42 protein-coding genes (1 of these 42 running past the window's edge) are annotated in these 57,671 nt (G+C 37.7%); 23 read left to right on the forward strand and 19 right to left on the reverse strand.

Features of this window, described 5'->3' with window-relative positions; genetic code table 11:
• Positions 1 to 8,446: HYR-like domain-containing protein (locus MM213_RS18330; protein ID WP_241414349.1), on the reverse strand; the 8,446-nt coding region annotated here is incomplete at its 3' end.
• An 843-nt stretch (positions 8,447 to 9,289) separates the two neighbouring features.
• Here MM213_RS18330 and gltX point away from each other — a divergent pair.
• The 6 genes from gltX to MM213_RS18360 all read left to right on the forward strand — a co-directional run bounded on the left by gltX (position 9,290) and on the right by MM213_RS18360 (position 14,478).
• The gene (gltX, locus tag MM213_RS18335) at positions 9,290 to 10,828 is read left to right on the forward strand and encodes a glutamate--tRNA ligase (RefSeq protein ID WP_241414350.1); all 1,539 of its coding nucleotides are present in this window, start codon (positions 9,290 to 9,292) and stop codon (positions 10,826 to 10,828) included.
• 55 nt (positions 10,829 to 10,883) lie between these two features.
• Positions 10,884 to 11,087, forward strand: coding sequence for a hypothetical protein (locus MM213_RS18340; protein ID WP_241414351.1), 204 nt, complete (start codon positions 10,884 to 10,886; stop codon positions 11,085 to 11,087).
• Between the two features lie 10 nt (positions 11,088 to 11,097).
• Positions 11,098 to 11,757 (forward strand): outer membrane beta-barrel protein, encoded by a 660-nt coding sequence (locus MM213_RS18345; protein ID WP_241414352.1) that lies wholly within the window; start codon positions 11,098 to 11,100, stop codon positions 11,755 to 11,757.
• 68 nt (positions 11,758 to 11,825) lie between these two features.
• Complete coding sequence (locus MM213_RS18350) at positions 11,826 to 12,407, forward strand: NifU family protein (RefSeq protein ID WP_241414353.1); 582 nt, start codon at positions 11,826 to 11,828, stop codon at positions 12,405 to 12,407.
• A gap of 4 nt (positions 12,408 to 12,411) precedes the next feature.
• Positions 12,412 to 13,488 (forward strand): DUF3810 domain-containing protein, encoded by a 1,077-nt coding sequence (locus MM213_RS18355; RefSeq protein WP_241414354.1) that lies wholly within the window; start codon positions 12,412 to 12,414, stop codon positions 13,486 to 13,488.
• Between the two features lie 99 nt (positions 13,489 to 13,587).
• A complete protein-coding gene (locus tag MM213_RS18360; RefSeq protein WP_241414355.1) occupies positions 13,588 to 14,478 on the forward strand; it encodes a hypothetical protein in 891 nt (296 codons plus the stop codon).
• Between the two features lie 34 nt (positions 14,479 to 14,512).
• Here the strand turns inward: MM213_RS18360 and MM213_RS18365 are convergent, their stop codons facing one another.
• Complete coding sequence (locus tag MM213_RS18365) at positions 14,513 to 15,430, reverse strand: DMT family transporter (RefSeq protein WP_241414356.1); 918 nt, start codon at positions 15,428 to 15,430, stop codon at positions 14,513 to 14,515.
• A gap of 11 nt (positions 15,431 to 15,441) precedes the next feature.
• Positions 15,442 to 16,431, reverse strand: coding sequence for a tRNA dihydrouridine synthase DusB (gene dusB / locus MM213_RS18370; RefSeq protein WP_241273870.1), 990 nt, complete (start codon positions 16,429 to 16,431; stop codon positions 15,442 to 15,444).
• A 38-nt stretch (positions 16,432 to 16,469) separates the two neighbouring features.
• Here dusB and MM213_RS18375 point away from each other — a divergent pair, with 38 nt between their 5' ends.
• The 5 genes from MM213_RS18375 (at position 16,470) to MM213_RS18395 (ending at position 20,547) form a co-directional block, all read left to right on the forward strand.
• Positions 16,470 to 17,429 (forward strand): CPBP family intramembrane glutamic endopeptidase, encoded by a 960-nt coding sequence (locus MM213_RS18375; RefSeq protein ID WP_241414357.1) that lies wholly within the window; start codon positions 16,470 to 16,472, stop codon positions 17,427 to 17,429.
• Positions 17,404 to 17,610: a putative signal transducing protein gene (locus MM213_RS18380; protein ID WP_241273872.1), complete on the forward strand. Its 207-nt coding sequence runs from the start codon at positions 17,404 to 17,406 to the stop codon at positions 17,608 to 17,610. Before MM213_RS18375 ends, MM213_RS18380 begins: the two co-directional genes overlap by 26 nt.
• Positions 17,594 to 18,451, forward strand: coding sequence for a phosphatidate cytidylyltransferase (locus MM213_RS18385; RefSeq protein WP_241414358.1), 858 nt, complete (start codon positions 17,594 to 17,596; stop codon positions 18,449 to 18,451). Before MM213_RS18380 ends, MM213_RS18385 begins: the two co-directional genes overlap by 17 nt.
• Positions 18,452 to 18,525: 74 nt before the next feature.
• Complete coding sequence (locus tag MM213_RS18390) at positions 18,526 to 19,803, forward strand: Glu/Leu/Phe/Val family dehydrogenase (protein WP_241414359.1); 1,278 nt, start codon at positions 18,526 to 18,528, stop codon at positions 19,801 to 19,803.
• An 84-nt stretch (positions 19,804 to 19,887) separates the two neighbouring features.
• Positions 19,888 to 20,547 (forward strand): phosphatidylserine decarboxylase family protein, encoded by a 660-nt coding sequence (locus MM213_RS18395; protein WP_241414360.1) that lies wholly within the window; start codon positions 19,888 to 19,890, stop codon positions 20,545 to 20,547.
• A 397-nt stretch (positions 20,548 to 20,944) separates the two neighbouring features.
• Here the strand turns inward: MM213_RS18395 and MM213_RS18400 are convergent, their stop codons facing one another.
• The 3 genes from MM213_RS18400 to MM213_RS18410 all read right to left on the reverse strand — a co-directional run bounded on the left by MM213_RS18400 (position 20,945) and on the right by MM213_RS18410 (position 24,652).
• Positions 20,945 to 21,418 (reverse strand): Clp protease ClpB, encoded by a 474-nt coding sequence (locus MM213_RS18400; protein WP_241414361.1) that lies wholly within the window; start codon positions 21,416 to 21,418, stop codon positions 20,945 to 20,947.
• 64 nt (positions 21,419 to 21,482) lie between these two features.
• The gene (locus tag MM213_RS18405; protein ID WP_241414362.1) at positions 21,483 to 21,860 is read right to left on the reverse strand and encodes a hypothetical protein; all 378 of its coding nucleotides are present in this window, start codon (positions 21,858 to 21,860) and stop codon (positions 21,483 to 21,485) included.
• Between the two features lie 611 nt (positions 21,861 to 22,471).
• Complete coding sequence (locus MM213_RS18410) at positions 22,472 to 24,652, reverse strand: S9 family peptidase (RefSeq protein WP_241414363.1); 2,181 nt, start codon at positions 24,650 to 24,652, stop codon at positions 22,472 to 22,474.
• Between the two features lie 193 nt (positions 24,653 to 24,845).
• On the opposite strand from MM213_RS18410, the gene MM213_RS18415 reads away from it, so the two are divergent.
• Positions 24,846 to 25,835 carry a D-alanine--D-alanine ligase gene (locus MM213_RS18415; protein WP_241414364.1) on the forward strand — a complete coding sequence of 330 codons (990 nt, stop codon included), beginning with the start codon at positions 24,846 to 24,848 and terminating at the stop codon, positions 25,833 to 25,835.
• A 116-nt stretch (positions 25,836 to 25,951) separates the two neighbouring features.
• Here the strand turns inward: MM213_RS18415 and MM213_RS18420 are convergent, their stop codons facing one another.
• On the reverse strand, positions 25,952 to 28,246 hold the full coding sequence (locus MM213_RS18420; protein WP_241414365.1) for a T9SS type A sorting domain-containing protein: 2,295 nt from the start codon (positions 28,244 to 28,246) through the stop codon (positions 25,952 to 25,954).
• A 76-nt stretch (positions 28,247 to 28,322) separates the two neighbouring features.
• Here MM213_RS18420 and MM213_RS18425 point away from each other — a divergent pair, with 76 nt between their 5' ends.
• From MM213_RS18425 to MM213_RS18435, 3 genes are all read left to right on the forward strand, one after another.
• Positions 28,323 to 29,513, forward strand: coding sequence for an Lnb N-terminal periplasmic domain-containing protein (locus MM213_RS18425; RefSeq protein ID WP_241414366.1), 1,191 nt, complete (start codon positions 28,323 to 28,325; stop codon positions 29,511 to 29,513).
• 216 nt (positions 29,514 to 29,729) lie between these two features.
• Positions 29,730 to 31,772, forward strand: a complete 2,043-nt coding sequence (gene uvrB, locus MM213_RS18430; protein WP_241414367.1) for an excinuclease ABC subunit UvrB — start codon at positions 29,730 to 29,732, stop codon at positions 31,770 to 31,772.
• Positions 31,773 to 32,064: 292 nt separating this feature from the next.
• Positions 32,065 to 32,700: an AlbA family DNA-binding domain-containing protein gene (locus MM213_RS18435; protein WP_241414368.1), complete on the forward strand. Its 636-nt coding sequence runs from the start codon at positions 32,065 to 32,067 to the stop codon at positions 32,698 to 32,700.
• A gap of 1 nt (position 32,701) precedes the next feature.
• Here MM213_RS18435 and MM213_RS18440 read toward each other — a convergent pair whose 3' ends face one another.
• Positions 32,702 to 33,619: a 1-aminocyclopropane-1-carboxylate deaminase/D-cysteine desulfhydrase gene (locus MM213_RS18440; RefSeq protein ID WP_369413962.1), complete on the reverse strand. Its 918-nt coding sequence runs from the start codon at positions 33,617 to 33,619 to the stop codon at positions 32,702 to 32,704.
• Positions 33,620 to 33,678: 59 nt separating this feature from the next.
• Between MM213_RS18440 and MM213_RS18445 the strand changes: the two genes are divergently transcribed.
• Both MM213_RS18445 and MM213_RS18450 read left to right on the forward strand, forming a co-directional pair.
• The gene (locus MM213_RS18445; RefSeq protein ID WP_241414369.1) at positions 33,679 to 34,719 is read left to right on the forward strand and encodes an RluA family pseudouridine synthase; all 1,041 of its coding nucleotides are present in this window, start codon (positions 33,679 to 33,681) and stop codon (positions 34,717 to 34,719) included.
• A gap of 704 nt (positions 34,720 to 35,423) precedes the next feature.
• Entirely contained in the window at positions 35,424 to 39,773 is a 4,350-nt protein-coding gene (locus MM213_RS18450; protein WP_241414370.1) for a DUF748 domain-containing protein, read from the forward strand.
• 122 nt (positions 39,774 to 39,895) lie between these two features.
• Here MM213_RS18450 and MM213_RS18455 read toward each other — a convergent pair whose 3' ends face one another.
• Positions 39,896 to 40,861, reverse strand: a complete 966-nt coding sequence (locus tag MM213_RS18455; protein ID WP_241414371.1) for a fasciclin domain-containing protein — start codon at positions 40,859 to 40,861, stop codon at positions 39,896 to 39,898.
• Positions 40,862 to 41,169: 308 nt separating this feature from the next.
• Here MM213_RS18455 and gldB point away from each other — a divergent pair, with 308 nt between their 5' ends.
• Entirely contained in the window at positions 41,170 to 42,180 is a 1,011-nt protein-coding gene (gene gldB / locus MM213_RS18460; RefSeq protein ID WP_241414372.1) for a gliding motility lipoprotein GldB, read from the forward strand.
• Here gldB and MM213_RS18465 read toward each other — a convergent pair.
• Genes MM213_RS18465 through nth form a run of 3 tightly spaced genes read right to left on the reverse strand, consistent with a single transcriptional unit; the run spans position 42,149 to position 45,837 of the window.
• Positions 42,149 to 43,387, reverse strand: a complete 1,239-nt coding sequence (locus MM213_RS18465; RefSeq protein ID WP_241414373.1) for a glycosyltransferase family 4 protein — start codon at positions 43,385 to 43,387, stop codon at positions 42,149 to 42,151. The two genes, gldB and MM213_RS18465, sit on opposite strands and share 32 nt — an antisense overlap.
• The gene (asnB, locus tag MM213_RS18470) at positions 43,369 to 45,156 is read right to left on the reverse strand and encodes an asparagine synthase (glutamine-hydrolyzing) (protein ID WP_241414374.1); all 1,788 of its coding nucleotides are present in this window, start codon (positions 45,154 to 45,156) and stop codon (positions 43,369 to 43,371) included. The genes MM213_RS18465 and asnB overlap by 19 nt, the downstream gene beginning before the upstream one ends.
• Before the next feature lie 3 nt (positions 45,157 to 45,159).
• A complete protein-coding gene (nth, locus tag MM213_RS18475; protein ID WP_241414375.1) occupies positions 45,160 to 45,837 on the reverse strand; it encodes an endonuclease III in 678 nt (225 codons plus the stop codon).
• Positions 45,838 to 46,392: 555 nt separating this feature from the next.
• Between nth and MM213_RS18480 the strand changes: the two genes are divergently transcribed.
• Entirely contained in the window at positions 46,393 to 47,259 is an 867-nt protein-coding gene (locus MM213_RS18480; RefSeq protein WP_241414376.1) for an alpha/beta hydrolase, read from the forward strand.
• A gap of 53 nt (positions 47,260 to 47,312) precedes the next feature.
• Here the strand turns inward: MM213_RS18480 and MM213_RS18485 are convergent, their stop codons facing one another.
• Both MM213_RS18485 and MM213_RS18490 read right to left on the reverse strand, forming a co-directional pair.
• Complete coding sequence (locus tag MM213_RS18485; protein ID WP_241414377.1) at positions 47,313 to 47,546, reverse strand: hypothetical protein; 234 nt, start codon at positions 47,544 to 47,546, stop codon at positions 47,313 to 47,315.
• Positions 47,521 to 48,123: an RNA polymerase sigma factor gene (locus tag MM213_RS18490; RefSeq protein WP_241274202.1), complete on the reverse strand. Its 603-nt coding sequence runs from the start codon at positions 48,121 to 48,123 to the stop codon at positions 47,521 to 47,523. The genes MM213_RS18485 and MM213_RS18490 overlap by 26 nt, the downstream gene beginning before the upstream one ends.
• Positions 48,124 to 48,521: 398 nt before the next feature.
• On the opposite strand from MM213_RS18490, the gene MM213_RS18495 reads away from it, so the two are divergent.
• Together MM213_RS18495 and MM213_RS18500 are read left to right on the forward strand one after the other, a co-directional pair.
• Positions 48,522 to 48,878 carry a DUF3127 domain-containing protein gene (locus tag MM213_RS18495; protein ID WP_241414378.1) on the forward strand — a complete coding sequence of 119 codons (357 nt, stop codon included), beginning with the start codon at positions 48,522 to 48,524 and terminating at the stop codon, positions 48,876 to 48,878.
• 91 nt (positions 48,879 to 48,969) lie between these two features.
• Positions 48,970 to 49,425, forward strand: coding sequence for a hypothetical protein (locus tag MM213_RS18500; RefSeq protein ID WP_241414379.1), 456 nt, complete (start codon positions 48,970 to 48,972; stop codon positions 49,423 to 49,425).
• Here the strand turns inward: MM213_RS18500 and MM213_RS18505 are convergent, their stop codons facing one another.
• The 3 genes from MM213_RS18505 to MM213_RS18515 form a co-directional block, all read right to left on the reverse strand.
• Complete coding sequence (locus tag MM213_RS18505) at positions 49,426 to 49,575, reverse strand: hypothetical protein (RefSeq protein WP_241414380.1); 150 nt, start codon at positions 49,573 to 49,575, stop codon at positions 49,426 to 49,428.
• A 490-nt stretch (positions 49,576 to 50,065) separates the two neighbouring features.
• Positions 50,066 to 50,581, reverse strand: coding sequence for a 5-(carboxyamino)imidazole ribonucleotide mutase (gene purE, locus MM213_RS18510; RefSeq protein ID WP_241414381.1), 516 nt, complete (start codon positions 50,579 to 50,581; stop codon positions 50,066 to 50,068).
• A gap of 5 nt (positions 50,582 to 50,586) precedes the next feature.
• Positions 50,587 to 51,726, reverse strand: a complete 1,140-nt coding sequence (locus MM213_RS18515; RefSeq protein ID WP_241414382.1) for a 5-(carboxyamino)imidazole ribonucleotide synthase — start codon at positions 51,724 to 51,726, stop codon at positions 50,587 to 50,589.
• Between the two features lie 263 nt (positions 51,727 to 51,989).
• On the opposite strand from MM213_RS18515, the gene katG reads away from it, so the two are divergent.
• On the forward strand, positions 51,990 to 54,236 hold the full coding sequence (katG, locus tag MM213_RS18520) for a catalase/peroxidase HPI (protein WP_241414383.1): 2,247 nt from the start codon (positions 51,990 to 51,992) through the stop codon (positions 54,234 to 54,236).
• 119 nt (positions 54,237 to 54,355) lie between these two features.
• Here the strand turns inward: katG and MM213_RS18525 are convergent, their stop codons facing one another.
• Positions 54,356 to 54,508, reverse strand: coding sequence for a lmo0937 family membrane protein (locus MM213_RS18525; protein WP_241414384.1), 153 nt, complete (start codon positions 54,506 to 54,508; stop codon positions 54,356 to 54,358).
• Between the two features lie 67 nt (positions 54,509 to 54,575).
• Positions 54,576 to 56,336, reverse strand: coding sequence for a MutS-related protein (locus tag MM213_RS18530; protein ID WP_241414385.1), 1,761 nt, complete (start codon positions 56,334 to 56,336; stop codon positions 54,576 to 54,578).
• A 177-nt stretch (positions 56,337 to 56,513) separates the two neighbouring features.
• Between MM213_RS18530 and MM213_RS18535 the strand changes: the two genes are divergently transcribed.
• Positions 56,514 to 57,671, forward strand: partial view of an AIR synthase related protein gene (locus MM213_RS18535; protein ID WP_241414386.1) — the 5' portion only. The gene runs 6 nt beyond the window's last position; only the first 1,158 of its 1,164 coding nucleotides appear in the window; it begins with the start codon at positions 56,514 to 56,516; the stop codon falls past the right edge of the window.

The raw sequence follows: 57,671 nt of genomic DNA on the forward strand, positions 1-57,671 counted from the left end.
AGGCAGGGTCATCACTTACACTTGTCAAAGTTGGAACAATGGTTCTGCCACAGTTGTCAGTAACTGTAGGGATACTCGGCTCCACTGCATCGCCCACACAAGCTACAGTAGCTGAGCCATTGGTTGGTATCGTTACCACAGGTGTCTCTATCGTGTAGGTATATGTCCAGGTGTATGTTTCTCCTGCGCAATCCTCATACGTGTAAGTATAAACTTTCGTACCCTCACAGGCAGGGTCATCACTTACAYTTGTCAARGTTGGAACRATGGTTCYGYCACAGTTGTCWGTAACCTCTGGTGCTATCGGCTCCACGGCATCATCCACACAGGATACAGTAGCTGAACCGTTCAATGGCATTGTCACCACAGGTATCTCTATCGTGTAGGTATATGTCCAGGTATACTCTTCTCCAGCACAGTCTGTATACGTGTAGGTATAAACTTTCGTCCCCTCACAGGCAGGATCTTCACTTATACTTGTCAAGGTTGGAACGATAGTTCTGTCACAGTTGTCAGTAACTACAGGGGCATTCGGCTCCACGGCATCATCCACACAGGATACAGTAGCTGAACCGTTCAATGGCATTGTCACCACAGGTGTCTCTATCGTGTAAGTATATGTCCAGATGTACTCTTCTCCGGCACAGTCTGTATAAGTATAGGTATAAACTTTCGTACCCTCACAGGTAGGGTCATCACTTACACTTGTCAAGGTTGGAACGATGGTTCTGTCACAGTTGTCTGTAACCTCTGGCGCTGTCGGTTCCACGGCATCATCCACACAGGATACGGTTTCTGAGCCATTAGTAGGCATCGTTACCACAGGTGTCTCTATCGTGTAGGTATATGTCCAGGTATACTCTTCTCCAGCACAGTCTGTATAAGTGTAGGTATAAACTTTCGTACCCTCACAGGCAGGATCTTCACTTATACTTGTCAAGGTTGGAACAATGGTTCTGCCACAGTTGTCTGTAACCTCTGGCGCTGTCGGTTCTACCGCATCATCCACACAGGATACGGTTGCTGAGCCGTTGGTTGGTATCGTTACCACAGGTGTCTCTATCGTGTAAGTATATGTCCAGGTATACTCTTCTCCGGCACAGTCTGTATAAGTATAGGTATAAACTTTCGTACCCTCACAGGTAGGGTCATCACTTACACTTGTCAAGGTTGGAACGATGGTTCTGTCACAGTTGTCCGTAACTGTAGGGGCATTCGGTTCTACCGCATCATCAACACAGGCTACAGTTGCTGACTGATCCGATGGTAAATTAAAACCTGAAATTTCATATGTATGAGTAAAACTCACAGTCCCAATATTCCCACATTCATCTGATGCTGAAAAAGTAAATACTGTTTGACTATTTCCTGGACAATTACCTGGAATTTCCTCTATTGTAAATGTAACAGGAATAACACTACCACAATTGTCTGCCGCAGTCAACTCATCCAAATTAGGAGGAATATTTAACCTAATGCACGACGTAATTGTCTGATCAGTTGCCCATGAACCCAAAAATGATAAATCAATAACTGGTGCTAGCGTATCCTTAACATTTAATACTTGTTGAATAGTACTTGAATTGCCACATGCGTCCGAAATTGTATAAGTTCTAGTGACTGTCAAAGGACATGAACCCGAAGACACATCAGAACTTGTAACTGATATGTTTTCTATGGAAGTACAGTTATCGGTGATAGTCAATCCTAACGCTTCTAATTCAGCAATCGTAGTGGCAGCAGGAGGCACATCACTTATACCACATCCTTCGATTTCTACCTCATTCAATTCTCCTAAAATCTCAGGACTTGTAGTATCTTCAACAGTAATCGTCTGAATATGTACAGCCTCATTACCACAGGCATCTGTTGCCGTCCATGTTCTAGTTAGGATATAGCTATTCGAACAAAGACCGTCTGTACGCTCTTCTTCAAAAGTAACTTCAGGAACTGCACATAAAGTCCCGTCAGTTGCCGTAAGGATTGGTGCAGTTGGCACCTCATTACATGAAACAGTAATATCTCCTGGTATCTCTTCTACAAATACTGGTGGTGTATTATCTACAAGAGTTCGTGTTTGAATATATTCTGCAACATTTCCACATGCATCCTGTCCTATATATCTAGTAGTAAAAATTGTTAGTTCTGGGCATTCACCACTTTCGGACGTTCTTTCAATCGTTACTGTGACAGGTCCACCACAATAACTGATGAACAAGGCATCTAGCAACTCTTGGGATGGAGGTGCTTCTGGCCTACCTGGCCTACAACTCGCCCCTCTTTCTATAACCTGATCATCAAAATATGAAGGGAGATCTGGGTTAACTATAGGTGGAGTCGTACCCTCTACCCTAAACTCATGCACACAAGTTGAGGTATTCAAAACAGTATCCTCACCCTCATCTCTTACACCATTCCCATTGGTATCCTCATATTCAGTTATGGTATAAGTTCTAGTAACCGATCCGCTACACCCAGGGTCTGCACTATTGCTTGCAGTAATTTCGATGATACCGCATGGATTATTCCCTATGGATCCGTCACCATTTCCCAGAGCTTCAAATTCTGAAATGGTTAATGTTGTAGCCGATGGAACATCATCGTAGCATTCAACCGTCATAGGCTCAAAAGTTGGACAGGTAACTTCAAAAACACAACACACAGGCGATGCTCCAGTCAACACAATCGGAGCACAATTACCCGCATCTGAGATGCTTATATTATAATTTGTACCTGAGACTATAGGATCTGAGGTCCAAGTATGTGTACCATCACCATTGTCTCTCCAAGCACCTGCGCCTCCTGTTCCCGTGGCTTCAAATGGGCCATAACCTCTAAAGGTTGCCGATACAGTATAGTTCAACTCATTTGCTATACACTCCACTATAGGCTCGCCTACTTGCCCCAACTCAGGTAAAGTAAACTCAAAACTAACATCCTGCTCACAGACGTAAGTATTTCCTGCTTCATCAGTCAGTGTCCATTCTTTAATCAATTCATAGGGATTTCCAGTAGGAAGAAATTCAAAAGTAACCGACTCGATATTAAATACAGAAGCAAATGAACCATTGTTTACTGAATTGGAAAACTCTTCATACGAAGAATTCTGAACGGCAAATCCTCTTGGAATCGAATAAAATACTGTAATTAGCCCTTGGGTAGTTGGTAATCTAAAATCTACTTCTTCATGTGTAGGTAGCTCACCTAATTCTTCAGTGGAATCCGAACATGGTAATACCTGATAGACTAATGGCTCTGGGCATACTAATGTAGAGACATTGATTGTAACCGTGGCGGTATCACAATTAAACGGATTAGAAAGCTTGCAAATCTGGTAAACAATGGTATAAACCCCTACAGGAGTTCCTTCGGGTACAGAAACTATCCCTGTAGCTGTATCTAAAATAGGTACAACTCCACCTCCAATAGGAGTAGCCTCTGTTACAACAGTCGTTGTGATAGTAGATGGATCAACAGGGGTTTCATTGACACTGTCATTGTCAAAAATATTTCCCGCATTGCTAGATCCTGTAGCACTATCAAAAGGGCCAAATAGATCATCTTCTGCAATTATTGGGCTTTGAACCTCAATGTTGTTACTAAATTCAGAGGTATTTCCATCTTCATCTGTTGCGGTCAATGTAATAAAATCTCCAATATTCAGGTCAGAAACTGAAATGGTACCTGTAAATAACCCATTGGCATCTGCAGTGAGAGTTCCTAAGAAGGTTCTACCTTCGCCGTGAGGAACGGATTCACCATCTCCCAGGATAATTTCCCCATCAATTTCTCCGAATTCATATGCTATAAAAACTTCTACTTTTGCATTTCCAAAAAGAGTGCTTCCTGAAGGGTCATTTCCAACAAATCCATCAATCAAAAGTTGGTCTTGGGTATCATTTAAAATAGCAGTGACAGCAATGGGGTAATCCATGCCTGAATTGGCAGTATTTGAATTTTTAATACCATCGTTTGGTGTAACTGCATCGTTGGTTGAATCATCATTTAAATCTGAGATATTTAAGTTAATCCCCAACAATGAATTGTTATAAATGCTATTTTCAGTAATTCGAATTCCTGAAGAATTAAATCCTGCACGTGAATTGACCAAAATCCCATGGCCATGTAGAGTGTTTCGAATAATATTATTTGATATCACCGAATTGAACGTAGGCATAGCTATAATAGCCGCATTTTGTGCTGGAACAACACCCGTTATCGGCTCTTCCATCGAATTTTCAACAGTATTACCGTGGAAGGTTACATTTTCTGCAAATTGCAAATCCACTGCTCCCCATTGAGTGTATCCCAAATAGTTATGCTGAGCCACGGTTGGTCCTGGCCCACTGACACGTAATGATTCCTGAGGATTTGTATCAGGTGAATTTTTACCTGTATTCAAGATCGAATTTCCTACAATCAAGGCAGCTTCTGCATTTTGTGCATGAACCCCAAATGCGTTGAGGTGCCCAATAAGATTATTTCGTACAACTATATTTTTAGAAGCATCCATCCAAACCCCAAGTCTTAAACGATTATCCAGTCCTGGATCTAAAAAACTTGTAGCAGAAGAACCAATGAAGTTTTGTTCGGCAAGTCCATTGGTAGCACTTGGAGCAAACCTAATACCATCGATATTGTTAGATCCTCCATTTGGTTTTCTTATGGCTAATCCTCTAATGATAGTTTCCAAACCTGTTACTCTGAATACAAAGGCTGCTGCTGCTGTTCCTAACTGCCTTCTTACTTCGATCTCTGGTCTTTCTACTTGATTTATGGTACCTATTCCAGTTCCTGTACCCACATTTCCAGAATATCCTTCGCTACCTGGATTTGTATTACCAACATTTACTGTTTGGGTAGTTCCATCGATGCTAATTAAATCCCCGGCAATATTTGGTAGAGATGTGGTATTGGTTATAACAGCAACTCCAGCAGTCAACTGATTAGGCAATCCAGCTCTTAAACCTGGTACAGCATTACCATCCGAAATCATAAAAATACTCACATCTCTACCAGCAGGCTGACCTTCAATAGCAAGATTAGAAACATTTAAGGCATTGGCATTTAAAATAAATTGACGTAAAGAACCTTGGCCTGTGTCGGAAGTATTTACTATGGTATTGAAGTTGAAGCCAAAATCAATGTTCGTAATATCAGAAGTTCCAACTGAAATTGGCGAAATAGATTGTGCCGTAGTTGTACTAGTTGTTAGTGATGCTAAAGTGGTAGCACCATTTGCTGCATCAATTAGTAATGGATTTTCACCTCCCACTCTATTTACATCAGCTAAGGCGGTACCAGTAGAGGCATCTGCTCTAAAGGTTTGAACCGCACGTAAAGCAGGTAATGCTCCCGCTCTTTGAGATAAAACTGTTTGACTTGCTACCCTAACTGTATAATCACCAGGGGTAGAAATAGGGAATTGATAATTTCCCTCACTATCGGTCAAGGTGCTGCTGACAAAACTTCCAGAGCTATTATACAATTCTACCCTAGCATTCTCAACTGCGATTTGATTATTGGCGAAGCCACTTGCTACTGCAGAAGCATTTGCAGTAGTGTAATCTCTTCCAGCACCTCCACCATAATTGATATCTTCAAAAATACGACCACTAATATTTGCGCATACAGGTGCTGTACCAGTTAAAATTAGAGGACTACACACCCCACTATCAGAAATAGAAACACTATAATCTGTACCTGCTGCAATCGCACCAGAAGCCCAGGTAGAAGTACCATCACCGTTATCAACCCAAGCACCAGGTCCACCAGTACCTGTCGCTAAAAATGGAGCCGTGCCTGATATGGTGATTTCTAAAGTATAGCTTGTTCCATCTGCAGCACAACTAGTGGCTGCGCCACCAATAAGTAAGATTTCAGGTGTTACAACAACGGTAACATTTTTGCTACTTGTACCAACTGAAGTGCAACCTAGAGAAGCTAACAATTGATAAGTAACCGTGTATGTCGTCGTAAGAGTTGGATTGACTGTTATAGAATTTCCGGTACCTAAAGGCACAGCGCCATCAAACCATTCTATATTGTAGATTGATGTTGGTAATGCAATACTTAATTCAACTTGATTGCTAGTTAAACAAACCACATCAACACTAGCGACAGGATCTGGAGCAAATGCTCCTGGTAATAAATCAAAATTTTGCTCTGTAAATCCACAATCACTAATTACTCTAATCACATAATTTCCAACCGGTAATCCTGCAAATGAATAATTCCTTTCGGACAAATCTGTAGTAGTGTATGTTTGTAGTGGTTGATCAATACTAGGATCAGTACCAAAATTCCATAAACTATAAGTAATTGAACCAACAGGTTCGCCAGCTGCTGTTATAGATATAATACCCGAATTAGGATCGGCAACGTCACAAAATACAGAGGCGATAGAAAAAGAAACTGCTTGAGCAGGAAGTATCGTTACTGGTTGTAAAACTTGACGTCTGTTACCACTAGCAATCCCACCACCTAATTGAACTGAATGAGAATTTCTACCTGTACTATTGGTTCTCATAAAATGATTTCGAAACTCAATAAAGTATTCGCCTGGAGCTACATTGGTAAATGTTCCATTATAAAAATCAGGAGATAAATTATCCTGCACTAAGCTTCCCGGATCACCATTATTGTTAACTAACAAACGTGTAGTCCCTCCAAACCTGTAATTATGAGTTCCTATTTGCGTGCTATTTTCATTTGAAACATAATAAATATCAGAGGCAGTACAGCCTGTTTGCACAGTGATTTGCGGATCCCAAGTCGTTGGGGTATCCAAATTAATAAGTATAGTTTTTTCACTATTACACTCGACATTTCTTACTGTAACCTCATACTCTCCTACTGGTAGATCTACGAATGTTTGACGCACTGAACCTCCTTCATAGTTGTGCGTAAACACATAAGGAAAGTTAATTGTGGTGCCAGCAGCCTGCTCACCAGACAAATAAGGCAACTGACCAGTTGGGTAGGTATAGCTTACCATACCATCTGTACGATTTATAGTGTATTCCAGCGTGTTAAACAAAAGATCTAAAGATGGATTATCGCCCGTCTTTCTTACTGCAAATCCAACTGTCCCATCCAAAAAAGATGGTGTAGGAGTTAAAAACACCTGACTTATAGGGTCTACTGGTGGTGGTTCAGAAAATGTAAAATCTCTAATTCTTACCGCTTGTGAAGGATTACAACTATTTACAAATTCAATTCTATAATTATCTCCAACAACCAAGTTATAAGGCAAAGGAGAAATTAAAGATGCTGGAAATTGAAGCGCAGAGGGTGTTACTGTATTTGAAATATTTCTCGATTCCAAAAGTGTCCATGATCCTGCAACCTCATGATAAAAACTAACCTGACCACCGACTGGTCCATAGTAATTAGCCACACCTCCTATAACCTGTGGTAAATTTAATGAAACATAATTAACAATATTTGCACAATTCCCTGCCTCCAAAACTGAAAATTGACTTGGAACGTTTGTAAAAGACAAATCTATAGGTGGAGTAGTTACTGTATGTGTTCGTTCATTACAACCGTCGTTGGCAGTAATTGTTATTACTGTATTTGGTGGCAGATTTGTAAAATATGCAGGAAAATTGCTACCCGTGGCTGAGGAACCCGGATATGGAGCGAAGGTAGCATTCTGAACCGTTGCACCATAAGATACTGTTAATGAATTTGCTTGAACCCTTGCTGTATTTCCTGTTCCACCCCAAAATGCTGAAGAAATAATTATATCAACTGTATTACAAGAAGTAGAACTCACAAAAGTACGAAACCATCCTGGAGTTATTGTTGCATTATCAAACATTCCTGGTCCAGTATAGTTAGTAACTGTGGCATTAGAACCAACACCCGCAGTACAACCTGGCACGTTTTCAGTAACATCTACAATATAAGATCCAGCAGCTAAACTGGAAAAAGTATAACTTGTTGCAGTAATTGGACCAGATGACAACCCTAAGGAAGCTATGGAGTAGGTATAAGTTCCCGAAGTTGGTCTACTTATAGTAGAAACTATCTCACCATCTTCAGCATAATTTGTATCCGAAGAGCCACAAGAAATATTTGTAATTTGATTTTGTACCGTGAATGGGACATAAGTTGTCGAAGTTGATACCGAAATTGCGTCTGAAGTTACCGCACCTTGCTGAATACGCACCTCATAATTCCCAGGCAATAGATTAATAAATGACCCAGCACCTGATGCGTCAAGATTTATCAGATCAAAATCTGTTACACTTCCCAACTCCCTGATTACCGCTATAGCATTGCAGCCCGAAGCTCCAGGAATACTTACCAGAATTTGGGCATCTTGTGCACACACCCCATTAACTGGTGTCACATTAAATGTCGATATATCACACTGTGCTCTGGCTTGCAGCACAAAAACACTGGCAAAAAAAGAGAACAAAAGTAAATATTTTTTCATAGGAATTATATTTTCCAAATTTCACACATAAGACCAAAGCAGTCGTCTTTAGAGTACTGTATCAAAAATCTAAGTGTCAAAACATACTAAAAAAAGTAAAATGAGCTCCTAATTAATAATAGCCCTTATAACTCATTTCTATATACCATAATAAAAGGAAACGATCTTTTACTTTATATTTAATATTGTTTGTTTTGCACTGAATTTTATTTTACTCATCAAACCGTAAAAGGCAAAAGTAATTTATTTGATATCAAACAGCTTTTTTTTGTATACGTAAATATACTCAACTACCTCAATAGGTTCTTTGGATGTGATCAATGACCTCTTTCATGATTGGTATAGATGAGAATAATGAACATTAAATTTTTATAGTTTAATTATATGATCATCCGAAATAACAGCTGAACTTAAACTAAAAGACTAGCTCAAGAGGATAGCCGTTGTTGATTATAGGTGGAAAAGTTATAAGTGTATCAAATGATATAAAATATATCATTTTGTTTGGCTATTGGTAAGTGAGCGGATTTACATATTTTGTTGTATAAACAGCCAAAAGTCAAAGAAAAAACAGAAACATTCCATAAATAATACGGTGACACTAATCACACCTTAGAAGGTTAGCTTCAAATAAGCGAGGTTATTCATTTTAGTCAGAAAAGAAATAGCCTATTTTTAAAGCTTATCCTCTTTTTCAAAAAAAGCTCATTCACTTTTCATTTTATCCCTGATAAAAAATAAGGTTTCGGCCACTGAATTACTTATCTTTGTAGATTGATATTTAAGGTATATACTATTAAATACTGATATCAAACTTTCAACAAAATAGAAAAAATACATCAAATGAATAGAGAAGTACGCGTAAGATTTGCACCGTCTCCAACAGGAGCTTTACATATAGGCGGAGTTAGAACTGCTCTTTACAATTATCTTTTTGCCAAAAAAATGGGAGGAAAGTTTCTCCTGAGAATTGAAGACACTGACCAAACTCGCTTTGTATCTGGTGCTGAGGAGTATATTCAAAAATCACTGGAATGGTTAGGTATTTCTCCTGAAGAAAGTCCTTGGAATCCTGGTGAATGTGGCCCTTATAGACAGTCTGAGCGAAAGCCTATGTATATGCAATATGCGCTGGACCTGGTAGAGAAAGGACACGCTTATTATGCTTTCGACACTTCCGAAGAATTGGATGCAATGCGTGAAAGACTTACTGCGGCAAGGGTAGTGTCTCCTCAGTATAACTCTATCACTAGAACCCAAATGAAAAACTCACTGACGCTTCCAGAAGATGAAGTAAAAGAGAGATTGGCTTCCGGTGATCCTTATGTGATTAGAATAAAAATCCCTAGAAAAGAAGAGGTTAGGCTTAATGATATGATTCGCGGTTGGGTGATGGTTCATTCCAATACTTTGGATGACAAAGTCCTCATGAAATCAGATGGAATGCCAACATATCACTTGGCAAACATAGTTGATGATCACCTAATGGGAATCACCCATGTAATTCGCGGTGAAGAATGGCTGCCATCAGCACCGCTTCACGTGTTGCTATATAAATATTTTGGATGGGAAGATACGATGCCTCAGTTTGCACATTTGCCACTTTTATTGAAACCTGATGGCAATGGCAAGCTATCCAAAAGAGATGCTGACAAACATGGTTTTCCAATCTTCCCAATGGACTGGACAGATCCAAATTCAGGAGATAAGGCTAGTGGGTTCAAAGAAGAAGGATATCTTCCTGATGCTTTTTTGAATTTCTTGGCATTCCTAGGTTGGAACCCTGGAGATCATAGAGAGATTTTCTCTTTGGATGAATTAGTGGAAGCATTTAGCATTGATAGGATAGGAAAATCAGGCACGAAATTCGATATCAACAAGGCCAAGTGGTACAATGAGCAATACCTTAGAAACAAGTCAGATGATGTTTTGGCTCGTTTCCTAATGGCAGATGTGGAAAAAGAAGGTCTTTCTGTAGATCCAGATAAAGCCGCTCAGATATCAGCTATAATGAAAGAAAGAGCAACGTTCCCATCCGATCTTTGGAAAGAAGGTAAATTCATGCTCATTGCCCCGACAAGTTTTGACGATAATGTAGCTTCCAAAAAATGGAATAATGATGCAGTAACTGTATTGACCACCTATAGAGAAAAATTGGCTAACTTCGAAGAGGCACTCACTCCAGAATCAGCCAAGGCATTGTTAGAGAAATCTGCTGAGGAGAATGAAATTAAGTTTGGCAAAGTAATGCAAGCAGTTCGCTTGGCAATCACAGGTGTGGGTGCAGGCCCTGACTTGATGGCTGTATTTTCGATTCTTGGTAAGGAAGAGCTGATGAGTAGAATATCTTTTGCATTGGACACGTTAAAAATTCAGGAATAAACACAAATCTGAAAGCAGCAATTAGATGCTGCTTTCAGCCGTAATCAATAAGAAGATGGCTAAGAAACCCAAAAAAGAAGAGAACCCAAAAGTTCACAAAGATCTAGAAGGCTTCCAAATGAATATTGATTCTTTTGGTGAGATTTCGAGTAGTTTTCCTATTGACAAACTCAATGAGTTTTTGAATAACAATGTCGAAGACAAGAAATTGAAGGATAGAGAAGATATCAATGATATCAAAAAAGGTAAAAAGAAATAGAAAGGTGAAAATGCAAAAGTCTTTCACTTTATTTTTATTGTTGTTTGTAGGTCTAATAAGTGAGAATCTTCTTGCCCAAACTAATATTGGCATTAGGGGCGGATATTCTACCTCTAATTATAGCTATAGATTTAGGCCAGGTTCAATAGTCACTAGGACCGGAGGAATCACAGCGCCTACATATAGTTTGATAATTGAACAGTTTCTTGCCAAAAATGCCGGTGCACAAATTGAAATCCAATACCTACAATTAGGTTACACGCAAAGGGATACGCTCGAAAGAACCAATCAAACTAGATTTGATTTTATCAAAGTTCCATTTATGTCTAACTTTTACTTTGGAAACAGGGGTAGGTTTCATATTAAATTAGGGACACATGTTGGATATATGCTAAATGTGACAGACCCAATTAGAGAGTACGACACACCCGGTGTCTTGCCCACTTATGGGGGTGATAATGACAGGCCAAGAAAACTTCTATATGGCCTATCTGCTGGAGCGGGTTTGTCAAAACTATTTGGAAAAAGCACCTTAGCTGGTGAGGTACGGTTTTCATATGACTTTAATAGACCTGAAACTCAAAACCGTGTTTTTGATATGACCTCAACCAATATTGAATTTACAATGAGTTACCTATTTCAAATAATTAAACCCAAGTGGCAAAATTAGCAGAAAAAGGAACTATTTAACAGGCTTACTGTTATCAATTACAAACTACAAAATCAATCATAGCGATTATGTTACAAGCACAAAAGAGACCTACGACGATATACATGGAAGCCAATCCCAACCCAAATTCTTTGAAGTTTGTGGTGAATTTCATGTTGGCTGAAGAGGGTGTGAGCTTCGATTATCCAAATCAAGAAAGTACAGAGAATTCTCCCCTTGCAAATGAACTATTTAATTTTGCTGCAGTAGACAGGGTGTTTATAGCTTCTAACTTTGTGACAGTTACAAAAAAAGAAGATATCGAATGGCTTGAACTTCAAGACATTGTAAGGAACCATATCAAAACTTATCTAGAATCAGGTAAGGTGCCTGTAAAAGCAGAATTCGATAAAGATCCACTATTTGATGAAAACGATTCTGAGATAGTAAAGAAAATCAAAGGTATTTTGGATGAGTACATCAGGCCTGCAGTAGAGCAAGATGGTGGTGCGATAGTTTTTCATAGTTTTCAAGATGGCGTAGTAAAAGTTTTACTTCAAGGAAGTTGCTCTGGATGTCCATCAAGTACAGTGACACTAAAAGCAGGTATAGAAAATCTACTCACAAGGATGCTTCCTGAAGTAAAGGAAGTACAAGCAGAGGGAGTATAACCTGATGCTTAGAGGAAATTGGACTTGGACAATACTAGGCCTGATCAGCATTCTGATCAGGCATTTTGCACTTAAATCCCCTGCAAAAACAGAAGAACTATATTCTCGGAAATTTTTCCCAGGAGTAAGAAACCTCATTGATTTAACACTTTCCAAGCTACCCTTTGCAACAGTATATATCTTCATAGCTTCTGTTTTTTTGTTCATTGGAATATTTATTTTTCACTTTATAAAAAAGAATGGCTGGAAAAACAAGTTAGGATATACGATAAGATCGATATTCAATTACTTGGGAGCATTGATATTTTTCTTTTTAATCCTATGGGGTTACAATTATCAAAGAATCCCAGTATTTGAGCAAATAGGAATGAAACCTATCCCACTAGATGAACAGCAATTGATAGGGGAAATGGAACTTACACGTAACATCTTGAATCAGCTTAGATCTGACATCCAAAACGATACTTTGCCAATAGAGTCAATCATGGATTATAATGATCTTGAAAAGTTGGTAAGAGGAAATATGAGGGAACACTTGTACTTATTAGGCATGAATTTCACTGGGGAACCTCGTACAAAACAATTTTATCCAGCAGGATTTATGCGAAAAATGGGAATTTTGGGAATATATTTTCCATTTACTGGAGAAAGCTATATTGACCCAACACTTCATCCACTAGAAAAACCTTTTACCATAGCCCATGAAATGGCTCATAGCTATGGTGTAACAGATGAAGGCGAAGCTAACTTTATCGCTTGGGTCATTGGATCAAATAGCGATGATGTGTTGCTCCAATATTCTGCACAGCTCAAGCTTTTGCGCTATCAAATGAATGATTTATTTAGAATGTCTAAGGAACTTTACACCCATTTTTATAAAACTATTCCTAAGGGAATAAAGAACGACCTGATCTCAATCAGCAAAAATTCAGAAAAGTATAAACCAATTAATTTGGAATTGAGTAGAAAATCAAATGATCTCTTTCTCAAAACACAAGGTGTAAAAGCAGGTGTAATGAGTTACCAACAATTGCCAATGCTAGCATATTCCTGGAGAGTACGGTTAAAATCTTCAAATTAACTTCATCATCAGTTTTCTCGTAAGTATAGAAGGCGAAAATTTTACTAAATAATTCATTATGAAATTAATTTATTAATTTCGGCAAAAATTTGAAAAAGTATGAATAAAATAATTTGCATTGTAATATTTGCATTGTACTCACCTTGCATTGTCAACGCACAGGTTAATTTGTATGTGAAAGAGGAAAGAAACGGGAATAAAACATTTTTTTCGGAGAATAAAGACGCGTATCATTATTCAGTGATTATTGATTTAGAAGATTTTGAAAATTTAGACACTAGAGATGTTAGTGGAAGATTCTTTATAGCCAAGCCAGGCAAGCACCCACTAGCTAAAATGAGGGTGAAAAATATTGGGGAAAACACAAGTTTAAAATATACTAGCCAAATAATAAAAGGTAAATACAATCCTGAGTTTAGAGATAAAATCCCCTTTTTAATTCCAATTAGAGAAGGTCTCGAAGTTAAGATAACTAAGGAAATTTATAATCAAGATGTTACTAATGAAGATGTTGATAAAAGAAATGCTGGTGTATTGATACATTTTTCTGAACCTACATTCATATGTGCACCTAGGAAAGGATTAGTTACTCAAATCAATGATGGTAATCTGAATGAGTCCAACGAAATAGATGATGAAGAGAATTTTATTGAATTATACCATGAAGATGGCACGTTCTCAAGACTATATGTATTCAAATCAAAAACATCAAGAATCAATGTAGGAGATGTTGTATTTCCAGGCATGGAACTCGCCGAATCAGCAGTACTAAACCAGCAAGCGGAGTCTTATGTGAGGTTAGTGAGGTTAATTACTGTTAAAGAAGGTTATAATTTAATACAAAAAAATGAGGATGTGGCATTCGTAAGTAGTATAAACTCAAGCCTAAAACCAGAAAATGGATTTAAAATGATTTCGGTACATCCAAAAAAATGGATAACTTTTGAAATGTCAAAGAAGGAATTGAAAAAGGTACTTCCTACACTATAAATGGATTGATAATAGCTATCTAAAGATTAGGTAGCTATTTTTTATTTCCAATCCATACACCCAAAATCACAGCGACTATCCCGAAATAGTGGCCAAGTAACAAAACTTCACCATCCATTAGTCCCCATAAAATAGCCACAATTGGGATGAGGTATGTAACCGAACTTGCAAATACGGGAGTGGCAACTTTGACCATAATATTGAATAGTATCAAAGCCAATGCTGTCCCAACGACACCCAAAAGTGTAATGTAAGAAGCCGCTTCTACCGCGCCTTCCACTTGGGTTAATTTGAAAGAAAAGTCTGTGAAAGCGAATAGATAAATAGAAGCTGCAGGCAGTACCATCAAGAGTGAAATAGCTGTAATTGCCACTGGCTTAAGTTCCACAAACCTATATTTTATGATATTCAAATTTACCCCATAACAAGCGCATGCGAGTAGCACAAAGAATGCGTAAGAATTGATATCAGCAAAAGTTCCGAAAATAGAGTCTTCCTTTACTATTAATAGCAATGCTACTCCAATGAAAGCAATGAACAGTCCAATTGTATTTCTTTTAGTGATACGCGCATTGAAAAATAAAGCGCCTATCACTACTACAAACAAAGGAGTCATAGCATTAAACACACCAGTGAGAGAGCTGCTTAATTGTGTTTGGGCTTTTGCAAATAGAAATGCTGGAATAAAACTCCCAACAAGCCCTACAATTATCAGATTCTTTACTTGCTTTTTGTTGAGTGTTTTTAATCTAGGCAATGATAAAGGAAGCAAAACAATGCCTGCTGTTACGATTCTAAATGCGCCTACTTCACCAGGAGAAAAGATCTCCAAGCCTCTTTTTATCAAGATAAAAGAACTACCCCATATCAAGGCAAGAATAATTAGAAAACCCCAGGCCTTCAAAGCACCTTCAGCTTGGATATCTCTGGGTGGGTTTTGATTATTTGACAAAATGGGGCGCTTTAAAATTGATAATCAGCATACACTTCTGCTACTTGGTCAAGTATAGCCGAAACCTGATCGTAAGTGTCTGCTGTTACCATTTCTGTCCTGAAAGGTTTGAAATTTGGCATACCTCTGAAATAGTTCGTATAGTGACGACGCATTTCCAAAATCCCTTGCTTTTCACCTTTCCACTGAACAGAGAAATCTAAATGCTTCTTAGTTACATTGATTCTTTCTTCCAGCCCTGGGGCTTTAAGTTCCTCGCCTGTAGCTAGAAAATGCTTGATTTCATTGAATATCCACGGATACCCAATAGCAGCCCTACCGATCATCATTCCATCGACATTGTATTTTTCTTTATACTCCTTGGCTTTTTGTGGAGAATCGATATCTCCATTTCCAAATACTGGGATATGTAATCGTGGATTTTCTTTTACCAAGTTCAAATAAGACCAATCAGCTTCACCTTTATACATCTGCTGTCTGGTACGGGCATGAATACTTATAGCCTGAATACCTACATCTTGAAGACGCTCTGCGACTTCCACAATTCTGATGGTATCCTGAGACCAACCTAACCTTGTCTTGACGGTAACAGGGATATTCACAGCCTTTACGATTTCAGCTGTCATGGAGACCATTTTGTCAATATCCAACAAAATACCTGCTCCAGCACCTTTGCAGGCAACTTTGTTCACTGGACAGCCGTAATTGATATCTAAAATATCAGGTCCAGCCTCTGCTGCTATTGCTGCAGCCTCACGCATGGACTCTATATCATTTCCGAAAATCTGAATGCCAATCGGTCTTTCATATTCATAAATATCCAATTTCTGAACACTCTTGACTGCATCTCTTATAAGCCCTTCAGAACTGATGAATTCTGTGTACATCAAATCTGCTCCATTTTCCTTGCATACTGCCCTAAATGGAGGATCACTCACATCTTCCATTGGTGCCAAAAGCAATGGAAATTCACCTAATTCTAAGTTTCCTATCTTTACCACTTCTCAATTCTATTTAATCTTGTAAATTTACCGCAATTATGGAGATTTATAAAGCCCAATCCCCAATTGCTCGCAAAAGTAACTGGTTTTTGTCATTAGTTGTTATTGTATTGGTTACTTTCGGTGTCATGGCTGTATTGCAATCCATTTCAATCTTTTTGGTTAATCCGATTTTTGGGATTCCTATGGATGAGATGGTTGCGGCCTTTGCAGGCAATAGTCCCAACTCAGACGCAAGGATGGCTATTCTTTTTGTTCAGGGAATAGGTGCTGGATTATCCTTCTTGGTCTCAGCATTATTTATTGCCAAACTCATAGACAAGGCCGACTTTGGATGGAAACAGCAAATTGCTAATTTTAAGTTCAATGGATTTCTGCGAATGTTTATGATTTTGTTCGGAGGGATACTTTTCAACACCCTGCTGATATATTGGAATAGCATTATTGCTCTTCCTGAATTTATGAGCTCATTTGAGAGTTGGGCGCGAGCCAAAGAAGATCAAGCTATGATTATGACAAAATTTCTAACAGATTTTGACAATATCAGTGAATTTATAGTGGGTATTTTGGTAGTGGGAGTTTTGGCAGGATTAGGGGAAGAGTTTTTATTTAGAGGGGTATTACAACCCAAGCTACATTTCTATACGAGAAATGCCCATGTTGGGATCTGGCTGGCAGCGTTTGTTTTTTCTGCAATACATTTTCAATTTTACGGATTCTTTCCGAGAATGCTCTTGGGAGCAATATTCGGATATTTATACCTATATTCAGGGAGCTTAATTTATCCTATATTAGCTCATATTTTAAACAATGTCACAACTTTGGTATTGGTATATATGAATAAATTGGGCAAAGTTGATTTCGATATAGAAGAAGCTGATATGGTATCTATTCCTATAGCATTAGTTGGCTTATTGATTTTATTGGTAGGCTTTAAGATTTTCAAAGAAGTAAATAAACCAAAGATAACAGATGGAGAATTGGATAAAAATATTTGATGCTGAGTCGCCGGTAAGGGCAGAGATAGTAAAGGGGGTTTTGGAGGCACATGGTATTGGAGCTGTGATTCTGAACAAGAAAGAATCGGCTTATAAAATTCACGGGTATTATGAAGTGATGGTTCAAAATGAGAATTCATCAAACGCAACAAAAATCATCGAGAATGAGATCACCTTTTAAGTTACGATCAAGATTCAATATCAATAATTATAGCAATTTAGGACAAAGAGTAATAACAGGTCTCATTGGGGCTTCCGTGATCGTAGCGGGATCCATCTACAGTGAATGGCTGTATTTTCTCATATTTGGTCTAATTTTGATTTTCTCCCAGATGGAGTTTTACAAGCTTTCTGGATTAGACGGGATGTTGCCTTTAAAGAGTTTCGGGACATTTCTGGGATTTATCATATTTGCTTTGACATTTTTGATTGAGCTTCAGCATCTCCAAGACAAATATTATTTCTTGATTTTCCCTTTGGCTTCATTGGTGTTTTTCATCAAACTTTACAGGAAATCGGATAAGAAACCTTTCACAGGTGTAGCCTTTACGTTTTTGGGTATTTTCTATGTGGCAGTACCTTTTTCATTATTAAATTTGGCGGCATTTTCAGTTGATGGCACGTTTCATTATGAGATTATCATAGGTTCATTATTTATTCTGTGGGCATCTGATACTGGTGCATATTTTGCGGGGACTAAGTTCGGGAAAACCAAGCTGTTTGAACGAGTTTCACCTAAGAAATCATGGGAAGGGTTCCTTGGCGGTGCGTTTCTTGCATTTACAATCGCTTATGTTTTAAGTATTTATTTTAATTCATTACCAGAGTGGCAGTGGTTTTGTATAACAGGAATTATAATAATAGCAGGAACATATGGAGACTTGATAGAGTCTCTTTTCAAGCGCAGTATTGAGATCAAGGATTCAGGAAAAATATTGCCTGGGCATGGTGGATTCATGGATCGTTTTGACGGATTGCTATTATCTGCCCCATTTATAGCGGCATTTTTGAAAATCTTTTAAAAATGCCTACCTCTTATTAAAAATACTCCTTAATATTGTATCATAATTTAAAGCTCAACTAAAGAAACCCAAATATGGCTTACATTGAACCGGCCCCAATTAAGGATTCAGAAAATCCTTTGGAGTCAATGATGGAAAGGTTTAACCTTGCAGCTGAAAAACTAGGACTTTCAGATGAAGTTTACAACGTCTTAAAAAATCCTGCCAAACAAGTAATTGTTTCATTGCCAATCACGATGGACAATGGCAAAATCCAAGTATTCGAAGGTATTCGTGTAATACACTCAAACATACTCGGGCCAGCCAAAGGCGGAATCCGCTTTGCGCCAGATGTGCATTTGGATGAAGTAAAAGCGCTTGCAGCTTGGATGACTTGGAAATGTGCCGTAGTGGATATCCCTTATGGTGGTGGAAAAGGCGGTGTGAAGTGTAATCCAAGAGAAATGTCTAAGGGAGAAATTGAAAGATTAATGCGAGCTTACACGCTGGCAATGATCGATGTGTTTGGTCCAGACAAAGATATTCCTGCACCTGATATGGGTACAGGTCCAAGAGAAATGGCATGGCTAATGGATGAATATTCCAAAGCGCATGGAATGACAGTGAATGCAGTCGTTACTGGTAAGCCACTCGTTTTGGGAGGTTCTCTTGGAAGAACTGAAGCCACAGGGCGAGGTGTAATGGTGTCCGCACTTGCAGCTATGCAAAAATTGAAAATCAACCCTTTCCAAGCAACTTGCGCAGTACAAGGTTTCGGAAATGTGGGTTCTTGGGCCTCGCTTCTATTGGAAGAAAGAGGTTTGAAAATTGTGGCAATTTCTGATATTTCGGGTGCATATCACAACACAAATGGTATCAACATTCAAGAAGCAATTGACTACAGAGATGGCAATAATGGAACCTTAGAAGGTTTCAAAGGAGCTGAAAAGCTAGCTGATGCAATGGAAATCTTGGAATTGGATGTAGATGTTTTGGTTCCTGCTGCTGTGGAAGATGTAATAACTATCCATAATGTAGATAGAATCAAAGCAAAACTAATCGTAGAAGGCGCCAATGGTCCGACTTCTGCCAAAGCTGATGCAATCATCAATGAAAAAGGAATCATGGCTGTTCCAGATATCCTAGCAAATGCAGGAGGGGTAACAGTTTCATATTTCGAATGGGTACAAAATAGATTAGGTTACAAATGGACTGCTGAAAGGGTAAACAGAAGATCTGATAGGATTATGAAGGATGCCTTTGACCACGTTTATGAAGCATCTATCAAATATGATGTACCGATGAGGATAGCTGCTTATATTGTAGCTATTGATAAAGTTGCCAAGACTTATACTTATAGAGGAGGCTTCTAATTAGCACCTGAGGAAAGTTTACTATATTTGAGGTGTGAAAGTTAAGGCTTTCGCACCTTTTTACATTAAGAATAAATTTGAATTATGTCAATACACCGCGAAGGAAGATCACTGTTGTTCTGGTTGCTGTTAATTTTAACAGCTTTGAATTATGCATTATATTACTATTTGCCTGATCAAGAAGTTTTGCTGAATTTGGTTTTGCTTGGAAGTGTGATAATTTACTTGATCATATTACAGTTTTTCAGAAGTCCGTTTGTCCCAATTAGACAAGAAGAAGACATGGTCTTTGCCCCAGCAGATGGGAAAGTAGTAGTGATTGAAGAGACATTTGAAGATGAATATCTAAAGGAAAAAAGAAAGCAGGTTTCTATTTTTATGTCCCCTATCAATGTCCACGTAAATCGTTCTCCTATTGCGGGTATTGTGGAGTACTTCAAATATCATCCTGGCAAATATTTGGTAGCGTGGCACCCAAAATCTAGTTTTGAAAACGAGAGAACTACTATGGTCATTCAGTCTCCCAATGGTACCAAACTTCTGGTAAGGCAAATTGCAGGAGCTTTGGCTAGAAGAATTAAGTGGTATGTATCCAAAGGCTCTCCATTACAGCAATGTGGTGAATTTGGTTTTATTAAATTCGGCTCTCGTGTAGACGTATTCCTACCTTTAGATGCTGAGATTTTGGTAAATATCGATCAAAAAACCAAAGGTGGCAGGACACCTATCGCAAGATTAAAATAATAGAAAAAACTATACGTTCAGAAAATTTTTCAGATTAAAAAAAGCTAGGACTCCATAAACAATGAAGTTCTAGCTTTTTTTGGTTAAAAACCCAATCAAAGGTTTAATGATTATCGTAATTCCAAAAATCATTCACACAATCTTTATATTCATTCTTTGTAAGTTAAGTGGTGATGAAATCCAGAGGGTTTTTACCAATATAAATTGTGATTGTCCACAATACAGCATTTAGTACTATTTTTAACCTTATCGTGTACGAATACTTGTCCACTGACGATAGCCAACAATCCATAGAAGTTGAAATTGGTTGATCTAGAAATGTATTCGGCTGGTTAAGTGCAAGAAAACGCTTATTATAAATCAAGCAAACATAAGAGTGTATTGTGAATTATAGAGATTAATTAAAGAAATTTCCTTTAACTTTTTTCCAATACAAGTATCCTAAAGTCAAAGTCGACAAGAAGAAAATGAAGGTCATCCACTCATAAGTTCTTTTATCGGATTTTCTCTCTATAATTTGGGTATCCTTTTCTTGGAGTACCCTTTTTAGTGTAGCTATTTCCCTTTCCTGCTTTTGGGCAATAAATTTATAATCGTTTTTTTCATACGTGATCTCAGTCTTTTCGATTTCGCCCAGCATTCTCAATTCATCCATGATTTGATTATCTTTCTGAATGATCCTAGCCATCCACCCATTGGTCTCTATCATATCTTTCTTTGTCCTATTGCCAAAGATTCCAGACTTTTTACTTTCAGCTCTTTGCCATTGCTGATGCAGAGACTGGCGCTCATCGAGCATTTTCTCAAGCTTGGCTTGGGCAAACAAGTTGAATGGAATAATAAATAAAATCAGTAGTAAGTAATTTTTCATTTGAATTTTGGTGATTTGTCTACCTAAAATCAAATAATGTGCCACTAGGGTAGAAAGGCAATTCCTATCTCATTTTCATTTTCTTGCCCATACGCCTTTTGAAGGTTCCTGCCCTTCTTTTGTTATTTGTATAAAAATTATAAAGAAAATTAATGGCAAATGCAGTTATCGTCAATGGAATAAAAAACCCTGGAGCCATTGTCTTAATTCCTATTAAAATAAGCAATGTGGCAATCATCCCCATTTTGAAAGACGTATGACTCTCTGGGTAGATACTTTTCACTAGATACAAACTCAAAGCCTCAATTAATGTGACCATCACGAGCAGATAAACTAGCATTTGTTTCATAGTGGTATCACCCGACCATACTACCCACGCAAGGCCTGCTGCTACTAGAATTAGACTCAAAGATTGTATTGAAGTATTTAATTTTTCTTTCATGTGTTTATAATTTGTTTTTCAGAGGTCACATGGAATCTCGCATGGTTGATAATCATCCCAGTGTGTGACGTTCTTCGTCATGCTTGATTTCATATTGTTTTATTTTGGGTATTAAAAGTGAAATAAGGTAGATATTATATCCTTAAAAAGCAATTTGGCTTAGACGAAAAAGAAGGAATAGCACCAAGTAAATATTAAATATTTCCAAAAATGCTATTCCTTTAACAATGGTTTTTTATAAATCTCTATATCCGCTTTCTTGCCATTAGCCAAATGAATTAATACACGGATAACTACTAAACTAATAACCCTTGTGCGCTCCACCATGCTGGACAGGCGTGGAGTAATTGACGATTATCCGCAACATAATGTTTTGCTTACTTCATTACTGGCAAAGTTCCTCCAATAATGGGTTTACATGCTGTTGACTTTCGTCCGTCGACAGTTGACGATTTGATCTTACCTGAATATGGTTTACACATTAGTGTCTAGTATATGGTTTTGTTCTTCGTTTAATTGGATATCCCTTTTCATACTAGTAGCCATTAATAATATTGTTTTAAGTTCAAATTAATCAGCTGTTGTCGGATGTCCATCGACTGTTGTCAATTTTACAATTTATTCTTGATGAATTCAGTCATCATATTGTACAAATGCCAGCTAGTATTTCCACCTGAGATTCCGTGGTTTCTGTTTGGATAATAGAAAGAGTCAAACTGTTTGTCTGCCTTGACCAAAGCGTCAACCAAATCAACAGCATTTTGGAAATGAACATTGTCGTCTCCCGTGCCATGGATCAGAAGCAGGTTTCCTTTTAATTTGTTCACATGAGTAATTGGGCTGTTGTCATCGTATCCTGCTGCATTGAGCTGAGGAGTCTGAAGATATCTCTCCGTATAGATAGTGTCATAATACCTCCACGTAGTCACAGGGGCAACAGCTATGGCAGATTTGAACACATCGTTTCCGATCATCAAAGCGAGCGAAGACATGTAGCCACCATATGACCAGCCCCAGATTCCGATTCTTCCTTTGTCAATAAATGGCAATGATCCTAGATGCTTAGCTCCTGCTATTTGATCTTCAACTTCAATTTTTCCAAGATTGGCATAAGTACTATGCTTGAAATCCCTTCCTCTTGCACCAGTACCTCTATTGTCCACACATACTACAATGTAACCTTCAGCAGCTAAATGGTGATGCCAAAAATCCCGAGTTCCTCCCCAAGAATTTGTGACATTCTGTGAACCAGGTCCTCCATATACATACATCAATACGGGGTATTTCTTTGAATCGTCAAAATCTGACGGTTTGATCATATAGGCATTCAGAGAAGTTCCCTCTATTGTCTCAAAAGTGAAAAACTCTTTTTTGGACATTGCAAAATTTCTCAGTTTATCCTTAAGTTCCTGATTGTCTTCAAGAACTTGAATTTCCTTGCCAGAAGCTTGGTTCAAAGTTACTTTCGAAGGTGTGTTAGCATCACTGTAATAGCCAATGAAGTACTTGAAATCCTTACTCATATTTACAGAATGAGTTCCCTTAGCTGGTGTAAGTAGTTTCTTTCCTTTTCCATCCAAGTTGATCACATAGAGATTTCTTTCCAAAGGAGACGCTTCTGTAGAAATGAAATATATCTTCTTCCCTTTTTCATCTACGCCTACCATGTTTGTCACTTCCCAGTTTCCTGAAGTGATTTGACGGATCATTTTACCAGAGTTATCATGCTGATAGATATGCTTATAGCCATCTTGCTCAGAAGTTCTTATAAACCCTTTGTTGTCTTTCAGGAAAAATAAATTATCGTTGTAGTCAAGATCTACATAGGTTTCCGACTTTTCCTGCAAAATCAAATCACTTTTCCCTGTTTCGGTATTAGCATAAAATAAATCAAGCTGATTTTGTAACCTGTTCATTCTCAAAAATGCCAAAGTATTCGAATTGGCAGTCCAATATATTCTTGGCAGATAGATGTCTTTTTCAGTTCCAGCATCTAAAGTGACAGTTTTTTTCGAATCCAAATCATAAACATGGATACTTACTTCAGCATTTTTCTCGCCAGCTTTAGGATATTTGAATTTGTAATCTTTCGGATACAATTCCCCCCAAGTTTGCATATTGAATTCAGGTACATCGGTTTCATCAAATCTGATAAAAGCAATTTTTTTACCGTCAGGAGACCAATCAAATGCTTTTGACATGGAAAATTCTTCTTCATAAACCCAGTCAGCAGCACCATTGATGATCTCATTCCATTTGCCATCTTTTGTAATTTGGGTAATTGAATTGGATGCCAATTCAATAACAAAAAGATTATTATCCTTCACATAGGCGACTTTATCATTGTCAGGAGAAAGTGTCGCATACATGATTTTTTCCCCATCAGCGATCAACTGCTTTTCACCGGATTTTAGATCTACCACATGATTGATTCCTTTGGAAGACCTTCGATAGATTCTTTCTATGTCAGACACAATCAATGCTTTTGATTCTTCTGCATTGAAGCTATAGGAGGAGAAATTTACACCGATCTTTTGCCCATCGATCAAGACTTCTTCCTGCTTGCCTGTAGCAACATTGATTTTCACCACAGAAGGTGCTCCATTAGATCTGTTCAGTGAACTATAATATTGGCCATCATTCATCCAGTTGATGCCATAAACTGATTTTGCAGAGAAAGAATTAGACTTGAATACATCTTCAAGTGTGATTTTCTTTTTCTCCTGCGCTGAAGCTGAAGTGCCTAAAATAACCACAAAAGCCAAAATGCAAATTCGTTTCAATAGATACATATTATATTGGATTTTTATTCAGGTTGCTAAAATAGAGAAAAGGTGTATTTAAATACTAACCTCTGATCAAATTAGAGTTTTAAATAAGAGTAGGTAGTGAATTTGATTTTTTGAGTTCTCCATATTTATTTTCTTTAACTCTTTTTATATCTTCATGAAATTTTTAATAAAACCACTTTAATTTTAAGCCCCAATGAAGAAAAAAATAGCCTTGGTCACTGGTGGATTTACAGGTGAGTCTGTAGTCTCCCTCAAAAGTGCAGCAGTAGTAGAGAAAAACCTCGACCTTGATTTATATGATGTTTTTAAAATCTTGATCTATCCTGGAAATTGGTACCACGAGACTTCTTCAGGAGAGAAAATCTCGGTGGACTTAAATGATTTTTCTATAGTTTTGGATGGAAGTAAAATCACTTTTGATGGGGTGTTTAATATTCTTCATGGCTCTCCTGGTGAAGATGGGAAACTGGCAGGCTATTTTGATATGCTAAGAATACCTTATACTACTTGCGACGCAATTACATCTGCGATTACGATGAATAAGGGTTACACTAAGGCAATTGTGCAGAGTATTCCCGAACTTTTTGTGGCTCGATCTTTTCATCTTTTCAAAAATACTGAGGAAAGAAGAGAACAAATTTTACACGATTTGAGGTTACCTCTTTTTATCAAACCGAATAGCGGTGGAAGTAGCATTGGAATGTCAAAAGTAAAAGAACCTAATGAACTGAAAGAGGCTTTGGACAAAGCATTTGCGGAGGATTCTCAAGTTTTGGTAGAAGAGTTTGTATCTGGCAGGGAGTTTTCCATTGGTATCTTCAATGCAAAAGGAAAGACTACAGTACTTCCTGCAACAGAGATTGTTAGCAGCAAAGAGTTTTTTGATTTTGAAGCCAAATATTCACCTGGTGTGACTGAGGAAATCACTCCTGGCAGAATGAGTGAGGAAGAAGTCGAAAGGGTAAACAGAATCTGTGAAAAAATTTATCTCAAACTGAATTGCAAAGGTGCAGTCAGGGTAGATTATTTCTTGGAATATGAAACAGGAAAGTTCTATTTTATCGAAATCAACACTGTACCTGGACAGACAGAGACAAGCTTGATATCACAACAAGTTAAAGCTATTGGGATGACGATCAAGCAGTTTTATACAGATTTGATAGAGGAGATGTTTGAGGATTGAAAATTATGAAATTCATCTTCTAGGACCTGAGTTAAGAAAATGTCGAATTGAAAACTTTTAAAAGATCTGACAGGTTTTAAAAAACCTGCCAGATCTTTTAAAATGGTAAACTTTTTTTATCTTTTTATAAACTTAATTCTGTGCTGCTTTTCTCCTTCATGGATAAGAAGAAAATAAATACCAGGGCTCAAATTTGAGGAATCAAAAGAATCTTTGAAGACCTGTAGAGTGTCAGAGAAACGTATCAAGCCGTTCGTGCCAATGATCTGAATGAATGTGTCCTTTTGATTATAACTTGATGGCACAATCAAATGGAGTTGTTCTGATCCCAGTGGGTTTGGATACAGTTTTGGTATTTCCAACTCTTTCCAAGATCCCTCTAATCTAAATATTTTACTATATGTGCCTTTTCCATCACTATCAATCTGCTTGATTCTGTAATAGATATTGTTCCAAGATCTCTTTTCAGCGTATTCATAGCTGTAGGTTCGCGGACTTTCTGTATCTCCTTGACTTGCCAATTCATGAATCAGTTCAAAATGATCCACTCCATTAATAGAGCCCTCAATTTGGAATGCAATATTGTCAACTTCTTTAGCCAAAGTCCAGTAAATATTGATTTTTTCGTTCTCAAAAATGGCTTTTGTCTCAAGCCATTCTACAGGAAGAATCGAAAGTACCCGATAGCTTCCTATAGTGAAAGTGGTGTTGTTGAGGTCTGAAAATATCAAATCTCTTCTTGCCCAAAGAGTGTCCGCATCCACGCCAGGAAGGTGAAGACCTGGAGCTGCGACGCCATTACTGACGATCCTTAAGTCATCCACATTATCTACAATAAGATTTTCTGCTGCCAACTCCATAACAATAGGATCTGAACTTGACGAGATTCCAGAAAGCTCAAAATAAGAGTTGAGTTGATACATGATTGGTGTCCCATCATTATCATCATACATTGGATCCCAATTCGCTCCTGGAATCTCTATTAAGCGGATGTTGAGATTGCCTCCTGGTGTATTTCCTGTCAAGCGCATCCTTCTCACTCCACCTTGATAGGTATCTTCAAAAGGAAAAGTCGCATTTGACGGAGTAAAGGTTGAAGGGATGTTATTGTAGGAAAGGTTATGGAGATTTAGCCACTCTCCGCCTTCATAAAGGTATTCACCTGTCCCACTTGTGTTGAGGTACAGGTCAAATCCATTGAAGTTCACTTGCCCATTTTTCATAAACAAGTTCTCTTTGATCCGAAGATCATTATCGAGAATAACAGTGTTCGTAGGTTTGTCAATTTCAATTTGGGATAAATCCATCTCCCAGTTTGTCACCAGCTGATTTGCTGTACCTACGAATCTTAGGTAAGTGGGTCCATCAGTAGGTACAGGTCCAGATACTCTTTCAATATTACCAGTAAGAAAAATATCGTTTCGAAGGGTTTTGGCGGCATTGTTAGTAAAGAGTAAGTTATGATAAGTATCAGGAATTGCTGAAGTAGGAAGTGTGCTACGTATCATATTCTGAGAACCTACTTCTGAACTATAAAACACACTACCTTCAAGTCTAAACTCGGCGACGTCCATTTCTGGATTATTGCCTAGCAAAATAAAATTGGCATTTGGCTTTAGGTGAAACAAGCCCGCTGGAATAGTTGCTGATCTTCGGATGATTTGTTCAGCAGGTGGACCAGGACATTCACTTACCAAAATCGCTCCAGGTTCAATGATCAATTCACCATAAGCATTTGTTCCATTAAAGGCAGGTATATTTTGCGTATTAAATGAAAAAGTGGAGCAAGCTGGAATACCTGCTGTATTCAATGTCTGCAAAACCGTCCCACTTTCAACATGGAATGCGTTTGCCTTGAATCCTGAATTCACAATCAACGTTTGCCCTGGATTTGCACGGAACTTTACTTGAAATCTACTATTTGTGGTATTTGCGCTCCAAGAAGCTCGGTCTACTACAATCCTTGAATTCCCAACAAAAACAATACTCCCTGTCTCAGGATAGATCCAATCTGTACTTGCATTTGATACGCTATTGTTAAAAAAAATCCCTGCGGTAGTTTGAAAAGCACGCAAGCTACCGTTTACGCGTAATTCAAAAGTTTGGAGATTTAATTTTCTCCCTGGGGAAGCAGCACTGAAAAGGTAAAGATGGTTCACAAATTCTGTATCTGTGAGCCTAACTTCGTGATTTTGTTGTATAAAAACATTGTTGGAAATGTTGGGCTTCGCCGTAGCTGCATTCCATGCCGTACCATCCCATGTTTCCCAAACCAAGGGATTTTCAAAATCCCCTGAAGCAATAGTCCTATAATCGCCTACTGTCAACGGGATTTGAGAAAAGGATAGATCGGTAAAGAAAAGATAAAAAGGAATAAACAAGATAATCCTGTAAATTCGTATCGAATTCATAATGGGGAAAAAGCGATTTGTCCTGTTTGAAAAAGTCATTAAATAAAAAACTTTACTAAGCAATAAAATTAGTTCTATGAAAAGTGTTTTCAAAAAACTCTTCCTCACTTATACGTTTATTTATACGTTTAGCTTTTTTGCGCAAGCAGAATCTTACCAAATCAGTCTGCTGACTTGCGACCCAGGTGATGAGATTTACTCCGTTTTTGGTCACAGCGCCATAAGGATTATTGATCAAGAGACCGGAGAGGACATCGTTTACAACTATGGCACTTTTGATTTCAATGCGCCTTATTTTGTAGTAAAATTCACGCAGCGAACATTGGATTACATGCTGAGTGTAACCACTTTCGATCGCTTTATTTACGAATACCAATATTTTCAGAGAAATGTCAGGGAACAAGTTCTTGACCTTAATGAAGAGCAAAAGTTGGAAGTCATTAAATTTCTCAAAATCAACAGCCTCCCCGAGAATAAGCTCTACCGATATGACTTTTTTTATGATAATTGTGCTACGAGAATCCGTGATTTGTTTGAGGAAGTACTGGGTAAGCAGCTGAAATGGAATGAAATAAATGATCCTGAGGAAAAGTCATTTAGGGATTTGATTGATGAGTATGTGTACCCTTTACCATGGTATGATTTGGGAATTGATCTGGCATTGGGATATGTGATAGATGCAAAAGCAAGTGAGAGAGACAAGCAGTTTTTGCCTGATTATATGGAGATGGCTTTTGAAAGAGCAAGTATAGAAGGAGATGGGCCTACTCGACCTCTTGTAAAGTCCCAAAGAGTAATCTTGGAGTTTCCTGAGAGAAACCTTTCAGGAAGTTTATTTAACCCTTATTTAGTTATGTGGCTGATTGCAATCATTTTTATGGTAATCACATATTTAGGATATAAGAGAAAAAGGCTATTTGTGGGTTTTGATGTAACATTGTTCGGGATTTTGGGCCTTGTTGGTTTATTGGTGGCAGTGCTTTGGTTTTTGACTTTTCATTCACAGACAAAGTGGAACTGGAATATTCTGTGGGCATTTCCCGGTCATTTGGTTTTGGCATATGGCTTGTTGAAAAAGAATGCCTCTGCTTGGGTTAGAAAATACCTAATGTTTGCATTGATCATGGCTGATGCTGCGGTGGTATTTTGGATTTTGGGATGGCAGTCATTTCACCCAAGTCTTATTCCAATCATGTTGGTCATTATTTTGAGGACTAATTTCCTTTATTACAATTATGAGAAAATGAAAAAAGTAAATCAAGTATAAAATTGAAGTAATTCTCTAGAATAAAAATAGCTGATTAGCTATGATAAATCTGATGGTTGTGGCTAATATACTCTCTAATTGCGTTTTGCAAATTTGCTATTTGAAAACTATGGGAGTCAATCATACAAAAGTCAAAAGAATCAGATTTGGAAAAGTGAATTTATTCAAACTATTTGGTAGTATTCCGTTGTTACACTTTGATAGCTCAGAGACAATATGGATTTTAACTTACAATCAGAGTACAAACCAACAGGTGATCAGCCCGTAGCCATTGAGCAATTGGTTCATGGAATCAAGGAAGGTGATCCTGCGCAAGTTTTGTTGGGAGTGACAGGTTCTGGGAAAACATTCACAGTTGCCAATGTCATTCAGCAAGTTCAAAAACCAACTTTGGTATTGAGCCACAACAAAACCCTCGCCGCCCAATTGTATGGAGAGTTCAAGCAGTTTTTCCCTGAGAATTCGGTAGAGTATTTTATCTCCTACTACGATTATTATCAGCCTGAGGCTTTTATTCCTACAAGCGGCACTTATATTGAAAAAGACCTTTCCATCAATGAAGAGATAGAAAAACTTCGATTGAGTGCAACTTCTGCACTTTTGTCGGGAAGGAGAGATGTGATTGTAGTAGCTTCTGTATCCTGTATCTATGGTATTGGGAATCCAGATGAATTTGCCAAAAATGTCATTCGACTTCAGGAAGGAGATAGAATCCCCCGAAATCAATTGCTTTTCAAATTAGTAGATATTCTCTACAGCCGTACAAATGCAGATCTTACACATGGTACTTTCAGGGTAAAAGGAGATACTGTTGATGTATTCGTCGCTTATGCGGATTTTGCATATAGGATTTTCTTCTGGGGAGATGAAATCGAAGCGATCCAAAGAGTAGACCCCGCCACAGGAAAGAAAATTTCTGACGAGAAAATTATCTCAATTTTCCCCGCCAACCTTTTCGTAACTGGAAGGGATGTAATCGATACAGCCATTCATGAGATTCAAGATGATATGATGGCTCAAGTTTCGTTTTTTGAAAAAGACATGAAGCTTATAGAGGCCAAGCGACTGAAAGAGCGGACAGAATTTGACTTGGAAATGATCCGTGAATTGGGTTATTGTTCGGGTGTGGAGAACTATTCTCGCTATTTTGACAGAAGGATGCCAGGAACACGGCCTTTTTGTTTGTTGGATTATTTTCCTGATGATTTTTTATTGGTCATTGATGAAAGTCATGTCACGGTACCCCAAGTAAGAGCAATGTGGGGTGGTGATCGGTCCAGAAAGGTAAATTTGGTGGATTACGGATTCAGATTACCATCAGCATTGGATAATAGACCATTGAAATTTGATGAATTCGAAAGTTTGACAAATCAAGTGATCTATGTAAGTGCCACGCCAGCTGACTATGAACTTGCTCAGACTGAAGGTGTGGTTGTGGAGCAAATTATCCGTCCTACAGGTTTGCTGGATCCATTGATTGAAGTAAGGCCAAGTGCCAATCAAATAGATGATCTTTTGGAAGAAATAGACCAGACGATCAAAACGGATGCAAGGGTTTTGGTTACTACCTTGACCAAAAGAATGGCAGAGGAACTGCAAAAATACCTAGAGCGAACAGGTGTAAAAAGCCGCTATATCCACTCAGAAGTTAAGCCTTTGGATCGTGTTGAGATTTTGAGGGAACTGAGGCTGGGTGTGTTTGATGTGTTGGTGGGAGTGAACTTGTTGAGAGAGGGATTGGATTTGCCAGAGGTCTCTTTAGTTGCCATCTTGGATGCTGATAAGGAAGGTTTCTTGCGAAATGAAAGGAGTTTGGTTCAGACAATAGGACGAGCTGCCCGAAATGAAAACGGCCGTGTAATCATGTATGCAGATAGGGTTACAGATTCCATGAAAATGGCAATTGATGAAACCAAGCGAAGAAGAGGAGTCCAAATGGAGTACAATGAAAAACATGGTATCACCCCAAAAACTATCCTCAAGTCCAGAGAGAAAATTATGGGTCAGACCAAGGTCGCAGACAGCAAGAAAAATGCTAAACTGTATCAAGAGAATCTTGAGCTGGAAGCCATGGTTGCTGCAGATCCATTGGTTCAGTATCTCAGCAAAGATAAACTGGAAAAATTGATTGGCCATACACAAAAGCAAATGGAAAAAGCAGCCAAAGACCTCAACTTCATGGAAGCAGCGCGTCTGAGAGATGAATGGCAAGGAATGAAAAATCGTCTTGCTGATGTGGAGAGAGGTGTGAAGAAATAAACCTCTCAACCTTTGGGGTTTGCCAAAACCCCGAAGGTTTTTGCCAATGAAAAGCAAGAGACGAGAAGCGAGAGACGAGAAGCGAGAGACGAGAAGAAAGACATAAAGAAGTGGGAAAATGAAAAGTGTCAAAATTTCAGCTCGAGATTTCTCCTTTTAATTCTACGAGGCAAGCTCCTCTAATCGAAATAACTTGTCTCTAAAACGAGGGGTAAGTGCAAAATAAGTCTCAACTATTTTAAAAATAAATTTAAATATCACCCCCAAACCCTTTCCAATAAAAATCATCAACATGACATTGCAAGACATCCATAGATATGCACAGCAAGGAGAGGGCTTGAAGATTGAATTCAAGAAAAAGGCGGCTTACCCTGAGAAAATCGTCAGGGAATTTATTGCTTTGGCAAATACTGAAGGAGGGGTTTTGCTGATAGGTGTAGATGATGATGGAACTGTAAGCGGTCAACGATTTATAGAAGAGGAGGTTTTTGTCATGGAAAAAGCCATACAAAAATTGATTTTCCCGGCTTTGGGATATGAATTAACAACTTTCAAGTTGAATCCGAAAAAAGGAGTAGCTGTATTTCAAATTCCCAAATCAGATGGAAGACCACATTATCTCAAAGAAGATGAAAGAAAAAAAGCCTATATCAGAGTGGGGGACAAGACTGTGCAGGCAAGTAGAGAGGTTTGGGAAATTTTGAGAAGAGGAAAAAATCCCAAAGACATGGTGTTTACTTATGGTCAAAAGGAAACCATTTTGATGCAAGCCTTGGCAGAACGTGAAAGGATTACTTTGAAGGAATTTGCATATCTAGCAAAGTTGCCTAAGTTTTTAGCTTCCAAAACACTCATAAGGCTGGTATTGGCAAATGTACTTCAGATAATTCCCCAAGAAATTGAAGACCAGTATATGCTTAAACCATAATTTACAATGGAAGTGATAAGCCATATCGATGGTTGAACCCTGCCAGCCCCTGAAGTCCCCCAGTGTGGAGGATCAGAATTTTTGAACCTGAAGCTATTTGATCATTTTTGATCATTTCAAACAAGCCATAAATCATTTTTCCTGTATATATCGGTTCTATCGCAATTTCAAATTCTTTGTAAAACCACCTGATAAAATCGATCAAATCTGAATTGACTTTACCATATCCACCAAAATGATATTGGTCAATAACTTGCGTCTTTCCTTTTGGCGTAATTTTATATTTTTCAAGTAGGGATTTTATTTCGTCATGGATAAAATCACCTTTCAGGGAAGAGAAACCCATAAGGATTTGATCTTCGTTGATTTTATTTGCAAGACCTGAAAATGTACCTCCAGTGCCGATAGAGGTAGCAATATGAGTATATTCCGAATCATCTTGGTCTAAAATCTCTGTTGTACCTTTGATAGCCTCTTCATTGTTGCCACCTTCTGGAATCATGTAAAAATTTCCAAACTTTTCTTTCAATGAAATCAAGAAATCACTTTCGGTTTTTTTTCTATATTCTTCCCTGCTCACATAATGAATATGCATGCCATGCTCCAAAGCACTAGCGATAGTTGGGTTTAGCGGGAGTGTTTCCTCTCCCCTAATTATGCCAATGCTGTGGAGGTTTGCTGACTTTGCGGCAGCAGCACACGCATAGATATGATTGGAGTATGCACCGCCAAAAGTCAAAATAGTGTCATGTCCCTCACTTATTGCTTTTTCCAGATTGTATTTCAGTTTGAAAAACTTATTGCCAGAAGCAAGTTCATGGATTTGATCCAGCCTTTTGATCGAAATTTCTATTCCTTTGTCCTCCCAAAGTGGATAAGAGATTTTTTCGGTAGTGATCCTTTGTGGTATTAGCATCATTATTGGATTTATATGGGCAAATATCCGAAACTTTGTTAAACTAGCCTTACTTTTGTACCATGGCAGAGGAATTTGAATTAGAAAACTTCGATGAAGAGGAAGTAGAGCTTTTTGAACATTATAGTTTCAATATAGACAAAAAGCAGTCTTTGATAAGGATTGATAAGTTTTTGACTGATAAAATAGCAAATTCGACTAGAAATAAGGTACAGACAGCGATTGATAATGGTCACATTACTGTCAATGGAAGTGTAGTCAAGTCAAATTACAAAATCAAACCGATGGATGAAATCAAGGTTTATCTAGAAAAACCTGTGATGAACTCCGAAGTAGTCCCTGAAGAGATCCCGTTGGATATAGTTTTTGAAGATGAATATCTTTTGATTATCAATAAGCCAGCAGGAATGGTCGTTCATCCAGCCCATGGTAATTGGACGGGGACTTTAGTCAATGGCTTGGTGCATTATTTCAATCAATTGCCAGAATTGCCAGGAAACAGTGGAAGACCTGGATTGGTGCATAGGATTGATAAAGACACATCGGGTCTTCTTGTTATCGCAAAATCCGAGACGGCGATGACTGATTTGGCAAACCAATTTTTTCACCATACTATAGACAGAACATACTTGGCATTAGTTTGGGGAGAACCTCAAGAGGATGAAGGAACCATCAATGCACACGTAGGTAGAAGTGCCAAGGATCGAAAAGTGATGGCAGCATTTCCAGATGGCAGTGAGGGCAAGCACGCGATTACACATTATAAAGTAATCAAAAGATTGAGATATGTTTCCTTGATACAGTGCAATTTGGAGACAGGAAGAACCCATCAAATCCGTGCCCACATGAAGCACATTGGTCATCCTTTGTTCAATGATGCGATGTATGGAGGAGATAAAATCAGAAAAGGTACACAGTTTTCGAAATACAAATCATTTATCCAAAATTGCTTCAAAATAATCCCAAGACAGGCGCTTCATGCCAAATCACTCGGCTTTGTACACCCAATCACCAAGGAAAGAATGTATTTTGAGGCGCCATTGCCGGAAGATTTTTTGACTGTATTAGAGAAATGGGATCAGTATGTAGTTTATGAAAGCTAAGCTCCAAATAATCTACTGCCACATACCAAACAATTAAATTTAAAAGAAAAATTTTTCGATCTGGAAAATTATTCAAAGAAGTGAATTATTAAAACCTTTTGAAAAGAGGCTAATTTGTAAAGAAATTAGCCTCTTTTTCATCCATGATTTAATAAACTAAAAGGTTTTAGCGCAATTAATTGTTATGGAAACCGATATGCTGTTATCAAGTTTTCAATAATTGAATTTTCGCAATCGTTGTAATTATTATTTGATTAAATAAAAAGGCTTAAAATTAAATATAATGTAAATTTTAAGCCATTTCGTTATAATATTTTCAAGAATAAAATTTGGTGCTTATCTTTGTAAGGTAATCAGAGATAAAAAGTGTCTCTTTTTAATGTTTGAAGTGAGACGGTCACGATTCTAAAACTGAATAAAGGTTCGATTCCTTATCAATCATCAGGTTATTTTGGGTTTATTGTTAATTGACTAAGCTATGAAATTGTATTTCATAGCTTTTTTTATTTCTATTAGCCGGATTTTGTTTGAATATGGCAACTGTATTCATCGATTTTTTACCACAAATACACCATAAACAATATTTTTTTGCGTTATCCGACATGTCCTGAATTTTATAGGAAATCACAAACTTTAATCAGGTTGCGATATTGCATTAAAATTCTTCTTTTACATTCTAATTGTATTACTTTTACTTTAGTAGAATGATGATGCCAGATTCAAAAAGCCACAATGAAAATTCAAAAAATAATGGTTTGAAGTATCTCAAACCTATAGGAATCGTCATGGCTATTCTTCTGACTCTACAGGTGGTTATTTATTATTCATCTGATTTTTTTTTAAGAAGCTATGTCAAGCAAAAAGTTAGCGAATCCTCAGAAGAGAAATATGAAGTAGACTTTGATAGATTTTACATTTCTCTTTTTCAAAGAGGGATTATTTTTGAGGGTTTCTCGCTCAATCCAGTCGATGAAGTGTTTTCAGATTTGACAGATATTCCATATTACAAAATCTCTATTCCAAAAATATCACTTACAAGATTGAATTATCTTTTTAGAAAAAAAGAACTGCAATTGGGGATGATTCATCTCAAAAGTCCATCGATCGAGTTTAGATTGGAAGATGAATTGGAAGAAATGTATGTTGAGGGCGAAACTTCCGCTCTTCAATTATTGGAAGATGAAATCAAAAAATCTTTTGGTAATATAGGCTTGGAGGAAATTAGGATAAAAAATCTCAAGGTGGACGATGCAGATTTGCTATTCAAAAATTTCATTTCGCAAAGAGCCATAAAAATGGAGAATGCATATATCCATGTTAAAGATATTCAGTTGCTTCAAACAAGAAGTCCAGAAACGCCATTAAATGCAGAAGGCTTTACATTGGATTTGGAGAATTTTGAAATTTTATTGGCGGATAGTGTTCATACTATCAAAGCTCAAGAAGTTCACATTTCATCTCTAGAGCAGTTTATTAAAGCAAAAAAAGTAGACATTAATCCTGATTTAAATAGATTTTCGACAAACTATTTTCAGGTCAGTCTTGAAGATTTGAAATTGACAGATGCAGATATTAATAAAGTTTTTTACACTTCAGAAGTCGAAGTTGGAGAGTTGAAACTATTTAAACCAGAATTTGATTTATATACTCGTGTCAATGAATCAAAATCCGAAAAAGGGATCTTTGATTTGTATGAATTGGTAAAAGGGATACTAAGTGCCATTTCTATCCAAAATCTAAATATTGAAGAGGGAAAGTTTACCCAAAGAGATGTTAATGATCTTAAAAATCATAGAATAAAAGCGGATCAGATAAACTTTGAAATGCAAGAAGTCTATGTAGGTCCAAATGAAATCAAAAAGAAAGATCAATTTTTTTATGCCAAAGACGCGTCATTAGAACTCAAAAAAGTAGAGGTTGCTCTAGGAGATAAAATCCATTTGATCAAAGGAGAATTAGTCACTTTATCTTCTTTTACTGATGATATAATGATCAAAGGAGCAACTATAGCCCCAATAGAAGATCTTCAAATCAACAATGAAGTAACGCTTATTGAAATCAAAGTTCCCCAACTGGGTATTAGTGATGCTAACCTAAGGAAGATATATAATCAGGGAATAATTGACATTAAAGATGTTTTTTTGGATCGTCCTGAGATAGTTTTGAGAGATGTAATGGGAGATCTTGATGGAGAAAGTAAACCATTCGATTTGCAAGGGTTGACTGAAGATTTTTTGAAAGCCATATATATACAAAGGTTTGAAGTAAATCAGGGGTCTTTGGTCATTGACAATAATATTAGAGTAAGGCAGGACAGTCTTTCATTTGGAAACATAAGTTTTGTTTTGGAAAAATTTGCCTTGGACAATTTTATTGATAAAGGTGATCGAAAAGGTTTCTTTCTCGCAGAAGAGCTTCAGATTGAGCTGACTGATTATGCATTGAAATTGGCGGATAACCTACATGTTTTCAAGGCAGATAGATTGTTTTTGGATACCAAAACTTCAAGAGTTCAAATCGATGGTTTTTCCATAAGTCCATTTTCTCCTGATCAAATTCAGACTTCTTTAGATAGGTATGATAAAAACACAATATTGGATATTTATGTGCCTCAATTTTTGGCAACAGGTGTAGATATTTCAGAAGCCATTTTCAACGACAAACTAAAAATCGATCAAATACGTGTCCCTTCGCCCAAAATCAATGTTTATAGCTACAGAACCAAGGATGATGACGGAGAAGACAAAGTAGAAAAAGAAGAGATACTTGATTTGCTTGGAAATTATTTTAGCGAGGTATCAGTTGACTCACTTATTTTGATAAAAGGAAGTCTGAATTATGAAAATTATGTGAGAGATAGGATGCGGACATTTGCAGAGGACAATGTGAGTATTGCTGTCAAAAATTTCCACATCGACAAAAATACAAAACCAGAAGATTTTAGGCTTTTGTATTCTGAAGAAGTGGATTTAAAATTGAATAATTATGTCTTCAGCATTGCTGATGGAAGATACAATATCATTGCAGACCGGATCAATTTCAATACTTCAAGGGAAGAGATTGTCACATCTAATGTAAGATTAACTCCAAGTAAATCATCTGAATTTAAGACTCAAGTTTCTGCTATCATTCCCACCCTCTCATTCACGGGAGTCGATCTAGAAGCATTTCTATTTGACAATAGCTTGAGTCTGAATAAGGTGAAATTCTCTGGATCTTCTGTAAATATCCTGGTCAACCGAGATGTAAATAGCTCTAATGTTTCAGATAATGAAAAAGGTAGAGAAAGGACTTTGCCAAAAACTATCAATATCATCAACATCGATACAGTATCTGCTGAAAACGCGAATTTCAGTCTTTCTTTTCAAGAAGAGGGAAGTAGAAGGGAATTGGTCAATACAGGGATCAACCTCTCAGTATATGATTTTTTATTGGACTCAACCATCTTGGCAAAGGGTGATATTTCAGGCTTCTTTGGTGGTTTGGCTCTTGATGTAGATGAGTTTTGGCTTACACTGTCTGACAGTATTCATCGTGTCACATTTTCTAAAGTTGAATTGGATACAAGGTACGAGGGTGTTTTGTTGAATAATTTGAGGGTGATCCCCAATACTTTGTCTGGAAAACCCGGCTCACCTGTGTTTTCTGGACATATCCCTACTGCTTTGATCAAGACATCTGCATTGGCTGATATACAAATGAAAAAAGATCTTTGGATCAGTGAACTGAGATTGTTTAGGCCAGATATTGAGATTTTCTTGGATGATGTTGATCTAGCGGATCAAGAAAAGGAATTCAAAGAAGAAGTAGAGTCAGTGTTGGAAACTATCAGAATAGATGAATTCGAAATAGTGGATGGGAATTTGGCTTTTTTCAATAAGGATACATCCAAAGACCCAAGGCACTTCAATAACCTGAATATCACTTTGGACAAGATGTATCTAAATCTAAACGATCTAGAGAATTTTGACAAATCAGACATATTAAAGAAGGACTTCGAAGTCAGCATTCCAAACTATAAGATTTACACAAAAGACTGTTTGAACGTAGTAAACATAGGTTTAGCTTCAGTCAAAAACGATTTGATTTCTCTTCAAAATGTCACTATGAAGCCTAGAATTGGCCGCTTTGCTTATGCTAGGGAAATAGGGAAAGAAGCGGATATTGCAGAAATTTTTATTCCTGAAATATTGGTTCATCATCCAAATCTGGAAATGCTGATAGATAATCAAGAGCTGCATTCCGTATTGTTGGAAGTTGAGGATCTAGACGCTGTTATCTATAGAGACAAGAGATTTCCTGCACCAAAAGATGTGTATAAATACATGCCTCAAGAGCTTATGAAGCAAGTAGGTTTTATAGTAAAATTGGACACGCTTGTTTTGAAAAATGGAACAATAAAGTATGTCGAATTCCCTAAGAATGGCTTGGTTCCAGGAAAAATCAGTTTTGAAGAGCTTTATGCCACCATATTTCCCTTCCACTTAGGAAAGGATCCGGAAAACTATCAAGTCGATCAGGGAACGCTACTTGCCTCTGCAAAACTTAATGGAGAAGCACCTCTCAACCTTCAAGGCGAGATGTCGTTTTCTGCACCTTACCCAATGACACTCAATGTGCAAATCGGTGAATTTGACCTACGCTCGATCAATTCTATCCTAATTCCAAACGCCTTTGCTCGGATAAGGGAAGGAACTGTCAAAAGTGGCAATTGGAATTTTACAGCAGATAATAAAGAAGCTATAGGAAGTATGCTCTTTCTTTACAATGACCTCAAGCTTGACCTATTGGATGAAAGGACATTGGAAAAAGGTGTTGGAAGAAAGAAAATCTTAACATTTGTCTTAAATGTTTTTGCTGTTCGAAGTAATAATCCTCGCAAATTCCCTAGAAACACTGTACGAGGGTCAATTTATGAGCCAAGGAATACCGAGAAATTTATATTCAATTATTGGTGGACTACCACAATTTCCGGTTTGAAGGGAAGTGTAGGTCTCGGACAATCAAAACCACCAAAAAAACTTCCTGTTTTGAAGAGGAAAGAAGATGATTGATTGCTCATCCTTCTTGATAATACACTTACTTGGTAGGTATATTCTTATGAGCTAAAAAGAGTCTTTTCATAAAAAAAGGGAAGCATCATAACTTCCCTTTTTTAATTGTATTATTTTTAATATTATTCTGTTGGCGGCACCAATACTTGGTCAATCACATGAATAACACCGTTAGTTGCATGAATATTCACAAGGTTATCATCTAAACTTGCATCATTGATTTGTCTATTACCCAAATCAACTGTTAATGTAGCATCATCCAACATAGTTTCAATTACTGCATCTTGTCTTAAGTCCTGAAAAAATCTTCTTGCATCTACAACATGATATTTCAGAACATCAGCCAAAAAGTCTACTTCAATTTCATCCACTCCATTCACATCCAATGCTTCAAAAAGTGCTTCAAAAGCAGCATCTGTTGGCGCAAATACTGTAAAGTTATCTTCAAATCCACCCATAAATGTTTCAACAAGGTCAGCTCTTACCAAAGCAGCTACCAATTGTGTAAACTCAGGGGAATCAGAAGTAGATAAAGCAGTTGCAATTTCAGCAATGTTTTGCGATGGAGCAGTAATAACATTATCCAATACATGGATTACACCATTAGAAGCACTCACGTCTGTGGCTGTGATTTTAGCATTACCATTAATCCAAAAACTATCATCAGGTGCTTGGCTCACAAAGAAAGGAGAATCAGCAACTGTATTTACTCTTCCTGGATCAACGTCAGCAGATGCTACATTTCCACTTATAACGTGATAAGTCAAAATATCTGCAAGATCAGGGTTTGCAAGCAATTCATCAGCAGACAAATCATTGTCAGAAAGAAAACGACCAAAAGCTTCATCATTCGGCGCAAACACTGTGAAAGGTCCATCGCCTGATAAAGTAGGTACCAATTGAGCAGTTTCAATGGCTGCAGTCAATGTTGAAAACTCTGGATTTGCAGCAGCAACCTCCACAACATTATTCGTTTCGATGATTGGATCTGTATCGTCATCATCATTACAAGCGACAAGTCCGAATCCCAAGGCCAAAGCCGCTATTGGGAATCTAAGATTCCAGTTAAATAAACTTTTCTTTTTCATAATTTTTGTTGGTTTAGTTTTATTAAAAGTACGCTTCATTAACCTACTTAAAGCTTTTAATGTTACATAAAAGAGTATTTAATTTCAAAAACGTATTTAAACAGTTTATAAATGTAATCAAAAGGTATTTTTATATAAACAAATGAATAGCTATAGAATTTGAATTGAGAAGAAATCAAAATTCTAAGAATACAATTTTTATTGATATAGTTATATTTATAGATATAGTTTGGCTAAATTGAAAATTTTATACTATCAGAACCGTTAACAAGTCAATATCTATTAGATTTGAATTTTAATACATTATTATGATCAAAAAATATCGAAATCTATTAATTCTATTTTCATTCGTGCTTTTACTGTCTACTTCTTGCAAAAAGTCGGAAGACGTTTGTGAATTGAACGGAAAGATTTTGAATAGTTTGGAGGATTTACCCATTATCAGACTAGAGGATTACTTCTATACAGCTGAGACAAAAGAGGAATTTCTGTTTCTCTTTGAAAAATATCCAGATTTCACAAAAGATTATCTTCAGTTAGAACTTTACAATAACAAAGAAGAATTGGCTAAAGAACTCTTGTCAATCAATCAGGACACGCTGATGCAGGAGCTTTATAGTGAAGTGAAAAAAAACTATGTAGATGTAAACCAACTGGAAATAGACCTGAATAATGCTTTTGCTTACATCAAGTATTATTTTCCGGATTTTAAAATCCCGAAGGTTTATACATTTTTATCAGGATTCAGCAATGATCTATATATCTCCGACGATATGATTATTGTTGGTTTGGATTATTTTCTACCAAAGGAACATAGATTCCAGCCTGAAGAACTTCCAAGGTATATTGCTGATCGATACGAGCGTGACTACATAGTTCCGATGATCGTAACGGCCATATCATCGAAATACAATAAGGTAGATCAAAATCAAAATTCCCTCTTAGCAGAAATGATCTTTTATGGGAAAGCATACCATTTCACCAAGGCTATTTTACCATGCACACCTGACGACTATATTATAGGCTACACTTCGGAAGAAGTTGCTTCTTGTTTTGCCAATGAGAAATTCATTTGGTCACACTTCATAGAAAATGATCTGCTATTTATCACCAATCCGTTTGAAATCAGGCAATATACTGGTGAGGCTCCTGCTACTGATGTGATCAGTCCAGATGCACCGGGAAGGATCGGAAGATGGCTAGGGTGGAATATTGTGGATGATTACAGAATCAATCAAGATGTTCCTTTAGATGTTTTGATGGAAAATCAGGATGCTGAACTGATCTTTAGGCAGTCAGGATATAAACCTCGTCAGTAAACTCCTGACCAAATTTTTTCTCATCAATCAGTGACAAAAGCCGCTTGACAGCAATTTCTTTGGAAAAATGTTCCACAGCCAATTTCCTTGCATTTTGTTGATATTTATCCAAAAGCCGCTTGTCATCGCAAAGTCTATCTATCATCTCAATAGTCAACTCTAGGTTTTGAGGGTCATGGTAGATTCCAAGATTGTACTTTTTGGTGAGTTCATAGACCCATCCTTTGTGGTTGACAAGAATAGCTTTTCCCGAAGCAAGCGCATCAAAAAACTTATTTGGGCTGTTTGTTTTCAACACAGGCAGGTGGTCAAACGAAATAAATGCCATATCTGAAAGAGATAGCAAGTCAGCTACTTTTTCTTTGTTTCCAAAATCCAGAAATTTCACGTTTTCAAGTTTAAGCTTTGTTTTCTTTTCAAGTAGTTCTGGCAGTTTGGAGCCTTTTCCGAGAACAATAAATTGATAACCTTTATTTTTTACTTGTGAAAGATTAGCAATTTCTAATAATTCCTCGACAGCATTTACCTGACCCAAAGCACCTGTGTAAATGATTGTAAATTGATCTTTTAGCTTATACTTATCCAATAGTTTGGGGCTTTTCTTTTGGGGAAAGAAAAATGAAGTGTCAGAAATGTTCGGTATGATTGTCACTTTGGTTTCAGTTCTCATTCTGACTGTATTGGCAATTCCGGGAGAAAGTGCAATGCATTTCAAAGCATGCCTATAAATACGTCTTTCCAAAGTAAAAAGAAACCGCTTGATCAATGGATTGTTGATTGCACCTACCTGAATAGGAGCATCAGGCCATAGGTCTCGGATTTCAAAAAAGTAAGGAACTGCATATCTCCTTTTTGCCCAAAGCCCAATCAGCCCTGTGGTCAGAGGAGTGGAAGTAATGTACAAGTAATCTGGTCTAGGAAGTTTGGAAACCCATTTTTTGGCTAATTTGACAAATTTCAGAAACGAAACAACCCTCTTGAAGAATCCCCACTCTTGTCTATAATGCACAGGCAGATAATGGACTCTAATCCCATCGATGATTTTCAGGTCATAGTAATCCTTATTGTGACTCGTAATCATATCTACCACAATCCCCGCCTCTACCATTCCCTTTGCCAAATGATAGGATCTTATGGCGCCACCCTCTTCGGGAGTCAAAAAATACTGGTGAATGTAAATGATCCTCATTACTGATTCTTGAGCCATGATGCTAAGATAAAAAGATTCCACACCAATAGAAATTGGTCTTTATAGACTTTCTCTGGAGCTTTTGCAATTTGCTGCATTTTCTGTGGGAAATCAGCAGCCCATTTAGCATTCATTTCCTTGATTGTACCAAATACCCACTTTCTGAAACTCTCGTTTTCTTGCAACCATTCTTTGATAGGAATGCCGAACCCGATCTTTTTCCTTTTGGCAATTCTCCCAAAACCCCGATTTTCCAAAGCTTCTTTGATCATTTTTTTTCCTGAATATAAAAGCGTCTGATCTTCGGAAAAACCCTTTGTCCATTGGATCATCTCAAAATCCAAATATGGAGATCGCCCTTCTATGCCCTGTGTCATGCATACATTGTCGTGGATTTTGAGTACATCATTGACCAAGTAATATTCCCTGTCAAAATTGAGCGCATTCTGAAAAATCCCTGCATCTTTTGGATACCATTGCTGAAATTTGGAATATTCATCATCAGGAATATTCATCAAAGATGCAAAGTTTAGAAAAGTCCTTTCAGGATCAGAATCGATTCCATTTAGGAATTTTTTGTAAGGTTTTGGAAGTGGCAGGTTTTCTGACAGTTTTTTGATTTGGAGGTAGAATTTTGGGTTTTTGAGATATTTGGCAAAAGCCGAATGTCTCGTGTAGCCACCAAACAATTCATCCGCACCAGCACCGGAAATGAGTACTTGAACCTTTTCCTTTGCCTCTTTTGCAATCAGCCAAGTCAGAATCCCAGCACTATCCCCTATCGGCTGATCCATCCCCGCAATATACTCTTGCCAATGTTTCTGAATCTTCTCGGGAGTGACTAGTACTTCAGTGTGGAAGCCTTCAAACTGACTTGTAAGCTTTTTTGCAAAAACAGGATCCTTGTATTTTGCCTGGTATTTTTTCTCAAATGCTGCTGTAAAGGTAGCCACAGGTTGGCCTGTTTCTTCCGTCCACAACCTGTAAAGCAAACTGCTGTCCGCCCCACCACTCAGAATTATTCCCACCGGCCTCTCTGCATGGAAATTTTTGAGAACTGCATCTTTCAGCTTGCTCTCAAATTCCTCTTGCGAAGGGACATCCTGAATTAACTTAGGCTGAGTCCATTCAAATTTGTGTACTGTTTTACCATTAAAATCCAATGTCAAGCCTTTTCCTGGCAAATGCTGCGAGACATCATGGTAAAAACTTCTATCTGGAAATGAATGTCTAGAATAAAAATATGGTAAGAATTGACTTTTATCGATCCTAATTTCATTTCCAAAACCTGCCAAAACACCCCTTGATTCAGAAGAAAAACACCAAGTTTCTTCATTTTGGTAAAAATAAAGAGGCTTCTCTCCAGAAGGGTCTCTCGCAATTGTGATTTGCTGAAGGGAAATATTGACAAAGATAAAGGCAAACATGCCTTTCAATTCTTCAATTTTATCTGAACCATAGTGCTTGAGCCATAGCAGAAGCACCTCTGAATCTGAATTGGTCTTGAAATTATAGCCAAGATCTAAAAGATTGTTTCTTAAATCTTGGTAATTGTAAAGTGCGCCATTCCACACCAAAACACAAGATTTGTCTTCTGACCAAAAGGGTTGATTGGATGCGGCACTCAGATCTAGGATTTTTAATCTGTTGCCTGCGATCCAAACTCCTTCGGTAATTTGACAAAAATCAGAAAAGTCAGGCCCACGGTGCTGCGTAGCCTGCATCATTTTTTGTATGGTAGATTTTCCGTCTTCTTTAGGATTAATGATCAGATTGATACCACACATACCTTAATTTTCTAATTCTTCTGAGGGCTTGGCTTGAAGTTTATTGGTCTTTTCAAAATACCTGCAAAAATGCGTAATCGTACATGCTTCACATTTTGGCTTTCTTGCTAAGCAAACATAGCGTCCATGCAAGATCAACCAATGATGTGCTTTGTGCACATATTTGGAAGGGATGTTTTTGATCAATTGTTTTTCGACTTCCAAGGGTGTTTTTGCATTTTGAGGAACCAATCCCAATCTTTTTGAAACTCTAAAAACATGCGTGTCAACGGCCATATTTGGTTGGTTCCAAACCACAGAGGTGATTACATTCGCAGTTTTCCGTCCGACACCTGGAAGCCTTATAAGTTCCTCTACAGTAGAAGGAACTTCGCTGTTAAAGTCTTCCACAAGCATTTTTCCCAATCCAATAAGGTGCTTAGTCTTGTTGTTGGGATAGGAAATACTTCGGATATAGGGAAAAAGCTCATCAAAATGTGTAGAAGCCAAATGCTCAGGAGTTGGGAAATGCTGAAACAAGGTTTGGGTGACAATATTTACCCTTTTGTCAGTACACTGTGCACTCAAAACTACCGCTACAAGCAACTGAAACGGATTTTCATAGCTTAACTCAGTCTCAGCAACTGGCATGTTTTCTTCAAAATGATCAATGAAGGTCTTATATCTTTCTTTTTTTAGCATTCTTTTTCTTTTTGATTTCTAAAAATAGCAAGCTTCTAATTGATTTACCATTCAGAATTTGTTTAATTACAACAAGTAAATAGAATGATCGTTCTAAATATGGTTCTATTTATTATGTTTATCCGCTTCAACACCAAAATACACTTAAAATGATATGAGTATCCGCAATGGTGCACATTGGTTCAGAAGAGGTTTTATGTGTTGCGGATTATCGTCACCTGACAACTGTCATCAGAACCTCAAATCATTTATCAAACATTCTATTTATTGGCTACGTGCAATAAAGCGGATTCACTTATAAAATAATTATTCACCACCTTTACCTTTTGTCGATTTCTGCAAAATTCCAAGTGTCAATTCAAAATCTTGAGTTCTAGCGTAGACTCGTATTTTACAAATCCGTAAGTATTCTTTCTTAACATAAACCAAACAAAATGATTTAATTTCAAACAACTGATACACTGATAACTATTAAACAAATAACCAATTATCTGCATGAACCCAAGTTTCAAGCCCTCCGATTTGTGGCCATGTAGATAATTATAAATCAAGTCCATGCAAAATAAAATCACCCTCCATTTAATTCTGGTTTCAATATTATTGACCTTCGCTTGCTCTGAATCAGAAGAACCAAGTTTGAATTTGGATGCAAGTGTGGCTGTAGAAATCAAAGATGACCCTTATGGCAATCACCCTAGGCAAGTGCTAGATGTATATCTTCCCGCAAACCGATCAAAAGAAAAGACAAAGTTATTTGTTTGGATTCATGGCGGTGCCTGGACTGATGGAGACAAATCTGAGTTTGCTCAAATAAAACCATTGCTTGAGTCATTGTTTGAGGATTATGCATTTGTATCAGTGAATTATAGATTGTTCAATATCACAACCACTAGCAATAGATTTCCCAATCAAGAAGAGGACATCCAAAGTATGCTTAATTATGTAAAATCCCGATTGAATGCTTGGGATTTGAGTGATGATGTGGTTTTGGCGGGAGGCAGTGCAGGAGGGCACTTGGCATTATTGCATAGCTATAAAAATAATGGAGACGGATTGGTCAAAGCAACTGTAGCATTTTTTCCTCCTACTGATTTCAAAGCATTTCATGGTTTCAACTTTCTGACCACAGCATTGATAGAAGCACTAATTGGAGGAAGCCCAAGTAACAAGCCAAGTGGATATGCCAATGCAAGTCCAGTGAATTATATAAATTCATCTTCTGTTCCTACTGCATTTTTTCATGGTACAGCAGATAATGTTGTACCAATTACTCAAAGTTATATCCTAGAGGAAAAACTTAAGAAGAATAATGTACCGTATTTGAGGGAATATGTTCAGGGAGCAGGCCATAGTTTTTCACAGTCAGTAACAATAGACTTGGTTGGAAAAACAGCTGCATTTCTTAAAGTACATGTGCCTTAAATAAAAAAAGCCTGAAGAGGTCATCATCAGGCTTACCGTTTTATTTAAAAGGATCAAACTCTTTCGAGTCCCGTAGATTTGGCTTTCTTAAGAATGGCTTTTACTACTTTTTCGGAAGGGTGAAGAATGATTTGATCTAACTTCTCAATCGCGCTCAGCATTTGCAAATATTCTTCCATCATAGACTCGTCTTGATGTAAGGCCTGCACTAGAAGTTCATTCTCTCCCTCACTCATTTCTTGATAGATATATCTTACCAAGTCATTTGGGGTAAATTGTTTTGTCATAGGCTATGTTCAATTGTTTCATTTTTTTTCGCATATTAATCAGTGCATAGCGCATTCTCCCTAGTGCGGTATTGATACTCACACCTGTTTGTTCGGCTATTTCCTGAAAACTCAAATCCATATAATGCCTCATGATAAGAACCTGTTTCTGTGTTTCAGGCAATTCATCTATCAACTTGCGAACGAGCTCTATCGTATCTTCTTTGATTCGAAGATCTTCAACAGTCTCTTCAGCAAATTTTAAGGTATTAAATAGATTTCCGCCATCCTCCATCACTATGGTTGGATAGCGCTTACTTTTTCTAAAATAATCAATTGCCAGATTGTGCGCGATTCGCATCAACCAAGGCTGAAATTTACCTTCTTCGTTGTATTTGTCTGAATTGAGTGTTTGCACTACTTTGACAAATACATCTTGCAATAAATCCTCTGCGACACCCTGATCCTTAACGATCAAATAGATGGTGGTATATACTCTAGACTTATATTTTTCCACCAACATTTCAAATGCAGCCTCACTTCCACCTCTATATTGTGTTATTAGTTCGCTGTCTTTAGGACTGATCCTTTTGCTCATGTTTATTGACTTTTAAATAACGTAGAGGTTTATGCCATATTATATATTAAAGATTGAAACAATATTTACGTAGGTGATCAAATGTATAGATTCAAAAACAGACTTGCAATAGCAAAATGATTTTTTTTGGATTGAAGAAGTCAGTAACAGTGCATTAAACACCACAAAATGGCTGATCTCCCTTTATTTCATGGAATAATATTTGGCAATAAGGTATATGTATTTCAATTCCACTATCGATATTGGATACGTATTTTTACTCAACAATAATATCGTACTCTCAAATCAAAAAAATATAACCATTCAAAAAATGGATCTTTAGATGAAGTTCAAAATGGTGTTTCTAAACTGATTTTATTACCTTCGTTTTTCAGAGAAAAACAATAAAACTGATATATATGGAAATCAACGGGAAAATTGTTCAGATAATGGCTGAGCAAAGTGGAAATGGTAGAAATGGCGTATGGAAAAAGAAGGATTACATTCTGGAAACGGAAGGAAATTATCCAAAAAAAGTAGCTCTAACTGTTTGGGGTGATAAAATTGATCAATTTAATTTACAAGAAGGAGATCAAGTAAACGCTGGGATCGAGATAGAAAGTCGTGAGTATAATGGCAAATGGTACACTGACGTGAAAGTTTGGAAAGTAGACAAGCAAGGTGGTGCTGCCCCAAGTCAGCAGCCACAAAGCGCTACTGCAATGCCTGATGTGACTTCATTTTCCAGTGATGAAGGTGATGTGTTACCTTTTTAAGTAATATTTTGGGTTTGGAAGTTTATGCTAATAGATTTCCAAACCCTTTTTTAAACTTCACCATTTTTACAAAACTTTAAATTCTTTAAACATGTGGGATGATTTTGACAATGATGATTTTGATGAAGACGACGAGGCTGAATTTCAAAGGGAACGGGATGAAAAGAAAAAACATCCCCTCGCGGTCAAAAGCAGGGATATTCTTGAATTGACTTTTGCACTTGTTGGATCTTTGGACGAGGCAAGAAAGGAACTTTACGGGTCATTGATGATAGAAAGCGCTTCGATCCTTGGAGCCAAATTCTCAGGTGCGCATGCTGTCGACAGCTATGTGATCAAAATGGAAAATGCTGTAATCATGAAAGTACATGCACGATCATTGGGGAGCTTGACATATCAATTGGCTATGGAGGAAACCCATGCAGAGGAGCATTTGCAATTACTCAGAGATGCCTTGGATGAGTTTAAGGCTCTGTTTAAGGAATGGGTAAAAACTTTCGAAAGCGCAGAGAGATATGATGACGGATGGGGATTGTTTTGCGATTGATTACTGTACGCTTTCACCAAATTTGAAACCCATATAAAGTCCTCCAACTATCATCAACAAAGAAATTCCACCGAGTAAAAGCAGTACTCCCAGCGGCATTTCCCAATCTTCCTTGCCTATTTTGAACTTTATAATTCTATTGAGATCCATGATCTGATGTTTATTTTGTGATTTTTTTCAAAATACGCTGATACTTTATATAGTTAATTTGAGATCAGTTAATTAGTTATCAGTCAGTCAAAAACCATAAAAATTCCCAATCATTCAAATCCTATTCAACTGATAACCCATTCAACCAATCCCTAATAACTTAATCTACAAATCACGCAATAACCTATTAACTGACTTCAAGATTAGAGTTTAGGGGTTTAGAAGTTTAGAAACTAAGTCAACCGATAACCCAATCACCCAAACTCTTATCACTTACTCTATCAATCACTCAGTAACTAAATATCTGACTAAAGGATTAGAGTTTAGGGGTTTAGAAGCTTAGTGATCGATTCCACCGATAACCCAATCCACCAATCCCCATTACCCAATAACTATCTCTCGATTAATGGTTAGGGTTTAGAAGTTGAGAAACTAATTCAACTGATAACCCAATCCCTAATAACCCAATCCACCAGTAACTAATAACAAATCAATCCCCCAGACTTTCTTTCCAGCCTTTCAATTCAATCTCTCTGGCTGAATCTTCAACTTTTTGCTTTAGCTCTTTTTTGAAGTTATCCATATTTTCGGCGATTTTTGGATCAAATGCTGCAATGATGGAAGCTGCAAGAATGCCTGCATTTTTGGCTCCATTGAGGGCAACTGTAGCAACAGGAATTCCTCCTGGCATTTGCAGGATAGATAACACACTGTCCCATCCATCTATCGAATTTGAGGAAAGGATAGGCACGCCAATGACAGGCAGGGAAGTTAATGAAGCGACCATGCCTGGCAAATGTGCAGCACCACCAGCTCCAGCAATGATTACTTTGATTCCTCTTTGCCTTGCCGACTCTGCATAATCTACCATTCTGTGGGGAGTTCTATGCGCGGAGACTACAGTCAATTCATACGAAACTCCTAATTCTTCCAATGCTTTTGCTGCTTCCGACATGATTGGGAGGTCAGATTTGCTTCCCATGATGATCCCTACTTGCTTACTCATATTTTTTATGCTTTTATTTTTATCAATTCCTTGATTTGCAATGCCCGTGATTTCAACAGATCCAAATTTTCATCTAAGATTGTCACATGGCCCATTTTTCTAAATGGTTTTGTGATTTTTTTGCCATATAAATGAACATACACACCCTTTGCTGCCATTGCCTCGTCCAAGCCTTCTACGAGAGCCTCTCCAGTATATCCCTCCTCACCCAATAAATTTACCATTGCAGCAGGGATTCTCAGGTCTGGATTTCCCAAAGGCATGTCCATTACAGCTCGGAGATGTTGTTCAAATTGGGAAGTAAAATTTGCTTCTATCGTATGATGCCCGCTGTTATGCGGTCTTGGTGCGATCTCGTTGACCAAAATTTCTCCATCTTTTGTAACAAAAAGCTCTACTGCCAATATTCCAATCAAGCCCAAAGACTCGATGACTTCGATAGCTATCTTTTTTGCCTTCTCTTCTATCTCTTGACTCACATTCGCTGGCGCAAAAAGAAATTCAACCAAATTAGCAGTTGGGTGAAAAGCGCACTCTACGGAAGGATAAGCTATCAAGTCGCCTCTTTTGTTTCGAGCTACAATCACCGCAAGCTCCTTATCAAAATCAATCAATTTCTCAAGCAAGCTAGGTGCTTCAAAAGCTTTGTCCAAGTCTGATGCATCTCTCAAAATTTGAACTCCCCTGCCGTCATATCCATCTTTTCCAAGTTTATTCACAGCAGGAAGAAAATCCGCATTTTCCAAGACTTCTTTCTTATCTGCAGTAAGAATAAAATCAGCTGTAGGGATTTGCTTGTCTTTATAGAACTGCTTCTGAGCTCTCTTATCTTGGATCAGTTTGATCAAATGTGGTTGTGGATAGACTTCTTTTCCCTCATCGACCAGTTTCTGCAATGCATAGGTATTTACACTTTCGATTTCGATCGTAATCACATCGCAGTTTTTGCCAAAAGCATAAACTGTCTCAAAATCAGTCAATGAACCTTGTGTAAATTGATGCGCGATAGCTTTGCAAGGAGCATTTCCATCTGGATCCAAAATGTGGATATCGATATTATAATTGATAGCCGATTGGATTACCATTCTTCCCAATTGGCCTCCACCTAGAATTCCTAAAACCTTTTGTTGATAATTCTTTTGCACTGAGCTGCTTTTTGTTTGCCCAAAAATAAGGAAAAAAGAATTGAGAAAGTACTTTTGGTGGGATTGTTGGCTTTTTTGCAAATCTTATTCGATTTGATGTTTCTAAACTATTTATCATTGGGAAAGCTTTTCATTTTTATTATCTTGAGCTAGACAAAGCAAAGCATATTACCCATAGATTTTATCAATCGAAATTAATATTTCATCACAATATATTTGTCTAAATTAGTAAATCCAAAAGAACAACAAACCAAAAGAACAATATGGAACACATCAATGAAGGCAACACTGCATACAATGTAAATGGTGGCGGAAAATGCCCTGTTATGCACGGCTCAAACACCAAATTGGGAAATAGAGGAACCACTAATAAAGACTGGTGGCCAAATCAACTAAACCTTGGAATTTTGCATCAGCATTCACCAAAATCAAACCCACTTGGGGAGGATTTCAATTATGCCGAGGAATTTAAAAAGCTCGATTTACCACAGGTAAAAAAAGACATTGAAGAAGTATTGACAACATCTCAAGATTGGTGGCCGGCAGATTATGGTCATTATGGCCCATTTATGATAAGGATGGCTTGGCATGCTGCAGGTACCTATAGAACAGGTGATGGCCGTGGAGGTGCTGGATCTGGTGATCAGAGATTTGCACCATTGAATAGCTGGCCGGATAATGGTAATTTGGACAAGGCCAGGAGACTTTTATGGCCGATCAAGCAGAAATATGGGAATAAAATTTCTTGGGCAGATTTATTTATTCTAACAGGAAATGTCGCTATAGAGTCGATGGGACTGAAAAGTTTTGGATTTGGTGGAGGTAGAGAAGATATATTCCAACCTGAAGAGGATATTTATTGGGGTGCTGAAGACGAATGGTTGGCGCCAAGCGGTAAGAAAAACAGTCGATATTCAGGTGAAAGAAATCTTGAAAATCCTCTAGCAGCAGTCCAAATGGGACTTATATATGTAAACCCTGAAGGTCCAGACGGAAATCCTGATCCATTAGCTTCGGCTAGGGATATCAGGGAGACATTCAAAAGGATGGCAATGAATGATTATGAAACTGTAGCCTTGACAGCAGGTGGACATACTTTCGGAAAGACACACGGTGCTGGAGATGCAGGTCTTGTAGGGCCTGAGCCCGAAGCTGCCGAAATCGAAGAAATGGGTTTTGGTTGGAAAAGTAGTTTCAAGAGTGGAAAAGGAAGAGATACCATTACCAGTGGATTGGAAGGTGCTTGGACACCAACACCAACTACCTGGGATATGAGCTATTTCGATGTGCTGTTTGGTTATGATTGGGAATTGACAAAGAGTCCTGCAGGCGCACATCAGTGGGCGGCAAAAAATCTTGCTGAAAAAGACCATGCTCCAGATGCAGAAGATGGATCAATTAAGGTAGGAATAATGATGTCCACGGCTGATATGGCTATGAAAATGGATCCTGAATACAGGAAAATTTCAGAACATTTTCACAAAAATCCAGAAGAATTTGCTGATGCTTTCAAACGTGCGTGGTTCAAATTGACCCACCGTGATATGGGTCCAAAGTCCCGCTATTTAGGTTCTGAAGTTCCGGCAGAAGACTTGATTTGGCAAGATCCAATACCTGCAGTAGATCATGAATTGGTGAATGGTGAAGATGTAGCCAACCTGAAAGCTAAAATACTTTCCTCAGGACTTTCTGTTTCTGAATTAGTTTACACAGCTTGGTCGTCTGCATCTACTTATCGACGTTCGGACAAAAAAGGTGGGGCAAATGGTGCTCGGATCAGATTGTCTCCTCAGAAAGATTGGGAAGTAAACCAACCTGAGCAACTTTCTAAAGTTTTGGGAATTCTAGAGGGTATTCAAAAAGATTTCAATAGCATCCAATCTGGAAACAAAAAAGTTTCATTAGCTGATTTGATTGTACTTGGAGGATGTGCAGCTGTAGAAAAAGCGGCCAAAGATGGTGGGTTTGATGTCGCGGTACCTTTTGCACCAGGCAGAATGGATGCCAGTGCAGAGCAAACTGATGAAGAGTCATTTGATTGGCTGAAGCCAGAAGCAGATGGATTCCGCAACTACCGTCGTACAGCTTTCACAGTATCTGATGAAGAAATGCTTGTGGACAAAGCGCAATTACTAGAGCTTAGTGCTCCTGAAATGACCGTATTGGTTGGTGGGATGCGTGTTTTGGGTGCGAACTACAAAAATTCCAAACATGGAGTATTCACTGATCGTCCAGGTACTTTGAGTAATGATTTCTTTGTAAACTTGGTAGATATCGGCGTGGCTTGGGCTCCATCAAGAAAAGAAGCAGATGTATTCGAAGCACATGACCGCAAGACGGGAGAAGTCAGAAGAACAGGCACAAGGGTTGATTTGATCTTTGGTTCTAATTCACAGCTTCGCGCGATTGCAGAAGTTTATGCTCAAGATGATGCAAAAGAGAAATTTGTGAGAGACTTTATCAAAACTTGGGACAAAGTGATGAATCTAGATAGATTTGATTTGGCTTAAGTTTTTGAATATAAAATTGAAAAGGTGGTCTGACATTCAGATCACCTTTTTTTGGTTAAATAAAGAAATAAAAAAAAGCTCCTGGTGGAGCTATTTATATTCTAAGTCTGAATGTACCTCTACACTGCTCTCCCACCGATTAATCTAAGTAAAATGGAAATTACGGCAAGAACCAATAGTATGTGAATCAAACCACCAATACTATATACAAAGAATCCTAAGACCCATCCGATAATTAAGATAATTGCGATCAAATACAATAAAGAGTTCATAATATGTTGGTTAAAGTAAATAATAGATTTACTCATAATAAACAAGTACTATGCCAACACAAAAATCTTACTGGAACCTAATCCCCATAAGTTCCATCAATTTATGGGCATTAAAGCTCGGACAAGGCCCTTTTTTTATCGTGTAATCAAAATGGATTTCCTTGTCAGTGATCTCACTGTGAAAGCTTTTATTCACTAGATAATCTAGTTTAGCTTCCAACTCGCTCAACTCTATATCGTGGGTTGAAATTATGCCTTTTCCCCCAGCAGCATAAAGTTGGTGGATCAGCGCCTCACTTCCCATAATTCTATCAGCAGTATTTGTTCCTTTGAGGATTTCATCCAAAAGAAAGAAGACCTTTGTACCTGATTCTGCAGTGTCCAAGAGTAGCTTAATCCTAGCCAATTCTGCATAAAATGAACTGACACTTTCTCCCAAGTTATCCGAATTTCGCATACTTGTAAAGAGTTGGAAATTACCCATCTCGAATCTTTTCGCAAATGGTCTAAGGCCCAAATTTGCAAGAACCATATTGATTCCCAATGTTCTCATAAAGGTGGTTTTTCCTGACATGTTTGCGCCAGTAAGTAAGACTACCTGATTGTGATCGTCCATGCTGAAATCATTTCCAATGGCTTTTTCTGGATGTAACAATGGATGGGTAATTTTTTCTACATTTATGATTTCTTTGTTGAGCCATTCTACTTCACAATCCGAGCGTTCTTCTTTTGCAAAAGATCCCAATGAAACCAACACTTGCAACTCGTCAAAATTACTCTCCCATTTTTGAAGGAATTTCCCATTTTTATTTTTCCATATAACCAACCTCCACCATAAAAAAAGATCAGTCCAAAAGAGAAAGTTAAAGACCAAATAGACCATGTTGAGTCTGCTTTGGATCATAAATGTTTTTTGTTCAAGTGACTCCAAAACTTTTGGCGCTTCTATTTCTTCATTTTTAAAATCACTTTGTAGCGTTTTTAACCTTTCGTCAGCAAAGTTCTCTTTGACAAGTAGTGCAGACCAAAATGAAAAAGTTTTGATGTCTCCTTGATTTGGCATGATTGAACTAGCTTCTTGGAGTGGTTTGAATACTGTAGCCAAAAAAGCACCTCCCAATAAGATCCAAAGCCCTATCCATCCAAAAGCCAAACCAAAATACAGCGTGCCAATCAACAGGGCCAAACCGCCGACAGGACCAAGAACCATTGGGATAAATAGCCAAGATTTGAATGAAATCGATGATTCCAGCCATTTGTAAAACTCATATTTGGATTTTTCCTTTTTGATAAATGCGCGCCCAAGGGCTTCAAAGCTTTGAAGAAATTCACCTTTTGTGGAGAGTTCATTGATACTTGTACTTCGCTCTTTGGCGCTGCTCGGATCAAATTGACTTTTCATCCAATTGACCAATTTTTCCTTACCTCCTTTATTCACAGTATGGTTGAGCATTTGGAAAAGGGAATGCTCCCCAAAAAGATCCAAGTCATTTGCAAAAGGATGGCTTTTTTCTTGGAATTCAACTCCGGGATTAAAAGTGCTCAGTTTTCTTTCTTTTCTCAGTTCAACATCCCCGCGCATGCTGATCAATTCTTTCAAAAACGCTTCCTTATCTTTTTGCTTGTTGAATTGCAGGATAAAATAGACAAAAAGACCAATCAATATTGGCAATAAAAGTAAAAGTAACCTTACCTCACTGATGCCTACGATAGCGACGACAAAAATCCCAAAGAATAAAATGAGTCTGATAATGGAGAGTCCTGCTGCTTTTTTCTTCGTATTGCTGAGTGTGTTTTCTAGCTTGCTAAAATCTATCTGATCAATCATCCTGCAAAATTAGTCTTTTATATGAATGAAATGGGAACTAATGAATTTTGTCTTTACAAATACTCAATTTAATGTCCGAAGCATTGGATAAATTTTTCAGTTTTAAAATATTCCAATCTTCCAATCCCCAATTTATCCTTACCTTTGTCCTCCATATAACCAACCCATCAATTCCCCATGAACGAAAGGTATATGCAACGTGGCGTTTCAGCCTCCAAAGAAGATGTCCACCAAGCAATTTCAAAGTTGGACAAAGGTCTTTTTCCAAAAGCATTTTGCAAGATAGTAGAAGATACACTGGGCAATGACCCTGATTATTGCAACATTATGCATGCTGATGGGGCAGGGACAAAGTCTGCCTTGGCTTATATGTATTGGAAGGAAACTGGGGATTTGAGTGTATGGAAAGGAATTGCCCAAGATGCCATCATCATGAACACCGATGATTTACTTTGTGTAGGTGCGATCAATAATATCTTGGTATCATCGACAATTGGTAGAAACAAGAACCTCGTTCCTGGAGAAGTGATCTCTGCAATCATCAATGGAACCGAAGAAGTTCTCCAAATGCTCAGGGACAATGGTGTAAATGTTGTTTTGACTGGTGGAGAGACAGCTGATGTTGGAGATTTGGTAAGGACGATTATTGTGGATAGTACCGTCACTTGCAGAATGCGACGTGACGAAGTGATCTCAAATGATCAAATCAAAGCAGGGGATGTTGTGGTTGGCCTTTCATCTTATGGACAGGCAAGCTATGAGGATTTTTATAATGGTGGAATGGGCAGCAATGGCTTAACTTCTGCCCGACATGACGTTTTTTCAAAAGTATTAAAGACTAAATTTCCAGAAAGTTTTGATCCAGCAGTACCTGAAAGCTTGGTTTATTCGGGAAAATATAATTTAACTGATGCCGCTCCAGGCACCTCTGTGGATATTGGAAAGTTGGTCCTTTCACCGACAAGAACTTATGCTCCAATCATGGTAGATGTGTTGAAATATCTCAGACCTCAGATACATGGAATCGTACACTGTAGCGGTGGTGCACAGACCAAAGTATTGCATTTTGTGGACAATGTACACGTGATCAAAGACAATCTTTTCGAAACACCACCATTATTCAAGATTATCCAAGAAGAAAGTGGTACAGATTGGAAAGAGATGTACAAAGTTTTCAACATGGGTCATAGAATGGAAATCTACCTCGAAGAAAGATATGCCGAAGAGATTATAGATATCGCTGAAGGCTTTGGCGTAGAAGCAAAAATCATCGGAAGAGTAGTACCACATGAAGGAAAGAAAGTTACTGTTCAGGGTGCTCATGGGACTTTTGAA

The sequence above is a fragment of the Belliella alkalica genome (assembly GCF_022549785.1).
In the GTDB taxonomy this organism is placed as follows: Bacteria; Bacteroidota; Bacteroidia; order Cytophagales; family Cyclobacteriaceae; genus Belliella; species Belliella alkalica.

Excerpts from the sequence above, each read along its gene's own strand:
- gltX (WP_241414350.1), top strand. The coding sequence starts at position 9,290 with ATGAATAGAGAAGTACGCGTAAGATTTGCACCGTCTCCAACAGGAGCT.
- MM213_RS18340 (WP_241414351.1), top strand. The coding sequence starts at position 10,884 with ATGGCTAAGAAACCCAAAAAAGAAGAGAACCCAAAAGTTCACAAAGAT.
- MM213_RS18345 (WP_241414352.1), top strand. The coding sequence starts at position 11,098 with ATGCAAAAGTCTTTCACTTTATTTTTATTGTTGTTTGTAGGTCTAATA.
- MM213_RS18350 (WP_241414353.1), top strand. The coding sequence starts at position 11,826 with ATGTTACAAGCACAAAAGAGACCTACGACGATATACATGGAAGCCAAT.
- MM213_RS18355 (WP_241414354.1), top strand. The coding sequence starts at position 12,412 with ATGCTTAGAGGAAATTGGACTTGGACAATACTAGGCCTGATCAGCATT.
- MM213_RS18360 (WP_241414355.1), top strand. The coding sequence starts at position 13,588 with ATGAATAAAATAATTTGCATTGTAATATTTGCATTGTACTCACCTTGC.
- MM213_RS18375 (WP_241414357.1), top strand. The coding sequence starts at position 16,470 with ATGGAGATTTATAAAGCCCAATCCCCAATTGCTCGCAAAAGTAACTGG.
- MM213_RS18380 (WP_241273872.1), top strand. The coding sequence starts at position 17,404 with ATGGAGAATTGGATAAAAATATTTGATGCTGAGTCGCCGGTAAGGGCA.
- MM213_RS18385 (WP_241414358.1), top strand. The coding sequence starts at position 17,594 with ATGAGATCACCTTTTAAGTTACGATCAAGATTCAATATCAATAATTAT.
- MM213_RS18390 (WP_241414359.1), top strand. The coding sequence starts at position 18,526 with ATGGCTTACATTGAACCGGCCCCAATTAAGGATTCAGAAAATCCTTTG.
- MM213_RS18395 (WP_241414360.1), top strand. The coding sequence starts at position 19,888 with ATGTCAATACACCGCGAAGGAAGATCACTGTTGTTCTGGTTGCTGTTA.
- MM213_RS18400 (WP_241414361.1), bottom strand. The coding sequence starts at position 21,418 with ATGAAAAATTACTTACTACTGATTTTATTTATTATTCCATTCAACTTG.
- MM213_RS18405 (WP_241414362.1), bottom strand. The coding sequence starts at position 21,860 with ATGAAAGAAAAATTAAATACTTCAATACAATCTTTGAGTCTAATTCTA.
- MM213_RS18410 (WP_241414363.1), bottom strand. The coding sequence starts at position 24,652 with ATGTATCTATTGAAACGAATTTGCATTTTGGCTTTTGTGGTTATTTTA.
- MM213_RS18415 (WP_241414364.1), top strand. The coding sequence starts at position 24,846 with ATGAAGAAAAAAATAGCCTTGGTCACTGGTGGATTTACAGGTGAGTCT.
- MM213_RS18420 (WP_241414365.1), bottom strand. The coding sequence starts at position 28,246 with ATGAATTCGATACGAATTTACAGGATTATCTTGTTTATTCCTTTTTAT.
- MM213_RS18425 (WP_241414366.1), top strand. The coding sequence starts at position 28,323 with ATGAAAAGTGTTTTCAAAAAACTCTTCCTCACTTATACGTTTATTTAT.
- uvrB (WP_241414367.1), top strand. The coding sequence starts at position 29,730 with ATGGATTTTAACTTACAATCAGAGTACAAACCAACAGGTGATCAGCCC.
- MM213_RS18435 (WP_241414368.1), top strand. The coding sequence starts at position 32,065 with ATGACATTGCAAGACATCCATAGATATGCACAGCAAGGAGAGGGCTTG.
- MM213_RS18440 (WP_369413962.1), bottom strand. The coding sequence starts at position 33,619 with ATGATGCTAATACCACAAAGGATCACTACCGAAAAAATCTCTTATCCA.
- MM213_RS18445 (WP_241414369.1), top strand. The coding sequence starts at position 33,679 with ATGGCAGAGGAATTTGAATTAGAAAACTTCGATGAAGAGGAAGTAGAG.
- MM213_RS18450 (WP_241414370.1), top strand. The coding sequence starts at position 35,424 with ATGATGATGCCAGATTCAAAAAGCCACAATGAAAATTCAAAAAATAAT.
- MM213_RS18455 (WP_241414371.1), bottom strand. The coding sequence starts at position 40,861 with ATGAAAAAGAAAAGTTTATTTAACTGGAATCTTAGATTCCCAATAGCG.
- gldB (WP_241414372.1), top strand. The coding sequence starts at position 41,170 with ATGATCAAAAAATATCGAAATCTATTAATTCTATTTTCATTCGTGCTT.
- MM213_RS18465 (WP_241414373.1), bottom strand. The coding sequence starts at position 43,387 with ATGGCTCAAGAATCAGTAATGAGGATCATTTACATTCACCAGTATTTT.
- asnB (WP_241414374.1), bottom strand. The coding sequence starts at position 45,156 with ATGTGTGGTATCAATCTGATCATTAATCCTAAAGAAGACGGAAAATCT.
- nth (WP_241414375.1), bottom strand. The coding sequence starts at position 45,837 with ATGCTAAAAAAAGAAAGATATAAGACCTTCATTGATCATTTTGAAGAA.
- MM213_RS18480 (WP_241414376.1), top strand. The coding sequence starts at position 46,393 with ATGCAAAATAAAATCACCCTCCATTTAATTCTGGTTTCAATATTATTG.
- MM213_RS18485 (WP_241414377.1), bottom strand. The coding sequence starts at position 47,546 with ATGACAAAACAATTTACCCCAAATGACTTGGTAAGATATATCTATCAA.
- MM213_RS18490 (WP_241274202.1), bottom strand. The coding sequence starts at position 48,123 with ATGAGCAAAAGGATCAGTCCTAAAGACAGCGAACTAATAACACAATAT.
- MM213_RS18495 (WP_241414378.1), top strand. The coding sequence starts at position 48,522 with ATGGAAATCAACGGGAAAATTGTTCAGATAATGGCTGAGCAAAGTGGA.
- MM213_RS18500 (WP_241414379.1), top strand. The coding sequence starts at position 48,970 with ATGTGGGATGATTTTGACAATGATGATTTTGATGAAGACGACGAGGCT.
- MM213_RS18505 (WP_241414380.1), bottom strand. The coding sequence starts at position 49,575 with ATGGATCTCAATAGAATTATAAAGTTCAAAATAGGCAAGGAAGATTGG.
- purE (WP_241414381.1), bottom strand. The coding sequence starts at position 50,581 with ATGAGTAAGCAAGTAGGGATCATCATGGGAAGCAAATCTGACCTCCCA.
- katG (WP_241414383.1), top strand. The coding sequence starts at position 51,990 with ATGGAACACATCAATGAAGGCAACACTGCATACAATGTAAATGGTGGC.
- MM213_RS18525 (WP_241414384.1), bottom strand. The coding sequence starts at position 54,508 with ATGAACTCTTTATTGTATTTGATCGCAATTATCTTAATTATCGGATGG.
- MM213_RS18530 (WP_241414385.1), bottom strand. The coding sequence starts at position 56,336 with ATGATTGATCAGATAGATTTTAGCAAGCTAGAAAACACACTCAGCAAT.